The 57103-nt window shown below is 66.9% G+C and carries 49 protein-coding genes (1 of these 49 cut by a window edge); 17 read left to right on the top strand and 32 right to left on the bottom strand.

The genetic code is table 11. From position 1 onward, the window contains the following. Positions 1 to 1822: the 5' portion of a DNA mismatch repair protein MutS gene (gene mutS, locus O0K41_RS02890; RefSeq protein WP_197592394.1), read on the bottom strand. The gene continues 734 nt to the left of window position 1, outside the view; only the first 1822 of its 2556 coding nucleotides appear in the window; it begins with the start codon at positions 1820 to 1822; the stop codon falls past the left edge of the window. Positions 1823 to 2162: 340 nt separating this feature from the next. Between mutS and O0K41_RS02885 the strand changes: the two genes are divergently transcribed. Further along, a complete protein-coding gene (locus tag O0K41_RS02885; RefSeq protein ID WP_049451904.1) occupies positions 2163 to 3440 on the top strand; it encodes an O-antigen ligase family protein in 1278 nt (425 codons plus the stop codon). Continuing rightward, entirely contained in the window at positions 3440 to 4432 is a 993-nt protein-coding gene (locus O0K41_RS02880) for a glycosyltransferase (RefSeq protein WP_164222425.1), read from the top strand. Before O0K41_RS02885 ends, O0K41_RS02880 begins: the two co-directional genes overlap by 1 nt. A 30-nt stretch (positions 4433 to 4462) precedes the next feature. Here O0K41_RS02880 and O0K41_RS02875 read toward each other — a convergent pair whose 3' ends face one another. After that, entirely contained in the window at positions 4463 to 4855 is a 393-nt protein-coding gene (locus O0K41_RS02875) for a barstar family protein (RefSeq protein WP_049451902.1), read from the bottom strand. A gap of 282 nt (positions 4856 to 5137) precedes the next feature. On the opposite strand from O0K41_RS02875, the gene O0K41_RS02870 reads away from it, so the two are divergent. Both O0K41_RS02870 and O0K41_RS02865 read left to right on the top strand, forming a co-directional pair. Continuing rightward, complete coding sequence (locus O0K41_RS02870) at positions 5138 to 7360, top strand: methyl-accepting chemotaxis protein (RefSeq protein WP_088436604.1); 2223 nt, start codon at positions 5138 to 5140, stop codon at positions 7358 to 7360. Positions 7361 to 7525: 165 nt separating this feature from the next. Then, entirely contained in the window at positions 7526 to 7894 is a 369-nt protein-coding gene (locus O0K41_RS02865; RefSeq protein ID WP_164222426.1) for a glycine zipper 2TM domain-containing protein, read from the top strand. 128 nt (positions 7895 to 8022) lie between these two features. Here O0K41_RS02865 and O0K41_RS02860 read toward each other — a convergent pair whose 3' ends face one another. From O0K41_RS02860 to O0K41_RS02840, 5 genes are all read right to left on the bottom strand, one after another. Continuing rightward, positions 8023 to 9150 (bottom strand): ABC transporter permease, encoded by a 1128-nt coding sequence (locus O0K41_RS02860; RefSeq protein ID WP_088436605.1) that lies wholly within the window; start codon positions 9148 to 9150, stop codon positions 8023 to 8025. Then, positions 9147 to 10334: an ABC transporter permease gene (locus tag O0K41_RS02855; protein WP_164222428.1), complete on the bottom strand. Its 1188-nt coding sequence runs from the start codon at positions 10332 to 10334 to the stop codon at positions 9147 to 9149. Before O0K41_RS02855 ends, O0K41_RS02860 begins: the two co-directional genes overlap by 4 nt. Then, positions 10319 to 11332, bottom strand: coding sequence for an efflux RND transporter periplasmic adaptor subunit (locus O0K41_RS02850; RefSeq protein WP_005408651.1), 1014 nt, complete (start codon positions 11330 to 11332; stop codon positions 10319 to 10321). The genes O0K41_RS02855 and O0K41_RS02850 overlap by 16 nt, the downstream gene beginning before the upstream one ends. Then, the gene (locus O0K41_RS02845) at positions 11325 to 12725 is read right to left on the bottom strand and encodes a TolC family protein (RefSeq protein ID WP_099605770.1); all 1401 of its coding nucleotides are present in this window, start codon (positions 12723 to 12725) and stop codon (positions 11325 to 11327) included. The genes O0K41_RS02850 and O0K41_RS02845 overlap by 8 nt, the downstream gene beginning before the upstream one ends. 78 nt (positions 12726 to 12803) lie before the next feature. Then, positions 12804 to 13700 (bottom strand): LysR family transcriptional regulator ArgP, encoded by an 897-nt coding sequence (locus O0K41_RS02840; RefSeq protein WP_049417512.1) that lies wholly within the window; start codon positions 13698 to 13700, stop codon positions 12804 to 12806. Between the two features lie 106 nt (positions 13701 to 13806). On the opposite strand from O0K41_RS02840, the gene O0K41_RS02835 reads away from it, so the two are divergent. Continuing rightward, a complete protein-coding gene (locus tag O0K41_RS02835; protein ID WP_164222431.1) occupies positions 13807 to 14427 on the top strand; it encodes a LysE/ArgO family amino acid transporter in 621 nt (206 codons plus the stop codon). Between the two features lie 50 nt (positions 14428 to 14477). Here the strand turns inward: O0K41_RS02835 and O0K41_RS02830 are convergent, their stop codons facing one another. The 18 genes from O0K41_RS02830 to O0K41_RS02745 all read right to left on the bottom strand — a co-directional run bounded on the left by O0K41_RS02830 (position 14478) and on the right by O0K41_RS02745 (position 31378). Continuing rightward, positions 14478 to 16532: a TonB-dependent receptor gene (locus tag O0K41_RS02830; protein WP_239503574.1), complete on the bottom strand. Its 2055-nt coding sequence runs from the start codon at positions 16530 to 16532 to the stop codon at positions 14478 to 14480. A 253-nt stretch (positions 16533 to 16785) separates the two neighbouring features. Next, positions 16786 to 18255, bottom strand: coding sequence for a M23/M56 family metallopeptidase (locus O0K41_RS02825; protein WP_149500870.1), 1470 nt, complete (start codon positions 18253 to 18255; stop codon positions 16786 to 16788). Further along, a complete protein-coding gene (locus tag O0K41_RS02820) occupies positions 18252 to 18635 on the bottom strand; it encodes a BlaI/MecI/CopY family transcriptional regulator (RefSeq protein ID WP_164222435.1) in 384 nt (127 codons plus the stop codon). Before O0K41_RS02820 ends, O0K41_RS02825 begins: the two co-directional genes overlap by 4 nt. Before the next feature lie 91 nt (positions 18636 to 18726). Beyond that, positions 18727 to 19518: a type I methionyl aminopeptidase gene (gene map, locus O0K41_RS02815; RefSeq protein ID WP_204310886.1), complete on the bottom strand. Its 792-nt coding sequence runs from the start codon at positions 19516 to 19518 to the stop codon at positions 18727 to 18729. Between the two features lie 10 nt (positions 19519 to 19528). Further along, positions 19529 to 19741, bottom strand: coding sequence for a ParD-like family protein (locus tag O0K41_RS02810; protein ID WP_149500872.1), 213 nt, complete (start codon positions 19739 to 19741; stop codon positions 19529 to 19531). Positions 19742 to 19808: 67 nt separating this feature from the next. Then, a complete protein-coding gene (locus O0K41_RS02805) occupies positions 19809 to 20168 on the bottom strand; it encodes a VOC family protein (protein WP_099605766.1) in 360 nt (119 codons plus the stop codon). Between the two features lie 145 nt (positions 20169 to 20313). Continuing rightward, the gene (locus O0K41_RS02800) at positions 20314 to 21198 is read right to left on the bottom strand and encodes a hypothetical protein (RefSeq protein WP_099605765.1); all 885 of its coding nucleotides are present in this window, start codon (positions 21196 to 21198) and stop codon (positions 20314 to 20316) included. A gap of 3 nt (positions 21199 to 21201) precedes the next feature. After that, on the bottom strand, positions 21202 to 22266 hold the full coding sequence (locus O0K41_RS02795; protein WP_049451947.1) for a GNAT family N-acetyltransferase: 1065 nt from the start codon (positions 22264 to 22266) through the stop codon (positions 21202 to 21204). Positions 22267 to 22295: 29 nt separating this feature from the next. After that, positions 22296 to 23696, bottom strand: a complete 1401-nt coding sequence (locus tag O0K41_RS02790) for an aminotransferase class III-fold pyridoxal phosphate-dependent enzyme (RefSeq protein WP_005408663.1) — start codon at positions 23694 to 23696, stop codon at positions 22296 to 22298. A 63-nt stretch (positions 23697 to 23759) separates the two neighbouring features. After that, positions 23760 to 24476, bottom strand: a complete 717-nt coding sequence (locus O0K41_RS02785) for an MtnX-like HAD-IB family phosphatase (RefSeq protein WP_005408664.1) — start codon at positions 24474 to 24476, stop codon at positions 23760 to 23762. Positions 24477 to 24650: 174 nt separating this feature from the next. Further along, a complete protein-coding gene (locus O0K41_RS02780; protein WP_099605764.1) occupies positions 24651 to 25853 on the bottom strand; it encodes a DegT/DnrJ/EryC1/StrS family aminotransferase in 1203 nt (400 codons plus the stop codon). 10 nt (positions 25854 to 25863) lie between these two features. Further along, positions 25864 to 26262, bottom strand: coding sequence for a DMT family transporter (locus tag O0K41_RS02775; protein WP_005408666.1), 399 nt, complete (start codon positions 26260 to 26262; stop codon positions 25864 to 25866). Further along, entirely contained in the window at positions 26259 to 26618 is a 360-nt protein-coding gene (locus O0K41_RS02770; RefSeq protein WP_012479558.1) for an EamA family transporter, read from the bottom strand. Before O0K41_RS02770 ends, O0K41_RS02775 begins: the two co-directional genes overlap by 4 nt. Position 26619: 1 nt before the next feature. Next, positions 26620 to 27456, bottom strand: coding sequence for an alpha/beta fold hydrolase (locus O0K41_RS02765; RefSeq protein WP_065179649.1), 837 nt, complete (start codon positions 27454 to 27456; stop codon positions 26620 to 26622). A 79-nt stretch (positions 27457 to 27535) separates the two neighbouring features. Continuing rightward, complete coding sequence (locus tag O0K41_RS02760; protein ID WP_005412674.1) at positions 27536 to 28915, bottom strand: sensor histidine kinase; 1380 nt, start codon at positions 28913 to 28915, stop codon at positions 27536 to 27538. Beyond that, the gene (locus O0K41_RS02755) at positions 28912 to 29595 is read right to left on the bottom strand and encodes a response regulator (protein ID WP_005408670.1); all 684 of its coding nucleotides are present in this window, start codon (positions 29593 to 29595) and stop codon (positions 28912 to 28914) included. Before O0K41_RS02755 ends, O0K41_RS02760 begins: the two co-directional genes overlap by 4 nt. A 132-nt stretch (positions 29596 to 29727) precedes the next feature. Beyond that, the gene (locus tag O0K41_RS02750; RefSeq protein WP_049451889.1) at positions 29728 to 30855 is read right to left on the bottom strand and encodes a metallophosphoesterase; all 1128 of its coding nucleotides are present in this window, start codon (positions 30853 to 30855) and stop codon (positions 29728 to 29730) included. Positions 30856 to 30928: 73 nt separating this feature from the next. Continuing rightward, positions 30929 to 31378 carry a helix-turn-helix domain-containing protein gene (locus O0K41_RS02745; RefSeq protein ID WP_005408672.1) on the bottom strand — a complete coding sequence of 150 codons (450 nt, stop codon included), beginning with the start codon at positions 31376 to 31378 and terminating at the stop codon, positions 30929 to 30931. A gap of 78 nt (positions 31379 to 31456) precedes the next feature. On the opposite strand from O0K41_RS02745, the gene O0K41_RS02740 reads away from it, so the two are divergent. Continuing rightward, a complete protein-coding gene (locus tag O0K41_RS02740; RefSeq protein WP_049451946.1) occupies positions 31457 to 32671 on the top strand; it encodes an MFS transporter in 1215 nt (404 codons plus the stop codon). An 82-nt stretch (positions 32672 to 32753) separates the two neighbouring features. Here O0K41_RS02740 and O0K41_RS02735 read toward each other — a convergent pair whose 3' ends face one another. After that, positions 32754 to 34169, bottom strand: coding sequence for a GGDEF domain-containing protein (locus tag O0K41_RS02735; RefSeq protein WP_108270635.1), 1416 nt, complete (start codon positions 34167 to 34169; stop codon positions 32754 to 32756). A 288-nt stretch (positions 34170 to 34457) separates the two neighbouring features. Here O0K41_RS02735 and O0K41_RS02730 point away from each other — a divergent pair, with 288 nt between their 5' ends. Further along, positions 34458 to 36707 (top strand): TonB-dependent siderophore receptor, encoded by a 2250-nt coding sequence (locus tag O0K41_RS02730; protein WP_049452113.1) that lies wholly within the window; start codon positions 34458 to 34460, stop codon positions 36705 to 36707. A gap of 45 nt (positions 36708 to 36752) precedes the next feature. Here O0K41_RS02730 and O0K41_RS02725 read toward each other — a convergent pair whose 3' ends face one another. Continuing rightward, positions 36753 to 37679 (bottom strand): hypothetical protein, encoded by a 927-nt coding sequence (locus O0K41_RS02725; protein ID WP_088436617.1) that lies wholly within the window; start codon positions 37677 to 37679, stop codon positions 36753 to 36755. Between the two features lie 221 nt (positions 37680 to 37900). Between O0K41_RS02725 and O0K41_RS02720 the strand changes: the two genes are divergently transcribed. Next, positions 37901 to 38881, top strand: a complete 981-nt coding sequence (locus O0K41_RS02720) for a cation diffusion facilitator family transporter (protein WP_164222438.1) — start codon at positions 37901 to 37903, stop codon at positions 38879 to 38881. A gap of 382 nt (positions 38882 to 39263) precedes the next feature. On the opposite strand, the gene nfi is transcribed toward O0K41_RS02720, so the two are convergent. After that, positions 39264 to 39938, bottom strand: coding sequence for a deoxyribonuclease V (gene nfi, locus O0K41_RS02715; RefSeq protein WP_111687033.1), 675 nt, complete (start codon positions 39936 to 39938; stop codon positions 39264 to 39266). Positions 39939 to 40032: 94 nt separating this feature from the next. Here nfi and gpmA point away from each other — a divergent pair, with 94 nt between their 5' ends. Together gpmA and O0K41_RS02705 are read left to right on the top strand one after the other, a co-directional pair. Beyond that, the gene (gene gpmA, locus O0K41_RS02710) at positions 40033 to 40782 is read left to right on the top strand and encodes a 2,3-diphosphoglycerate-dependent phosphoglycerate mutase (protein ID WP_005408679.1); all 750 of its coding nucleotides are present in this window, start codon (positions 40033 to 40035) and stop codon (positions 40780 to 40782) included. 161 nt (positions 40783 to 40943) lie between these two features. After that, positions 40944 to 43037, top strand: a complete 2094-nt coding sequence (locus O0K41_RS02705) for a M13 family metallopeptidase (RefSeq protein WP_099605760.1) — start codon at positions 40944 to 40946, stop codon at positions 43035 to 43037. Between the two features lie 335 nt (positions 43038 to 43372). Here the strand turns inward: O0K41_RS02705 and O0K41_RS02700 are convergent, their stop codons facing one another. From O0K41_RS02700 to rlmJ, 4 genes are all read right to left on the bottom strand, one after another. Further along, positions 43373 to 43990, bottom strand: a complete 618-nt coding sequence (locus O0K41_RS02700; protein ID WP_005412694.1) for an HD domain-containing phosphohydrolase — start codon at positions 43988 to 43990, stop codon at positions 43373 to 43375. Between the two features lie 44 nt (positions 43991 to 44034). Beyond that, on the bottom strand, positions 44035 to 47499 hold the full coding sequence (gene mfd / locus O0K41_RS02695; RefSeq protein WP_308304432.1) for a transcription-repair coupling factor: 3465 nt from the start codon (positions 47497 to 47499) through the stop codon (positions 44035 to 44037). 149 nt (positions 47500 to 47648) lie between these two features. After that, entirely contained in the window at positions 47649 to 48194 is a 546-nt protein-coding gene (locus tag O0K41_RS02690; RefSeq protein ID WP_004150340.1) for a GNAT family N-acetyltransferase, read from the bottom strand. A 95-nt stretch (positions 48195 to 48289) separates the two neighbouring features. After that, positions 48290 to 49147: a 23S rRNA (adenine(2030)-N(6))-methyltransferase RlmJ gene (gene rlmJ / locus O0K41_RS02685; protein ID WP_005408683.1), complete on the bottom strand. Its 858-nt coding sequence runs from the start codon at positions 49145 to 49147 to the stop codon at positions 48290 to 48292. Positions 49148 to 49182: 35 nt separating this feature from the next. On the opposite strand from rlmJ, the gene creB reads away from it, so the two are divergent. The 7 genes from creB (at position 49183) to O0K41_RS02650 (ending at position 57025) form a co-directional block, all read left to right on the top strand. Continuing rightward, the gene (creB, locus tag O0K41_RS02680; protein WP_005408684.1) at positions 49183 to 49908 is read left to right on the top strand and encodes a two-component system response regulator CreB; all 726 of its coding nucleotides are present in this window, start codon (positions 49183 to 49185) and stop codon (positions 49906 to 49908) included. Between the two features lie 3 nt (positions 49909 to 49911). Beyond that, positions 49912 to 51372 carry a two-component system sensor histidine kinase CreC gene (creC, locus tag O0K41_RS02675; RefSeq protein WP_049433040.1) on the top strand — a complete coding sequence of 487 codons (1461 nt, stop codon included), beginning with the start codon at positions 49912 to 49914 and terminating at the stop codon, positions 51370 to 51372. An 81-nt stretch (positions 51373 to 51453) separates the two neighbouring features. Further along, complete coding sequence (gene creD, locus O0K41_RS02670; RefSeq protein WP_164222623.1) at positions 51454 to 52773, top strand: cell envelope integrity protein CreD; 1320 nt, start codon at positions 51454 to 51456, stop codon at positions 52771 to 52773. Positions 52774 to 52783: 10 nt separating this feature from the next. Beyond that, a complete protein-coding gene (locus O0K41_RS02665; RefSeq protein ID WP_012479575.1) occupies positions 52784 to 53194 on the top strand; it encodes a hypothetical protein in 411 nt (136 codons plus the stop codon). Positions 53195 to 53363: 169 nt separating this feature from the next. After that, entirely contained in the window at positions 53364 to 54941 is a 1578-nt protein-coding gene (locus O0K41_RS02660; protein WP_049451881.1) for a M20/M25/M40 family metallo-hydrolase, read from the top strand. Between the two features lie 154 nt (positions 54942 to 55095). Then, entirely contained in the window at positions 55096 to 56499 is a 1404-nt protein-coding gene (gltX, locus tag O0K41_RS02655) for a glutamate--tRNA ligase (RefSeq protein WP_123958349.1), read from the top strand. A gap of 34 nt (positions 56500 to 56533) precedes the next feature. Then, positions 56534 to 57025 (top strand): Fur family transcriptional regulator, encoded by a 492-nt coding sequence (locus tag O0K41_RS02650; RefSeq protein ID WP_164222626.1) that lies wholly within the window; start codon positions 56534 to 56536, stop codon positions 57023 to 57025. Positions 57026 to 57103 lie beyond the last annotated feature (78 nt).

Genomic DNA, 57103 nt, shown 5'->3' with positions numbered 1-57103 from the left:
CGCCCATGTTCGGGCCGGTGATGACCAGCATGCGACGGTCCGGATGCAGGTCCAGGTCATTGGGTTCGAACGGCTGTTCGCGTACCGCTTCGACCACTGGATGGCGGCCGCGTTCGATCTTCAGGCACGGCTCGGCCTGCAGCTCCGGGCGCGCCCAGTCCAGCGCCTGCGCGCGTTCGGCGAAGGCGGCCAGCACGTCCAGTTCGCTCAGCGCAGCGGCACACTGCTTCAGCGGTTCCAACTGCCCGCCAAGGGTGTCCAGCAGCTGCTCGTACAGGTACTTCTCGCGCGACAGCGAACGGTCGCGCGCGGACAGCACCTTGTCCTCGAATGCCTTCAGTTCTTCGGTGATGTAGCGCTCGGCATTGGTCAGCGTCTGCCGGCGGGTGTAGTGCACCGGCGCACGATCGGACTGGCCCTTGCTGATTTCGATGTAGTAACCGTGAACGCGGTTGTAGCCCACCTTCAGGGTGGGAATACCGCTGCTCTCGCGCTCGCGCAGTTCCAGGTCGACCAGGAACTGGTCGGCATGGGTGGACAGCCGGCGCAGCTCGTCCAGCTCTTCATCGAAGCCATCGGCCAGCACGCCGCCGTCGCTCAGCTTCAGCGGCGGCATCTCGGCGATGGCGCTGGCCAGCAGCTGCGCGCACGCGTCGTGTTCGCCCAGCGCCGCATGCAGGGCCTGCAGGCGCGGCGAGTCCAGCGGGGCCAGCACTTCGCGCACCGCCGGCAGCAGGCCCAGGCCGTCACGCAGGGTGGAGAAATCGCGGGGGCGCGCCGAGCGCAGCGCGACGCGGGTGAGGATGCGTTCCAGATCGCCGAGGCGGCGGAACTGCTCGCGGATGTCGGCGTCCGCACCGCGATCAATCAGGGTTTCCACCGCGTGGTGGCGCTGCACCAGCACCTCGCGCAGGCGCAGCGGGCGGTGCAGCCAGCGGCGCAGCAGGCGCCCACCCATGGGTGTCACCGTGCTGTCGAGCACGCCCAGCAGGGTATTGCGGGTATCACCGTCGACACGCGTGTCCAATTCCAGGTGGCGGCGGGTGGCGGCGTTCATCGCGATCGCCTCGCCGGCGGTTTCCATCGCGATCGAAGTCAGGTGCGGCAGGCGCTGCTTCTGGGTTTCCTCGACATAGCCGAGCAGGGCGCCGGCGGCGGCGGTGGCACGGGGCTTGTCATCGATACCGAAGCCGCTCAGATAGTGCAGCTTGAAGAAGTTCAGCAGCTGGCGGCGGCCGCTGTCCGCGTCGAACAGCCACGGCGCACGGCGGCGCACGCCGGTGCGCTGGCGCAGGAACTCCGGCCAGTTCTCCTCGTCGGGCACCAGCAGCTCGGCCGGCTCCAGCCGTGCCAGCTCGGCTTCCAGGGCGTCGTCGGTCTCCACTTCGTTGACCAGGAAGCGGCCACCGGCCAGGTCGGCCCAGGCCAGGCCGTAGCCCTGCTTGCTGCGCGACAACGCCATCAGCAGGGTGTCGCGGCGCTCGTCCAGCAGCGCTTCGTCGGTGACCGTGCCGGGGGTGACGATGCGCACCACCTTGCGTTCGACCAGGCCCTTGGCGAGCGCCGGGTCGCCGATCTGCTCGCAGATCGCCACCGACTCGCCCAGCGCCACCAGCCGTGCCAGGTAGCCTTCGTAGGCATGCACCGGCACGCCGGCCATCGGGATCGGCGCGCCGCCGGAGCTGCCACGCTGGGTCAGGGTGATGTCGAGCAGCCGCGCAGCCTTGCGCGCGTCGTCGTAGAACAGCTCGTAGAAGTCGCCCATGCGGAAGAACAGCAGCAGGTCCGGGTAGTCGGACTTGGCTGCGAAGAACTGCTTCATCAGCGGGGTGTGTTCCTTGGACGCCTTGGCGTTGCTGGTATTGTCTTTTGTATCAGTCACTTGGGGCGTTTCGCGTCTTGGGCAGGGCGTCAGGGCGTGACCACGCGCAGGCATGGCCGGAGAAGTCATTAGTGTAGCGACCTGGGGTGGTCGATGATCCGCGGCACCCGCGCTGGGCCCGGAGGCTGTCCGTGTGCCAACGCCTGCGCCCCTGCGCCGGCACTTTGGTTGATTTCCCCAGGGTCCCACGGTAGTGTCAGCCCCGGCGATCTCCGCCAAGCGGCCTCCATGGAAAACGGGGCGACTTATCCCCGGGCGGGCGTTGATGGAAAGAACAAGCATGACTGCAGCCTGCATGGCCGCCGAACCTCGTTACACTTGGCGTACCGTCCTGCTGAGCATCCTGGTCGCCATCGTTCCGCTTGCCGGCTCCGCACCCTACACCTTGCTGAAGGCGGTGCTGCTGCTGGCCCTGCTGGTCACCGGCGTGGTTCTGATTCGCCGCCAGCCCGATGTCCGCCTGCGCTACCGCATCGCCCGGTTCATCGTGATCGTCTGCTTCCTGCGCCTGGCCTATGCCTTCTACAGCATCCTCTGGCACGGGCTGCGCTGGAACGAGCTGGATCTGCCGGCGCAGACACTGCTCTACCTGGGTACCGCTGCTGTGTTCGCCACTGCGCTGGACTGGCGCCTGATCTGGAAGATCTTCGCCGTGTCCACCCTGGTCTTCGGCGGGTCGTGCATCGTGCAGCACCACGTGATGGGCCTTGAACGCGCGCACGGTTTCAGTGGCGGCGAATGGACGGCCATCGAGTTCACCATGGTGACGCTGTGCATGGCGTTGTTCTCGGTCATCCGGTTGATCCAGCCCAATGTGCATCCGGCCGAACGCTGGCTGCACGGCGTGGCCATCGCCGTCGGCGTCTACGGTTCGATCCTGGCGCAGAGTCGCGGGCCGATCCTGGCGTTCATTCCCGCCATGCTGATGGTGATTGTGGTGCACGTCCGGCGAACCCGGCGCTGGCGGGGGGCACTGGTCTTCGTCGGTGCCCTGGCCATTGGCGTGGTCGGTGCCACCTCGGTGCTGAACCACGAGGTGATCCAGCGCTTCGGTGAGGTCAGTGGCGAGATCTCCGGCTTCAACCAGGAAAACGAGGTCGGCTCGGTCCGCGAGCGCATCGCCATGTGGGGCGTGGCGGTCGACGCCTTCGCCGAGCATCCCGTGGCGGGGGTGGGCCTGAACCAGTTCGGTACCTATGCGCGTGAGGGCATCGCTCGCGGCGAGGTGTCCGAGTCGATCTTCCGCTACAACCACCCGCACAACGAGTACCTGGAAGCGGCGGTGACCGGTGGCGTGCCGTTGCTGCTGCTCATGCTGCTGGTCTTCATCCTGCCCGGCATTCATTTCGTGCGGCGCCTCGGCCACGCCGACGACATCACCGCGACGATCGCCATCGCCGGACTTGCCGTGGTCATCGTCTATGCGCTTTCGGCGTTCACGGACAACGTGTTCTACCGGGCGATGCCGCATTCGTTCTATTTCTACCTGGTGCTGGGCTTCATGATGGCGACCGCCTTGCCGGCGCGTAACCTGCATCGGCCAGGGAGTCCGTCCTGATGGCGCATATCCATCTACTGGCCGCCGACAACCAGCGTGGCCTGTCCCATGACATCCAGGTGATCGAGCGCTCGTTGCAGCAGCTCGGGCACACGGTGACGGTCAGCCGTCTGGACGCGGTGCGCAATGGTGGTGCCTGGAAACTGCGCGGGATGCGCCTGCGCAGGCTGCTGGCCTCGTGGCTCAGCCTGGGGCGCACGCCGGCCCGGTTCGACATCAATATCTCGCTGGAGCATGTCCGGCCGGCAAGCTTCGGACTGGCCGTGGTCAATCTGTTGATTCCGAATCCGGAATGGGTGTCCGCACGCAGCCTGCGGATCCTGCCGCGGTTCGATGCGTTGTTGACCAAGACCGAAGAAGCCACGCGCATCTTCAACGCACTGGGCATGCGCGCGCTGGAAGTCGGTTTCTGCAGCCGTGACCGCTACGACCCAGCGGTGCCGCGCAGGCCGCGCAGCTTCCTGCATGCGGCCGGTACCAGTCGCATGAAGGGGACGGCTGCACTCGTCAATGTCTGGAAGCGGCACCCTGAGTGGCCCTTGCTGACCATCCTGCGCGGCGGCCCTTCGGACGAAGATGAGGGCGGGGCCGCGAACCTGAGAATCGTCCGCGAGCGGCTGCCCGACCAGGAGGTGCAGCGCCTGCAGAACGAACATGCGTTCCACCTGTGCCTGTCGCAGACCGAAGGCTGGGGCCACTATCTGGTGGAAGCGATGAGCTGCGGGGCGGTGGTGATCACCTGTGACGGCGCGCCGATGAATCAGATGATCGACGACAGCCGCGGCATCCTGGTTGCCGCGCACGAGGGCGAGCCCTGCCATCTGTCCAGGACCTGGCATGTGGATGAGAAGGCGCTGGAACAGGCCGTCGAGCGCGCGCTGGCGATGGATGAGGCCGAGTGGACCCGGCTGGGCGCCAATGCACGCGCATGGCACCTGGCCAGCGAGGTGGCGTTCCCGCGCCGTCTGGGCGATGCCCTGGCCAAGCTCTGAGCTGATGTGGGGCTGGTCGCCGCAGCCCGCTCAGCCAGGCACCAGGGTGATCTGCGGATGGCTGCCGAAGATCTCCATGACGATCTCGAAGTAGGTCTGTCCCTGACCAAGCGCCAGTGCCGTCAACTGAGCGTGGATGGCCGCACCGTTGAACCTGCCGCCCTGAGCGAGTTTCGATTGCAGCCAGGCGCGCGTGGTCTCGCGGCCCAGTGCATCGCGGCTGTGGGCGATGTCACGCCACACCACCGTGGCGATGGCATGGCCTGCGAGAGCGCCGTAGCCGCCGTGAAGCAGGTCATCAAGCGCATCCAGGCTTGCGCCCAGTTGCCAGTCTTCGTCGGCCATGAACACGCGATTGATTTCCACGTAGAGGCTGGCGATGTCGTTGATGGACGCGCCTTCGATGTGCAGGATCCGTGTCATCTGCGGACTGTAGCTCTCCCGGGCGGCGGTTGTGTCCGGCGCAGATAATCCAGGGCCGCTTCGGATGGAGCTGGCATGATTATGGTGTTAAATCCGCGTGATTTTCATCGGGCGCTGGCGTGTCAGCGGTATTCGATAATGATATGGCGCCATTATCTGCCGCCTTGTTTTCTGACTGCCTGCACAGTTCCATATATTTGGATCGGTCCATATATAAAGTCCCGTAAAGTTTCCCTTCGCTGCGCCGCCATCGAACGTACGGCCACGATCAAGGGAATTGAGATGCTTGCCTTACGTAATCTCCGTGTGGGATCCCGGCTTGGCGCCGGCTTCGGTCTGCTGCTGCTGTTCATCATGGCCATCGTTGGCCTCGTGCTGTACGGAAACCACCTGAAGTCCGCCCAGTTCGAGAAAGTGGTGGACGTCAACATGGTGAAGATGCGGCTGTTGAACGACATGCTGGATACCAACAACGCGGTGCTGATGCATCGCCGGCTGATGGTGATCAAGCGCGGTGAGGATTTCGACAAGGATTATCAGAAGGCGCAGGAGCTGTCGCAGACCTACGACGGTATCTGGGCCAAGTACATCAAGATTCCACGCGACGCCACTGGTGATGCCCTGGTGGCGAAAATCGACGCGGCACGCAAGGCCACCGACGCCTCCACCCAGCATCTGCACGAGCGCATGAAGGCCGGTGATTTCGACGGCGCGGCCAAGGAACTGCTCGCCGAGCACGGCTTGGCCACCGCATGGAATGAGGCGATCTCGACCCTGCTGCGGCATCAGGAGACACTGACCGAGCGCAGTCGCGAGGAATACCGTTCAACCGAATCCTGGACCGGCACGTTGTCGATCGTGTTCGGCGCGTTGAGCCTGGTACTGGGCTCGCTGGCCGCGTGGGCCATCACCCGTAGCCTGACCCGCCCGCTGGAAGGTGCGGTGAAGCTGGCCGACGGCATCGCCAACGGGCGGCTGGACAACAGCATCGACGCGTCCGGCAACGATGAGGTGACGCAGCTGCTCAGGTCGATGCAGCGCATGCAGGCGCAGTTGCAGTCGGTGATGGCGGCGCAGGGTGAACTGGCCCGCCAGCACGACGCGGGCAGCCTCAGCTATCGCATGGACGAGAGTGCTTTTCCTGGCGACTACGGGCGCATGGTGCACGAGACCAATGCGCTGGTCGGCTCGCATGTGCAGGTGCAGAACCGGCTGATCGAAGTAATGAAGCATTACGCCCGCGGTGATCTGTCAGTGGACATGGATCCGTTGCCGGGCGAGAAGGCCGCAATCACCCAGGCCATGGACGAAACCAAGACCAGCCTGTCGGCGATCAACGGTGAGATCCGCCGCCTGGCGACGGCTGCAGCCGCAGGCGACTTCAGCCTGCGCGGCGATGAAGATCGCTTCGCCTATGAGTTCCGCGACATGGTGGCCGGGCTCAATCGCCTGATGCAGACCACCGACGAGAACCTGGTGCAGGTGTCGACCCTGCTGCAGGCGATCTCGCGCGGTGACCTCACCGTGCGCATGCAGGGCGACTTCCACGGCGTGTTTGCCCGCATGCGCGATGACTGCAATGCCACCGTCGATCAGCTCAAGCAGATTGTCGGCCGTATCCAGTCCAGCGCGTCCAGCATCAACCTGGCGGCAGGCGAGATCGCGTCGGGCAACACCGATCTGTCGCGTCGCACCGAGCAGCAGGCGGCGAACCTGGAAGAGACGGCGGCGTCGATGGAGGAGCTAACCTCCACCGTGAAGCAGAACGCCGAGCACGCACGCCAGGCCAACCAACTCGCCATCGGCGCGCACGGTGTCGCCTCGCAGGGCGGCGAGGTGGTCGGACAGGTGGTCACCACGATGTCGGCCATCGAAGCCTCGTCGAAGAAGATCGCCGAGATCATCAGTGTCATCGACGGCATCGCCTTCCAGACCAACATCCTGGCACTGAACGCGGCGGTGGAAGCCGCGCGTGCCGGCGAGCAGGGCAGGGGCTTTGCGGTGGTGGCCAGTGAGGTGCGCACGCTGGCACAGCGCTCGGCCGGTGCGGCCAAAGAGATCAAAGGCCTGATCGAGGATTCGGTCGGCAAGGTCGCCGATGGATCGGCGCTGGTCCGCCAGGCCGGCACCACGATGGGCGAGATCGTGGCGTCGGTGCAGCGCGTCACCGACATCATGGCCGATATCTCCGCCGCCTCGCAGGAGCAGAGCTCGGGCATCGAACAGGTGAACCAGGCGGTGGTGCAGATGGACGAGACCACGCAGCAGAATGCGGCGCTGGTGGAAGAAGCCAGCGCGGCGGCACGCTCCATGGAAGAGCAGGCCAACCTGCTGGCCGAAGCAGTTTCGGTGTTCCGCACGGGGGCGGTGACCGCCGCCGCAGCGGTCCGCCCGGCGCTGGCAGCCGTGGCGGCATCGGTTGCACCGGTACGCCGGCCGGCGGTGCTGCCGCCGCGGATGGAACCGACGCTGGCCGCCAATGCGGGCGGTTGGGAAGAGTTCTAGCAGAGGGCAATGCCGGTAGGAAGACAGCGCCTATCACGCTGGCTGATCGTGATGGGCGCGGATTTCTTCCTGAACGCGCGATGGCCGATGAGGCGGCGGACACGCGCATTTCACTTCCGGTTGCCAACCGCAGGAGGACACTTGCGCCATACCGGAACTCAGGAGATGGCCATGAAGACCTCGACCCGATTTCTTGTGCTGGGCACGCTGCTGGCGGCTTCGTCGGTGGCCGGTGCGCAGACGTATGGGCCGCGCGATGAGGGACGCAAGTTCAATGACGGCAGTCGCGTGGTCTGCAAGAACGTGGAAGTGCAGCGCAACTCGCGCGATCCGAACCGCATCACGGGTACCGCTACCGGCGCAGTGATCGGCGGCCTGCTGGGCAACCAGGTGGGCGGCGGTAACGGCAAGAAGCTTGCAACCGTGGCCGGCGCTGTGGCCGGTGGTGCGGCCGGCCGCCAGATCCAAGGCAACCAGCAGCAGAAGAACGGTGACCGCGTGGTTGAACGTCGCTGCGAACGCGTCTATCGCTGATCGATCGCCGAAAGTCCCCGTTTCCCCTTCCACACCGCAGTACCCGAACGCCGGCCCCACGCCGGCGTTCTTCGTTGCAGGAAAAAGGGGACGGAGGGAATTAAGTCGCAATCCCCCAAACCGGCCGTTTACGACCTAATCCCCTCCGTCCCCTTTTTTGCGAGGAGGCGCCAGGTGGCGAGGCTGCCGTAGAGCAGCAGCAGGACGGTGAGGGTGATCAGTTCGTGGCTGACGTCGGCCAGGCTGGCGTCCATCTGGTTCAGGCGCACCATCAGGTTGATGCCGGAGGTGGTAGGCAGCAGCTGCGCCAGCCAGACCAGCGGTTGCGGCGTCATCACTGCCGGCCACGACAGGTTGGCCAGGAAGAACAGCGGGATCGAGGTAGCGATGATGTACTGGAAGGCGCGTTCGCGGGTGCGGAAGAAGCTGCCGACGAACAGGCCGAAAACCACGGTAGCGGCGATGAACAGGGTGCCGCCCAGCAGCTGGCCCAGTGGGTTCCCGCCGCGCGGATAGTCCTGCACCCAGGCGGTGAACCCGGCGTACCAGAACAGGCCGAACAGGCCGATCAGGCCGAAGCCCATCGCCATGCCGGCCAGGGTCGGCAGGTCGAAGCGCAGGCGCCGGCCGAGTGCCAGACGACGACCACCGAGCAGCACGCCGATGCCCATCAGCAGGGTCTGGTGCACGATCAGCTCGGCCACGCCGGGCACGATGGCGCTACCATAGCCTTCCTGGGTGTTGTACAGCGGGCGCTGCACCAGGGTGACCGGCGGCGCCTGTGGCGCGCCCATGAAGGCGGCCTGGCCGACCACGGCGTCACGCCCGAACGCGCCCAGTGCGTCGGCCACGCTGCCCAGCACCCAGCTGGCACGGCCCAGGTAGGCGCCGTTGCCGAGCAGCACCAGCTTGGCCGGGTGGCCGCGCAGGATGTCGCGCTCCAGGTTGGCCGGGATCAGCACGATGCCTTCGGCGTGGCCGGCTTCCAGTTGCTGGCGCGCACTGTCGATGTCCGCCGGTTGCCCGACCACGCGTGCAACGCGGAGTGCATCGAGCTTGCGCAGCAGCTCGCGGCTGGTCGCGCTGTGGTCTTCGTCCACCACCAGCACCGGCAGGTTGCCGGCCACCTGGTGACGGTACGCGGCCGGGTAGAAGAAGGAATACAGGATCACCGCGCCGACCATCACCACGATCGCGTAGCGGTCGCAGAGCACCGCCATCAGGGTCTGCCGCAGGCTGCGCCAGAGTGCGCTCATGCGTCGGCTCCCGCAGGCTGTGCGGCTTCCGGCGTGCGCGCAAAGGCGATCAGGCGCAGGCCGCCAATGCCTCCTGCCACCACCGCCATCAGCAGCAATGTGGCCAACGGCCACACCGAAACCTGCAGCGGCGAACCGATGAACTGCTGCTGGGTCTGCAGCTTGATGTAGGCGCTGAGTGGCAGCAGCTGATGCCAGATGCGGGTGAACAGGGGGCCATCCAGCACCGGGAAGGTAGCGCTGGAGAACGCCAGTGCGGTGCCGATGCTGAGGCCGACCGCGGACAGCGCGGTACCCATGTCGCGGGTGACGCCGACGAAGAACAATGCGTAGGCGGCCGTGGCCAGGTAGAACAGTGGCTGTGCGAGCAGCAGCAGGAGCACGCTGCCGGCCACACCATCGCCGCGCAGCCAGGCCAGGTAACCGATGCCGAGCGCGCCATACAGCGAAAACAGCAGGATGTACGGCGTGACCTTGCCCGCAATCGCCGACCACGGCGTTCGACCCAGCCAGGCGGGCAGGGTGCCGTCGCGGATCTCGCGGCCGAGGCTGCCGGCCACCGCAAGTGCCAGTACCAGCGACAGCACGGCTGGGAAGATCAGCGGCAGCAGGAACAACTCGTAGCTACGCGCAGGGTTGTACAGGATGTCCGACTGCACCGCGATCGGTGCCGCACGCAGCTTTCCGGGGCCGACCTGCAGGCCGATGCGTTCGCGCAGCAGGCGTGCGTTCCAGGCCGAGACTGCGTCGCCGATATCGCGTGACGCAGATTGGCCGGTGGTCATATAGGTGGCGTTGTAATAGGCGAACACCGTGCCCTGGCGTCCACGCAGCGCCTGCCGGGTGACATCGCGCGGCACCAGTACGATGGCAAACACATCCAGCCTGCGCAGCTGCGAACGCGCGTCCTCCAGGTCCGCCGGCTGGCTGGCGATGCGTACGCCGGGGCTGGCATCGAGCATGCGCAGCAGCAGGCGGCTGTCACTGCTGTGGTCGAGGTCGACCACGGCAATGCGGATGTCGCGCATCACCGACGGCGAGAACATCCACGCCATCACCGCCAGCATCAGCAGGGGCAGCACGGTGACCAGCAGCAGGTCGGCACGGTTGCCGCGCAGCGACTGCAGCTCGCGCCGCCACGAAGCAGCGAAGCCGTTGCGGTCCGGGCTCAGTGCTGGGGCCATGCGAACAGCACGCTCATGCCGGGGCGGAAGCCCTCGATGCGGCGTACCGGGCGCACCCGCACCTCGAAACTGCGGACGTCGTAGCCGGACGACTGGCGGGTGGTACGCCAGGTCGCATAGTCGCCGGCAGGGTTGATGAAGTAGACCTCGAACTCGCCGTCCAGGCCGAGTGCCGGCACGTTGCCCTGCAGCTTGCTGCCGACCTTCAGGCCCTGCATCTGTGATTCGCGCAGGTTCATCGCCACCCACATGCGATCAATGTCGACCAGGGTGAATACCGGGTAGCCGGCCGGCACCAGCTCGCCCGGGTCGGCCATGCGCTTGTTGATCTCGCCCGCCACCGGCGCGCGTCCTTCGACTTCGGCACGGGCGGCGTTGACTTCGGCCACCGCGCCCTGCGCCTGCTGCACCTGGCCCTGCGCGGCACGCTTGTCCTGCTCGCGTGCGCCGGCCAACGCCATGTCGTACTGCGCGCGCGCGGCACGGGCCAGTTCGCGCGAACTGGTGGCCTGGGCATGCGCTTCATCGCGCTTCTGCCGGGTCATCACCCCTTCGTTGAACAGGTTCTGCACGCGCTGGTAGGTGGCTTCGGCCAGCGTCGCACCGGCTTCGGCGCGCTTCCAGTTCGCTTCGGCGGCGCGGATGTCTTCGCTGCGCGCGCCTTCGTCGGCCTTGTCGGCCACCGCCTGTGCGGCGGCCAACGCGCCGTGGGCCTGCTGTTCCTTGGCGGCCACTTCGGGGCTGTCGAGCAGGAACAGCACCTGCCCGGGCTGCACGCGGTCGCCCTCGCGCACCTTCAACTCCGCCACGCGGGCGGTGATCTTGGCGGCCACGTTGATGGTGTCCGCGTCGGCCATGCCCTGGATCTGGTCGGCCGGGCTGCGCCAGGCCAGCCACAGGCCGAGCACCACCGCGACCAGCAGCGCCACTACCAGGATCGGGCCCAGGCGGCGCTTGGCCGGGGGTGTTGTCGCATCGTCGTGCAGCACATCACTCATGGTCGATCACCTCGTCCGCACGGCGCCGGAATTCTTCAAAACGGTCCATCTGTCCACTGACCTCCAGCAACTGCGCCAGCGCAATATCGTATTGGTAGGCGGCCTGTGCGCGCTCTACACGGGCACCGCCGAGGCCGAGCCGCGCGTCGATCACATCCAGCGAGGTGGCCTGGCCCTCGCGGAACGCCAGCTCCTGCAGGCGCAGGTTTTCCTGTGCCTGGGTGATGCTGCTGTCGAGCAGCACGTACTGCTGGCGCGCGGTTTCCAGTTCGTTCCAGGCCTTGCGCACGCCCAGCGCGACCTGGTTCTCGGCCTCGCGCAGGCCCGCTTCGGCCTGGTCCTGCTGCGCACGCGCGGCGCTGATCTGCGCCGGCCGCGAGTTCGGCGACAGGAAGGTGTACTTCAGGCCGATGCCAAACGCCCAGTCCGGATCGGTCAGCATTTCGTCGCGGCGGCGGAAGTCGTACTGGCCGAAGGCAAAGATCTGCGGTTTCAGCTTGGCCTGCTGCACGCGCACGCCCTGTTCGGCCTGCGCCACCATGGCCCGCAGGCGTGCGATCTGCGGCTGGCGCGCCTGCGCAGTACGCTCGAAGCTGGCCACCGGTTCCAGCGGCACGCGCTGCACGAACAGCGGCGAAACCGGCTGCACCTCGCCACCACTGCGCAGCAGCGTGGCCAGTGCGGCCTTCAGCGTGGCCAGGTCGTTCACTGTCTTCTGGTATTCGCGCTCGGCCTTGTCGCGGGCCACGGTGGCCTGCAGGCGCTGGGCGCGGGTGGCGAAACCCTCGCGTTCCAGCTTCTCTGCATCGGACAGGTGGCGGTTGAGGCCATCGCGCACGTCACGGCGCACGTCCACCGCCTGCTCGGCCAGGCGCTGCCCGAAGTAGGCCTGGGCCAGCTGCACGGTCAGCGATTGACGTTGTGCTTCGCGCTCGGCGCTGGCCTGTTCGTGGGCGGCACTGGCCGCACGCTGCGCGGCCGGAATCACGCCGCCGGTGTACAGCGGCAGCACCGCAGTGACCACTGGACGGGTGCGCCAGTCGCGCTCGGTGAACGACAGCGGCGAATCGATGCCGAAGGCTTCAGCCACCGGCGCCAGTGAGCCCAGCGGCAGAGTGAGCGTCTTCTGGAACTGCAGGCGGCGCACTTCGCCGGTGATCTCCGGCAGGCGCAGCAGCCGGGTGGCGTCCTGCAGGTCCTGCTTATTGCGAACGGCTGCATCGGCAGCGGCCAGCGCATCGGAGACCTGCTCCAGGCGTTGCCGCGCCTGTTCCCAGTCCAGTGCGGGTGCATCGGCACTGCTCTGCGCTGCCGCCGCAAGCGGCAGGCAGGCTGCCAGGGTCAACGCGACTTTCGCGCGGTGCATCCTTGTACGTCGGCCGATCACGCCCATGCCGTCCCAGTGGTAAAGAAGTGCGCAAACGGTAGTGCGCATCGTGTGAAGCCCGGGTCTGCGGTCATCGGTCTTTCCTCAACGAAGGGTGCCGCTGGCCGCAGTACGCAGCGCCTGGGTGATGTGCTGCAGCGTGCTTGAGCGCACGGCGGCATGCTGCCAGTACAACGGCACATCGAACCAGCGGCGGGGTTCCAGTACCACCACGCGGCCGGCGCGCACAGCGGGCGCGGCCAGGGTTTCCGGGGCCAGGCCCCAGCCGAGTCCGCACGCGGCGGCTTCGACGAAACCGGTGGAGGAGGGCAGGTAGTGTAGCGGCGGCTGCAGCCGCGCGCGGGTCAGGCGACGCACGAAGCGCCACTGCAGTTCATCTTTGCGGTTGAACACCAGCATCGGCGCGCGTGCCAGCGCCGTGGCGTCCATGCCATCGCTGAAGTACTGGCGGGCGAAGCCGGGCGAAGCAATCGCTTGGTAGCGCATGGCGCCGAGCGGGTGTACGTTGCAGCCCTTCACCGGCTGGCTTTCGGCGGTGACCGCACCCAGCACGCTGCCGTCGCGCAGCAACCGCAGGGTGTGGTCCTGGTCGTCCATGCGCAGGTCGAACAGGTAGCCATGGCGCTGGTGCAGGTCGGCGATGGCCGGCACGAACCACGTATCGAGCGAATCATCATTGACCGCCAGCGGGATCGGGGTGCGCGCAGCGTCGCTGCTGCCACGCTCGGGTAGCAGCTCGGCCAATGCCTCGGCCTCCAGCGCCTGCATCGGTCGCACCCGGCGCAGCAGCGCCTCACCGGCGGCGGTGGGGCGGCATGGCGCCTGGCGCACCACCAGCACCTGCCCGAGCCGGTCTTCCAGAGCCTTGATCCGCTGCGACAGTGCTGATGGGCTGATCGACAGGCGGCGTGCCGCAGCCTCGAAGCTGCCTTCCTCCAGCACCGCGGCAAACGCGGCCAGTTGCGGGTGTACCAGGTCCATGCCGGTGCCTCTTCAGTTTTCCTGCACAGGATAAAGAAAAATCAGTTTGTCTAAACAAGGCTGTTGGCCGCACCCTGCGCGTCCCCTCGCTGCCTGGCCTGTCCCGATGTGGATTGCCGCTACCGTCGCCGGCCTCTTCGCGGGCGCCGGCCTGATCATCGCCATCGGCGCACAGAATGCCTTCGTGCTGCGCCAAGGCCTGCAACAACGTCATGTGGGCAGGGTGGTGCTGGCCTGCGCCGGCGCGGATATCGCGTTGATCCTGGCCGGCGTGGGCGGCATGGGCGCGCTGGTGCTGCAGTGGCCGTTGCTGCTGCAGGTGCTGCGTTTCGGTGGCGCGGCCTTCCTGCTCTGGTATGGCCTGCAGGCAGGGTTACGCGCGTGGCGAGGTGGCAGCGCGCTGGCCGCCGCCGAGGCGCAGGGCGGCAGTGGGCGCCAGGTGCTGCTGACCTGCCTGGCTTTCACCCTGCTCAACCCGCACGTCTATCTGGATACGGTGGTGTTGCTGGGCAGCCTGTCCACGCGCTATCCGGGCGATCTGCGCTGGGCCTTCGCCGCGGGTGCCTGCCTCGCCAGCGTGGCCTGGTTCTGCACGCTGGGCTATGGCGCGCGCCTGTTGCAGCCGGTGTTCCGCAGGCCGTCTGCGTGGCGGGTGCTGGATGCTGGCGTGGCGATGTTCATGTTCTGCCTTGCGACGTTGTTGCTGTTGCGTCCTCTATCGCCATGAGTGCGCGGTCGGGTACCGCGCGCTTGAGTCGTACTTCGTGCATACATCGATCACAGCGGGAGCTCCCATTGCAGGCGAAGGCTGGGTACGGAACGTCGGGTGTTGCGAAGTACCTGCGACCCGCCTTCGTCGAAACGCCACTGGCCGGTCTCGATGTCCTGCGCCAACAGGTTCGAGGCGGTCAAGCGCAGCTTGCCGTGCCGCTCGGTCGCGTACTGTGCCCAGGCTTCCAGTTCGCGTCGATAGGACGTGATGTCCAGCTCGCTCAGGCTGTAGCGTATTCTGCCTCCGCTGCGATGGGTGTAGGCCAGGCCGCTGCTCCAGCGCGATGAGATGCGGTAATCGAGCGACGCATTGGCGGTGAATGGCACCTGGTCTTCAATCCGATTGTCAGGCCCGGGAAGATCCCTGACCCGGGAGTGGTTCCAGGTGGCGTTGCCGCGCAGCTCGATATCCGGCCCTCTGCGGTACAGGCGTGCCAGCGGCATCCTGCCATCCATCTCGATTCCCCAGGCCATGGCGCGGGTACCGTTGACCGGCGTCGATACCCAGCGCCCGTCACGTAGCACCGTTTCATTGCGGATCGGTGCATCGATGCGACGCAGGTAGCCGCCGATGCTTCCTTGAGTACCTTCACCGCCGTGCATTTCCCAAGCCGCATCCAGACCCCACGCCAGTTCCGGACGCAGCGATGGATTCCCGATCTCGTCGGGGTTCAGTGGACGGTTGTTGGTAGAGGTGTACGGACGCGGGACCAGCGAGCGCAGCGCTGGTGCGCGGAAGCTGCGGCTCAATGAGACCCGTAGCTGGTCCTTGCCCTTTGCACGCTTCCACAGGCCCTGCAGGACCGGCGTGAACACGCTGGCACGGTGACGCGTGGTGGCGAAATTCCGACCTTCGCTGCGGGTCTGCAGCTGTTCCCAGCGACCGCCGACGTAGAAGGCACTGCGCGCGCCCCAAGGAAACTCATCCTGCGCGTACAGCGCCACGCGATTCAGCCGCGCATCGAAGGAGAGGTCGCTGACCGTCGATGGTTCGCTGGGGGAAGAATGCAATTGCTGCACTCGGGATTCACGCCGCGAGTCCATGCTGCTTTCGGCACCGACCTGCAGTGTATGGCGGCCCCACGCCGGCAGGGTCCACTTCACGCGGGTGGTGCCACCCAGCACGTGCAGCTTCGCATCGGTGCGATCGAAAAGATTATCCTGCTGTGCCTCATCCTGTCCTTGTTCGCGAAAGCGGTAGTCCTCCCGGTTTCCGTCCATTGCCAGGCGCAGGTTCAGGCTGCCTCCATCCGACAGTTCTTTCTCCCACTCTGCACTGACCTGGCCCTGGTCAAGGCGCAGGTGCGTGCGTTGCCGGTAATGGGGAGTGCGTAGTGCCGGGCCCAGCAGCGTGTCCCAATCAATGGTCATGTCGCGACGGAAGTCGGACGCGTCCACCAGGGCCTGCAGCGAAAGGGTGATGTCATCGCTGGTTCTGAACGTCAGTGAGGGCGAGAGCGAAACGCTGTTGCGTTGGCCGGTGGCACGCAGGCGCGATTGTCGATGCAGCAACGGCGTACCAACACCATCCCAGGCGTCCTCTCTGTTGCGTTCCTCCGCCAGGAATGCGCGGGCGGTTGCCGTGGCGGTCAGTGAAACATCACGGTCGAGATTGGAACGGGCCTGCCGCCAGCTCGCTGACGGGGTCATGCGCCCTTGGGTATCCGTCCATGAAACCGTCAGCCGTTGACTGTCTTTTGCAACCGGTGCACGGGTGACGATGTTGAGTGTGCCGGCGATGGCACCCATGCCCTGATCAGCGGAGGGCGCGCGCAGGATTTCGATGCGCTCGATCAGATCGGTGGCCAGTGAGTCCAGGCTGAAACCGGCGGGTGTGCGCTGGCCGTTCAACAGGATCTGCGTGTAGCCCGCGCCCAGGCCGCGTAGTGACACGGTGCCTGGACGGCCCGGTGCGCCGTTCGAAACGCTGACACCGGGCAAGCGCTTGAGTGCCTCCAGCAGGTCGGTATCGCCATGCCGTTGCAGCGCCTCGCGGTCCACCACGATGCGGCTCGCAGTGTCGTCACGGCGAGCGTCGTAGCGCTCGGACTGGACGTGCACTGCATCCAGATCGGTCGTGTTTGAAGGGGAGGGTGTCGTTGGTGGAAGGGCCATGGCATTCGCTGGTCCCATCAGGCAGCCAATGGTGAGCCACACGCCCGCGTGTGGCCGCAGTGTTGTCGGGGAGGGCGAAGATCGACGCATGGTCGTGCGGTTCCTTTGTCACGGCGGGACAGCGGGCCGCAGCAGGTCCTCCCGCGGCCGGGTATCGAAACGATGCATGGAGGGCGGCGGCAGGGCGCCGGTCAGTGCATTACTGCAACCAGTGCTGCGGGTCCACTCGTGTTCCGTTGCGCAGCAGTTCCATGTGCAGGTGTGGGCCGGTAGTGCGCCCGGTGTTGCCGCTGCGGGCGATGGGATCGCCCCTGCGCACCTGCTGGCCTGGCTGTACCGCGAAGTCCTGCAGGTGTGCAAACAGCGACTGCCAGCCACCGCCGTGATCGATCACGACAACCGTGCCGTAGTTCGCACCATCGGGATAGGCGTGCGTGGCAGCGATCACGGTGCCGTCGGCGGGGGCGAGCACGGCGGTGCCACGGCGCGCGGCGAAGTCGGTGCCGTGGTGGGCGCTCTGGCGGAAGTCGGCGACGTGCCCGAACACGCTGGTGACCCGCGCATTGGACAGTGGCATGAAGAATGACGGAGGTGGCAGCGTGGCTTCCACCAGTGTTACCGATGCGATGGGGAGTGGCAGCGTCACGGGCGTCGGTCCTGCCACCACGGTCGCCTGTACGGTGGCCACGCCGACTGTGCAGGCAGAGCCCAGTGCGAGCAGCAGCAGGACGCTGGTGAGGCCTGGGCGGCGACCGTTGTCACCCTTCAGCATGTGCTGCAGGCGCACCTGGTGGCCGCCGAGATCGCGATGGGTGAGGGCGCTGGTCGGCTGCACGGCCGTCGCGTAGCGAAGGGTCTGGACATAGGCGTGGGCCAACAGACGGCCGTCGTTGGCGGCGCCACCCTCGGCCAGTGCTCGCGCATCGCATTGCAGTTCGGCGGCCAGTTGCATGCGCGCGGCAATGCGTCGAACGAAGGGATTGAACCAGTACAGCGCACCAACAAACCGCATCAGCGCAGCGCGCTGGGGGTCGCGGCGCTGCAGGTGGGCCGCCTCGTGGCCGATGACCAGGCGAAGCGTACGATCAGGCAGGGCCAGGCATGCCGTGGGCAGGATGATCTGCGGCTGCGGCCTGCACAGGGCGAACGGCGTGCCGCTGCCTTCTACAATGCGCAACGCGACGCCTTCCTGCTGAAGCCCCTGCACAGCGTGGTGCGATTGCGGGCCAGGCAACTGCGCAGTCTGCAGCGGGTGGCTGCGGCGTAGCAGGGCCCGCAGCCGGCCGCTGGCCAATGCCCAACGAACGAGGGTCAGCATGACCCCCGCGATATAGACGGTCAGCAGCAGTGGCGTCAGCCAAGCCATCAATGGCTCGGTCGCCGCGAGTGCAGGCAGTTGTTGCACTGGCCGCAGTACGGCGGTGCCGCTGTCCAGCGCAACGGGCAATGCGCTGGCCAGCTTCTGCAACGGTGCCGCCTGCACCGGCAGCAACAGCGCAAGCAAGGGGGGCAGCACGGCACACAACCACGCCCCCAGCCAAAAGCGTGTCGACGCATGTGAAAGCCTGAGCAGCCGCTGCAGCGATTGCGCGCCGTACCAGGCCAGGCCAGCCCCCAGCAGGCTCGCAGCGAGGCTGATCATCCACGGCGCGGTTGATGACAGGCTCATGGCTGGTCCTCGTCATCCTGGAGCAGCAGCGCCTGCAGTTGCTCGATTTCCTTGTCGCTCAGCAGGCGGCTTTCGGCGAATGCCTGGGTCGGCAGCGGCCCGTCGATCTCCAGTACGCGACGAGCGAAGTCGGCACTGAGTGCGGCCAGGGTGGCCACCTTGCCGACCTTGGCACTGTAGACATTCAGACCGTGCTGGCTGCCCTCTTTCACCATGCCCTTGTCGACCATCCGTTCCAGCGTCTTGCGCGTGGACGAGTACGACCAGTCCAGTGCGGCAGCTGCCGCGTTGTGCAATTCACGCGCGCTGCAGGCGCCGTCGCGCCACAGGCACTTCAACAACTCCAGTTCGGCGTTCGAAGGTGTTGGGACGCGGGGCATGGTCAGACCTGTGCGTGCGATTGATGTCGTGAGTGTGCGACAGATGTCGCACGCCATGCAAGAGGCACATCAAGGCGCGGAGGTGCTGAGGTCAGCCGGTCGCCATCCGGTCGATGGCGCACAACGGTGTCTCGCCGGGGCGCAGGGTCAGCACGCGCACGCCGCTGCCGGTGACCGCCACGGTGTGTTCGAACTGCGCCGACAGCTTGCCGTCGCGGGTGTAGACCGGCCATTCGTCCGGCTGCTGGCGGATGGCCGGCTTGCCCTGGTTGAGCATCGGCTCGATGGTGAACACCATCCCTTCTTCCAGCACCATGCCGGTGTTGGGATGCCCGTAGTGCAGGATCTGCGGTTCCTCATGCATCTCCTGGCCGATGCCGTGGCCGCAGTACTCCTTCACCACGCTGTAGCCGTGGCTGCGTGCGTGGCGGGCGATGGCGTGGCCGATGTCGCCCAGGCGTGCGCCGGGGCGCACCGCGGCGATGCCTTTCCACATCGCCTGGTAGGCGGTCTGCACCAGCCGGCGCGCGGCGTAGTCGACATCACCGACCAGGTAGGTGGTGCTGGAGTCGGCGATGTAGCCGTTCTTTTCCAGGGTGATGTCGAGGTTGACGATCTGGCCGTTGCGCAGCACGTCGGTGGTGCTGGGCACGCCGTGGCAGATGACGTTGTCGATCGAGGTATTGAGCACATACGGGAAGCCGTACTGGCCCTTGCTGGCCGGCCGTGCCTGCAGCTCATCGACGATCATGCGCTCGACGAATTCGTTGATCTCCATCGTGCTGCGGCCCTGCAGCGGCAGCTGGTCGAGCGCGGCGAACACCTGCGCCAGCAGGCGCCCGGATTCGGCCATCAACGCGATTTCGTCGGGGCGCTTGATGATGCCCATCGGCTCAGACCTGGCCCGGGGGCAGCAGCGGCGGCTGCACGCCGGCCGCGCGCAGCTCGCTGGCGACGATGTCCTGGAAGCTCAGCGTCGGGTTCAGCTCGCAGAGCATGCCGACCCGGATCCAGAAGCTGGCCTGGGCGTTGATCGAGCGGCTGGAGACGGTACAGGCACGGCGCAGCTGGTCGTGCAGGGTGTCATCGATGTTGACGATGCCCATGGATGGCCTCGAAGTATGAATATACGAAGCGTATATGTTTCGTATATCCATCTCAAGCCAACGTCATTCAGTCGGTGTGGGTGGCGAAGCGCAGCCGGTTGCCATCGGGGTCGCGCAGCAGCACTTCGCGGGTGCCCCATTCGGTGTCATGCGGGGGCTGCTCGATCGGCACGTTGGCGGCACTGAAGGCGCGGTGCAGGTTGTCGACGTCGTCGACGATGAAGTACACCGCGCCGCCGACCTCGCAGTCGCCGCTGTGTTCGGTGAGGAAGATCGTCTGGCCGTCGCGGGTGAGCTGGGCGAACAGTGGGAAGCCGGGTTCGAAGCGGTGTTCCCAGTCGACCACGAAACCCAGCCCCTGCACGTAGAACGGCAGGGTGGTGTCGGCGTGGCGCATGCGCAGTTGCGGGATGACGGTCTGGGGCATGGCGAGGGCTCCGGGACGGGAGTCCAGTGTAGTGCCGGCCGCTGGCCGGCATTGGTCTGGTAGATGCCAACCTCGGTTGGCATTGCCGGCCAGCGGCCGGCACTACCGAAGCCATGCCGGCCAGCGGCCGGCATTACCGACGCGGTCAGCAGGCCCTCGGTACGGCAGCGATTGCCGCCAGCAGTTCGCGGTTCACCTGCTGGTGACGCGCCTGCCAGGCAGGAAGATCTTCGGCGCTGATGTCTGGTTGGCCATCCAGCGACGACAACCAGCGCTTGAAGCGACTCTGGTAGTTGGCCAGCGACACTTCCCCGGTGATGTCACTGCCGACCAGGCCGCCGGCACGCAGCGCCTCGATCACCACCAGTGCGTCTTCCAGCTGGAATCGGCCCTGGTCCCAGTTGCTGCGCGCGACGTCCTCGGCGAACACGTCCTTGTCGATCGACAGGTAGGTCGGCTGCGGCGACTTGGCCTGTTCGGCAGCGAACGCGGCGACCAGTCCCTCCGGATGCTCGAAGCGTCGGAATGCACGGCCCATGCCGAGGCGATGGCCCCAGCTGACATCCACGTCCATGCACCAGTACGTCAAGCGACCGCCCAGCAGCGGGCGCCAGTGGTTCTCCCAGGCATGGCCGAGGCCGATGTCGCTGGAGGTAATGCCGAGCACATGGATGTGCGAGATCTGCGGCAGCTTGCTGGCTGCATTCACCCATGAGCCACAATGCATGCCGAACGGAAAACGCATGTTGTCCGGATGGTTGTCCAGCACTACCAGCTGGAACGGCGCCTGTGTGCGCATGCGGCACAACAGCGGCAGGCTGAGATGATGGAAGTCGCCACTGCCCAGCATCACGGTGCCGAGCTGCGCGGGCAGCGGCGCCAGCACTTCGGCGGCGAAACGGTGCAGGGTGGCAGTGCTGCAGGCGAAGCGCAGCGGGTCGTGCCACTGCGGCAGGGCCAGGGTCTGCGCCTGGGGCAGCGGCAGCACGCCACCGTCCAGGTCGAGGATCAACGGAGAACGCAACAGCATCGTTCAACCGCCTCCATCAGGTTCGCCCTGCAGATGCGGCGCCAGCTTGCGCAGGGCAGTGCGCAGCAGCGGGGAACGGGCGTGGATCGCGTGCCGGGTGGAGGTGAAGCGGGCGCCCAGTTCGGCCTTGATCCGCGAGTCGGTCCAGCCGGCCACGTAGTGGCTCAGGCCATGCAGCAGCGCGTACTCGAGGTTGTGCATCCAGCTCACCGCGTACAGGTTGTGCTCGCGTGACTGCGGGTAGGCCAGACCGATGTACTTGTCCACCAGCTTTCCGGCGTGGATGTAGCACAGGTTCCAGCCGATCAGCTGACCTTGGTGGCGGTACAGGAACATTCGTCCCTGGCCCTGGCTGTCGGCCAGCAGGTACTGGAAATAGGTCAGGTCGAGCTGGTCGAAATGCACCGCGCTCTGCGCATACACGCCCAGGTACAGCGCATACAACTCGGCCTGCAGCCGTGGGTCGGCCAAGGCGGGATCACCGGTGGCGATGCAGTCGACCTGCAGGTCATCACGCGAACGGAGCTTGCGCCGGATGTTCTTGCGGCGCGAGGGCGACAGGCGGCCGAGGTAGCCATCGAGCGAATCGAAATCGATCGCCACCCAGGCAAGCGGCATGCCTTCCAGTTCAACGAAGCCGCGCGCCAGCAAGGCCTGCAGGAACGCCGCGCTGTGCGCATTGGCCGCGTCGTCCAGCAGCGGTGAATCGATGGCCAGGTCCTTGACCACCAGCAGCCGGGTATCGCCGATCGCGTGACGCGTCACGTCCTCGGCCAGCGCCTCAGGCGCGATGTGTGCCGGCAACGGGGTGTACTCGGTGCTGGTGGCACCGACGAAACGGGTCTTCCAAGTGATCCATGGCCGCCACAGGCGCGACAGCGGCAGGCCGAGCAGCCTGCCGCGCAGTTCGTCGTCCATTGTAGTGGTCAGGTCCAGCGGCGCACGGAAGGTCGGCAGGCCGCTGGGAAGGCGGCCTGCCTCGAATCCGAGCGGCGGGTGGGCCAGGAAGCCCTCCAGCAGCGCGGCCGGTTCCAGCGCGGTGCTGGATGCGCGTGACGTCATTTCCATCGGCACGGGAACCGGCAGCCCATCCAACCTCAGCCCTTGGCCTTGGTCAGCGCCTGGTCGAGCAGGGTGATCGCCAGGTCGATCTCTTCGTAGCTGATGTCCAGCGACGGCGCGAAGGTGATCACGTTCTTGTACCAGCCACCCACGTCGAGCACGAGGCCCATGCGCTTGCCGTCGTGCAGGAGGTCACCGGCCAGGCCGATGTCGACCATGCGGTCCAGCAGTTCCTTGTTCGGGGTGTAGCCGTCGGCCTGGCAGATTTCGGCGCGCAGGGCCAGGCCCAGGCCGTCGACGTCGCCGATTTCCGGGTGGCGCTTCTGCAGGCCACGCAGGCCGTCGAGGAAGTACGCGCCCTTTTCCGGCACGGTGCGCTCGTAGTCCATTTCCTTGCCCAGCTTCAACACTTCCAGGCCCAGGCGGGTGCCCAGCGGGTTGGAGTTGAAGGTGGAGTGGGTGGAACCCGGCGGGAACACGGTCGGGTTGATCAGCTCTTCGCGTGCCCACAGGCCGGACAGCGGGTTCAGGCCGTTGGTCAGCGCCTTGCCGAACACCAGCACGTCCGGGGTCACGCCGAAGTGCTCGATCGACCACAGCTTGCCGGTACGCCAGAAGCCCATCTGGATCTCATCGACCACCATCAGGATGCCGTACTTGTCCAGCACGCGCTTGAGGCCGGTGAAGAAGTTGCGCGGCGGAATGACGTAGCCACCGGTGCCCTGGATCGGCTCGACGTAGAACGCGGCGTACTCGGCCTGGCCGACCTTGGGGTCCCACACGCCGTTGTATTCGCTTTCGAACAGGCGCTCGAACTGCCACACGCAGTGGTCGGAATACTCGTCCGGGGTCATGCCCTTCGGGCGACGGAAGGGGTATGGGAACGGGATGAACATCGCGCGCTCGCCAAAGTGGCCGTAGCGGCGGCGGTAGCGGTAGCTGGAGGTGATCGACGAGGCACCCAGGGTGCGGCCGTGGTAGCCGCCTTCGAAGGCGAACATCAGGCTCTTGCCGCCGCGCGCGTTGCGCACGATCTTCAGCGAGTCTTCAATGGCCTGCGCGCCGCCGACATTGAAATGCACGCGACCGTCGAGGCCGAACTTCTCGTGCATGTCCACGGCAATGGTCTTGGCCAGCTGCACGCGGGTCGGATGCAGGTACTGGCTGGCGACCTGCGGCAGGGTGTCGATCTGGTCCTTCAGCGCGTCATTCAGGCGCTTGTTGCTGTAGCCGAAGTTGCAGGCCGAGTACCACATCTGCAGATCGAGGTAGGGCACGCCCGCACCGTCGAACATGTAGCTGCCTTCGCCGCGCTGGAAGATCTTCGGCGGGTCGACGTAGTGGACGGTATCGCCGAAGGAGCTGTAGCGGGCTTCGTCGGCCAGCAGCTGCGCGTCGGAGGCAGCGGCGTCGGCGTTCTTGTCAAAAATGTTCATGCAGTTCGGTTCCGTGAAGGACGTTCGAAAGGGGCGACGGGGGAGCGTGCTTGGAGGGAGTGCTCAGGCGGTGGCCAGCAGCGGGGGCAGTGCGGCGGGCTGCGGACGGGCGTCGATGCGACGTGGCTGCAGCAGGCTGCCATCGAGCAGGCGCGGCAACAGTGCGACTGCATCGTGGAAGGTGTCGATGGCGGCATGCTCGATGCCGGCATTCGTGCAATGGGTAATCAGGCGGCGCTTGGCGAACACGAAGTCGGCGTCTTCGGACACACAGAAATCCGAGCTGCCGTCACCGATCATCAGCACGCGCGGTGCTTCGTTGGCGCGCGCCTGCGCGGCGCAGGTGCACTTGCAGGTGCCACTGCGGCAGCCTTCGGCCTGGTAGGGCGACTCCAGTTCCCAATGGTCTTCGCACCAGCGCAGGTGGTTGGCCACCACCGGCAGCTGCGACAGGCCGTGGTTGGCCAGGATGCGGTGGATCGCATAGTCCAGGCCGTCACTGACGATGCGCAGCGGCAGGCCCAGTTGTTCGGCACGGCTGACAAAGGCGGCGAAGCCCGGATCGATCTGTACCTGGTCCAGATGGGCGTCGAGCGTGGCCGGGTCCAGTTTCAGCAGCCGCACCTGGCCCTGCATGCATTCACGCGAGCCGATCTTTCCCGCTTTCCACTGGTCTTCCAGTTCCTGCCAGCCCGGCTGGCCGTACTTTTCCAGCAGCGAGTCGATGACATCTTCGAGGCTGATGGTGCCGTCGAAGTCACACAGGATGCTCCAGTGCATGGGCAGGTCCGTCGATGAAAGAAACGCCCGGCCCGATGCCGGGGCAGGCTCAATGTAGGCAGGCCGCCTTTCTCGTTCCTTTCCTGTTGAAAGGCTCTTCTGACAGGCTGGGAAAACGTTCAGGAAGGTGCACGGATGAATGCGCGGAGGGCAGGCTACGCGTGCACGTTCGGGTCAGGCGCGGGCCAGGAACTGCAGTATTTCGGCAGTCTCTTCGCGGGTCTGCCAGGCGCTGTTGCCAAGGGTCAGCATGCGTGCGGCGAAGTCGCGTGCATTGGGCATGTCGTCCTGCGGCACGATGCCGCGCAGGTACGCGTAGCCGGGCAGGGCATGGATGAACATGCGGCTGGCGCCGAGACCACGTGGCCACAGGTCTTTCAGCACGGCATCGCGGGCGCGCTGGCTGGGCAGCAGCAGCATCAGCAGTGGCCAGGTGCCACCGCTGCCGGCGAGGCCGTCGACCACCTCAACGGCTGGCAGCTGTGCCAGCTGCACGCGCAGCTGCAACGCACGCAGGCGACCGGCCTGCAGGAACGCCGGCAAGCGCCGCGCGGCACGCGCGCCGATGTTCTGCCGCCAGTGGCTGACCCGGTGCTGCGGTATATCAAGCGGGAAAATGTCACCGACCGCTTCTTCCAGATCGTCGCGTTGAAGCGCACTGCGCAATGGATTGCCATACACCAGCGACAGCAGCGAAGGGCGATAGCAGGCAGCAAGGCCGATCAACTGCACGCTGCGCAGCAGCTCCCAGCGCAGGCTGGAGCGAACGTGCTGGACGGCATGTTCGGCCAGCGCAGCACGCAGTTCGTCGTCACGGCTGACCAGCAGGCCGCCTTCATGCAGGCTCAGGCCCTTGCCGGCAGCCAGGCTGAAGAATCCGATATCGCCACGCAGGCCGACACTGGTGTTGCCAACGCGTGCGCCGAGCGCCTGCGCGGCATCCTCGATCACCCAGGCGCCGGCGCCGCGCGCAACCTCGCAGGCCAGCTCGACATCGGCGATGCGCCCGCCCAGGTGAGTGGGCAGGATCGCCAGCGTGCGTGCATCGGCCAGGCGCTTGAGCTGGCCAGGGTCGAAATCGAAGTGGCCATGACGGGTGTCGCACAATTGCGCGCGCAGGCCCAGGCTGTGCACCGCGATCGGCACCAGCGGGCAGGTATAGGCCGGCATGATCACGGTGTCGCGCCTTGGCGCGCGCTTGCGCAGCGTACGCAGCGCGATCAGCAGTGCGTGCGTGCCGGAACAGGTCAGCTGCAGTGGCGGTGTGCCGAGCTGGCTGGCCAGGACTTCGCGCAGGTCGCCACCACCGGGCAGGAAATCGCTGGCCTGAATCGGCAGGCCAGCGGTAGGTGGCAGTTCGCGCGCGAACAGGCTCATCGCAGCCCACTCACGACGCGCTTTCGGCGGGACTGTGCGGGTCGTCCGCTTCAGCGCGGCCGAGGCAGACGATGCCGGCCACGATCAGTACCGCACCGAGCAGATGGTGCAGGGTCAGTGGCTCGTTCAACAGCCACGCCGACAGCAGCAGCACGCTGATCACTTCCAGGTGCGAGGCCGCGAACGCCGGGCCGATCGGCGCATGGCGCAGCAGGCTCATCCAGGTGAAGAACGCACCCACGTAGCCGAGGATGGCGCCATACACCCACGGCTGCGACAGCACGCGCAGCAGCCAGGCGGTGTTGGCCTCGACCGGCAGCGCGGCGTCACCGGCGTACTTGAAGCACAGCTGGGCCAGCGTGTCGAAGGCCATCAGCAGCGGGAAACCGATCACATACAGGCGCCTCATGAGCCGGCCCCCACCACCGCCACGCCCGCGGTGACCAGCAGCATGCCGGTCACCCGCAGCGGCGTGAGCTTCTCGCGGAACAGGAAACGACCGGCGATCATCAACGCAACGATGTTGATCGAGCCCAGCAGCACGCCCTTGGACAGCGGCACCAGCGACAGGAACGCAATCCAGGCCACGAACTCGAGCACGTAGCAGGCGATGCCGATCCACAGCCAGGGGCGGCTGAGCATGTGTTTCCAGCGTTGCAGTCCTTCGCCTTCCTGCGGGTCGCTGGCGGCGGCCTTGAAGGCGAGCTGGCCACCGGTATCGAGTACCACATTGGCCAGCCACAGCAGGGTGGCGAGTGCCCCCATCTCAGGCCACCGCCTTGAGCACGCCCGTGCGTTCACCGATCTCGGTGAAAAAGCGCGCGCTGCGACGGATCACATCGCGGCGTTCGCGATCGATGGTGATCATGTGGTAGCTGTCTTCCAGCACCACCAGTTCCTTCGGGCCGCTGACCCGCGACATCACCAGCTCGGCGTTGCCCATGCTGGCCACATCGTCTTCGCGGGCGTGCATCACCAGGCACGGTGCGGTGACCTGGTGCAGGTGGCGGCGGGTCCACTGGCTCAGCGCACGCATCTCGGCCAGCGCATGCCAGGGGTTGCCCGGCAGGCCGGCAGCCGCGCTGTCGCCGGACAGCATTGCGGCGCTGACCTGCGCGCGCAGGCGCTCGTCGCGCAGGCCGTACGGCGGTTCTTCCATGAACATGCGGTCGCGGCCGATGTTGAAGCGCTTGAACCACGGCAGCAGGAACGAGAAGCGGGCCACGGCGGGAATGTTCCAGCCGTCGTAACGGAAAGTGGCGCCGTACACGCCCACGCCGGATACCCACTCCGGGCGACGTGCCGCCAACGCCAGCGAGAGTACCGCGCCCATCGACAGGCCACCCACGAACAGCTGGTCGACCTTGCCGCGCAGGGCGGCCGCCGCATCTTCCACGCCCTGGTACCACTGTTCCCAGGTGGTCGCCAGCAGGTCATCCACGGTGCCGCAATGGCCGGGCAGTTGCACGCCGTGGACGGTGAAGCCGGCATTGTTCAGGCCCTTGCCCAGCATGCGCATTTCCGCCGGGGTGCCGGTCAGGCCATGGACCAGCAGCACGCCCTGGGGGCCACCGGGGAGGAAGAAGTCGTGCGATTCGGTCACCTGGCGGCTCCGGGACGGCAGTGGGGATGGCAGGATCGCAAGCGCGATTTTCACCAGCCTTTCAGCGCGCCGAGCCGGGTCAGGGGGCCTTCAGCAGCGGCAGCGTGATGGCGACCTTGAGCCCCCCGCCCGGGCGGTTGAGGAAGCTCAGGCGGCCGCCGAAGTGCTCTACCGCCTCGTGCGCGATGGCCAGGCCGAGGCCGGTGCCGCTGGCAGCGGTGCCCGGCGCCCGGAAGAAGCGCTCGCCCAGCCGTGGCATCACGTCGTCGGGCACGCCGGGGCCGTTGTCTTCCACATAGAGTTCGACATCATTGTCGTCCAGCGCGTGCACGCCCACCGTGACGGTGGCATTGCGGCCGGCATAACGCAGGGCGTTGTCGATCAGGTTGTCCAGCGCCTCCTGCAGCATGGCGCCGTTGCCGAGCACACGCAGCGGATGGGGGCTGCCGCGGTAGCCGAGGTCGATGCCATCGCGGATCGCCTCCGGCACGCGCATGCCAACCCACTGCGGCACCAGCTCGCACAGGTCCAGTGCTTCCACGGTATCGGGCACGGTCTGCGCCCGGCTCAGCGCCAGCAGCTGGGTGCTGACCCGGGCAGTGCGCTGGTTGAGCCGGCGGATGTGCTGCAGCGCCTCGCGCACCGTATCGGGGTCACCGTGTGCCAGCGCCTGGTCCACGTGCAGGGCCATGCCCGCCAGCGGCGAACGCAGCTGGTGCGCGGCATCGGCAATGAAGCGGTTCTGCAGGGTGATCATTTCCGCCTGGCGGGCAAACAGATCGTCGATGGTGCTGATCAGTGGCTGGATCTCCTCCGGTACGTCGGCGTCGGAGATCGGTGCCAGTTCGCCACGGCGCTGCGCCAGGCGGGTCCTCAGCGGCGTGAGGATGCGCAGGCCGTAGGTCACGCCGAACCAGACCAGTGCTGCGGTGCCCAGCGCCAGCATGGTCATCAGCGGGATGATGATCATCAGGATCTCGCGCGCCCGCTGTCGGCGGTCGGCCATGCTCTCGGCCACGGTCACCGCCAGCTGGTCCTGCGGATCGTTCATCGCCTGCGTGCAGACCGTGGCCATGCGCACCTGCTGGCCATTGAGGTTGCCGTCGTACAGCGCCGGATGCACGCCGGTGCAGTCCTGAGAAGGGGCATACGGGCTGAAGTCGGCATTGCCGCTGAGCGTACCCATGCGGCTGCTGTCGACGTTGAAGTAGCGATGGCCGTCGGGGTCATACTCGATCAGGAAGCGCGCCTGCGGCGACAGGTCGCTGGTCACCGGCATGGTGCTCAGCATCTGCGCGAACGAATGCGTGTCGTCGATCAGGTTGCGGTCGTGGATGCGGTTGGAATAGTCCAGCGCAACGTAGTAGGCCAGGATCGTGTTGAAGGTGAGCAGACCCAGCATCGGCAGCGCCAGGAAGGCGAGCAGGCGCCGGCGCAGGCTGGGCGGTCCACTGATCACGGGGTGCTGTCGTCCTGCGCGTCTTCCAGCATGTAGCCCAGCCCGCGCACGGTGCGGATGCCCATGCCGCCGGGCTGCAGCTTGCGGCGCAGGCGGTGCAGGGCGATGTCCAGGCCGTTGTCGGTCAGGTCCTGGCCCCAGTCGCACAGCGCTTCCACCAACTGCGCGCGTGACACGATGCGCTCGGCGCGCACTGCCAGTGCCGACAGCAGGCCGAACTCGCGTGCGGTCAGTTCCAGCGACTGGTCGTCGATCCACACCCGATGCCCGGCCAGGTCGATGCGAAGGCGGCCGATGCGCAGGTCCGGGTTGCCATTGCTGGTGACCCGGCGCAGCTGGGCGCGCACGCGCGCTTCGAACTCGTCCAGCGCGAACGGCTTGACCAGGTAGTCATCGGCACCCAGGTCGAGCACACGCACGCGCTCGGCCAGGCCGTCACGGGCGGTCACCACCAGCACTGCGAGGCCATCACCGCGCTGGCGCAGGCGCTGCAGCACGTCGCGGCCATCCAGCTGCGGCAGCCCCAGGTCCAGTACCAGCAGCGCGTACTGCGTCGAGCCCAGTGCAGCATCGGCGTGCGCACCGTTGTCGACGTGGTCGACCACGTGCCCCTGCCGGCGCAGCGAGGCGCACAGGCCGGAGGCGATATCCGGGTCGTCTTCAGCAATCAGAACGCGCATGCGCGGGGCTCCTGTAACGGTCAGGCCCACCGGATGGACGGGGGTGGGCCTCTCGGCTGCCGAGGGTAGCCGCAAACCGGCTGCAGGTGGAGCGCGTCGGCACCTCCCGGCACCGTCGCGCTGTCCCTCCATTCAGTCCTGCAGGCCCGGCTCACCGAGCGCCAGCGGCACCCGCGAACCATCCAGCAGGCCACGGCTGAGCTTGCCACCCTCGATGAACAGCAGTTCGCCGTTCTCGCCGTTCTTGATGCTGCTGTCGATGGCGATCACGCGGTCGCCGTGGAAGCTGCTGACGTGCGGCATCGAGGTATGGCCAACCACGATGCGCTTGAGCTGCAGGCGGTCGAGCACAGCCTGCACACCCGCGGTGTCGAGGCGGCCATCGAAATAGCCGCGGTACCAGATCGGGCTGGTCTTGCCGTCATACAGCGGTGCGGTGGCCGGGTCGGCCTTCACTTCGGCCTTGGGCAGGCCCAGCGAGGCCTGATAGGCCGCGTTGGTGCGTGCCGGGTCCAGCGCCAGCTGCACCGCCTCGGGCGAGATGCCGCCGTGCAGGAACAGGGTATCGCCGATCTTCAGCAGCACCGGGCGGGTGCGCAGCCACTGGCCGATCACCGAGTCGGCGCCATACAGCTGCGGGTAGCTGCGGCCGAGCAGCTGGGCGCTGCGCAGGTATTTCGGGTTGACGTAGCGCAGGTCGTCGTACAGCACCATGGTCTCGTGGTTGCCGAGCACGAAGTGCACCGCGCCGCCGGCGGCGGCCGCCTGCTGCTGCAGGCCATACAGCAGCCAGAAGGCTTCGGTTACCTGCGGGCCGCGGTCGAACACATCGCCGGCGATGACCAGGGTGTCCTTGCCCAGCGCCCAGCGGTCCTGTGCGTCGATGACCTTGTGGGCACGCAGCAGGCGCACCAGCAGCCCGTACTGGCCGTGGATGTCGGACAGCGCCACGATGCGCGGCACGGCCGGCAGCACGGAGACCGACGGAGCATTCGGGGCGGCCACGTGCACGCTGTGTTCGTAGCCGCAACGCGGGGTGATGTCGGTGCCTGCGGCCTGCGTGGCAAGTGTGTGAGACTCGACCTTGTCGTCGCAGATCCATCTGGCCTGCAGCTGGTTGCCCTGGCGGAACACATAGGGTCCATCGGCCTGTACGTGGTCGGCGGGCGCGGCAACCTCGCGGGCCTGCGTGGTTGCTGTGGCGCAGGCCAGCAGCGGCAACAGCAGGGCGGTCAGCAGGGAAGGGCGACAGCGCGACATCGGCGGCATCCAGCGGCGGAAAGATCCGATGCTAACCGGCGCGGGCGTCCGTCGGTGTGCGCGAATGGGCGGATCAGGTGTCGCGCCCGTCGTCCTTGAGCTTGCGCACGCGGGTGGCAGTGGGCTGAAGCGGCTGGCCATCGCGCCCGCGCGGCTGCATGTAGGGCAGCGGCCGCCGCGTCGCCAATTCGATCAGCTGCGAATGGGCTTCGCCTGCACCGAAGCGATGGCGCTCTCCCCACTGGCGCAGTGCGACCAGCAGCGGGAACAGTTCCAGGCCTGCGGCGGTGAGCACGTACTCCTGGTAGGCCGATCCATCGGAGGCTGGCTGCAGCTGCAGGATGCCGGCCTCGACCAGCCGGCGCAGGCGGTCGCTGAGGATGTTGCGCGCCGCGCCGAGGCTGCGCTGGAAATCACCGAAGCGGGTGATGCCGTCGAACGCGTCGCGGATCACCAGTAATGCCCAGCGGTCACCGAGCAGGTCGGCACTGCGGGCTACAGGGCAGGGGCTGTCGGCGTGCATGCTGGGTATCTCCGAATGTGGTTGCAGTTTAAAACCAATGGCGATAGCCTGCATCTGTTTTCAAAGTGCAACCATATGATGAGTGCCACATCGCTTCCCCGCCCGCTGCTGGTCCTGCTTGCGGCTGCCGCCGGCGCCAGCGTCGCCAACGTCTACTACGCGCAGCCGCTGCTGGATCAGCTTGCACGCGCCTTTGCGCTGGACCGGGCGGTGGCCGGCGCAGTGCTGGCTGCCACCCAGGCCGGCAGCGTGCTGGCATTGCTTGGCCTGCTGCCGCTGGCAGACCGCGGCGACCGGCGACGCCTGCTGCGGCTGCAGTTGATCGCGCTGGTGCTGGCCCTGTTGTGGCTGGCGGCGTCACGCACGGCGAGCTGGCTGTTGTCGGGCATGCTGCTGGCAGGCCTGCTGGGCACCGCGCTGACCCAGGGCCTGATTGCCTATACCGCCATGCTGGCACCGCCCGAGCAGCGCGGTCGCGTGGTCGGTGTGGTGCAGGGCGGCGTGTTCATCGGCCTGCTGCTGGCGCGCGTGGTGTCCGGTACGGTGGCGGCGGCCTTTGGCTGGCAGAGGGTCTACCTGCTGTCAGCGGTGGTGATGGCAGCGTTGGCGGCGCTGCTGTGGCGGCGCCTGCCCGCAGTACCGGTGCCGTCGGTCCCTCCACGCTGGCGCGAGCTGCTGGGCTCGATGCTGGGCATGCTGCGCCGCGATCGAACGCTGCGCGAGCGCGGGCCGCTGGCATTGCTGCTGTTTGCCGGCCTCAATGTGTTCTGGGCGGCGGCACCCTTGCCGCTGTCGGCACCGCCGCTGCACTGGTCGACCGCAACCATCGGCGCGCTCGGCCTGGCCGGCGTGGTCGGTGCGCTCATGGCGGCGCGGGTCGGACACTGGATGGACCGTGGTTTCGCGCATCGGGTCAGCCTCGGCGCGCTGTTGTTGATGCTGGTCGCGTGGTGGCCGCTGCTGGGCCTCCCGCATTCGCTGTCCTTGCTGCTGCTGGGGGTGGTCGTGCTCGACCTCGGCGGCCAGGCACTGCATGTCTCGAACCAGGCATTGTTGCTGCGTGCACCGGCAGAACAGCATGGGCGCCTGGTGGCGTTGTACATGCTGTTCTATGCACTGGGCAGTGGTGCAGGCGCGGCGGCGGGGCCCTGGATGCAGGTGCGGCATGGCTGGCCTGCCGTGTGCCTGCTGGGGGCAGGCATCGCGTTGCTGGCGCTGCTGTGGTGGGCAGCATGGCGGGTGGGGGCGGTGAAAGCAGCGGCTGGCGCGCGAACCGGTAGAGTCGACTTTTAGTCGACTGCTCTTCGTTCCGACGGCGAAAAATCCCGCGCTGCGCGCGATAGTCGACCAGCGGTCGACTCTACCTGTCCTGCCGTCATCGCTGCAGTGCACGCCGCCCCGGGGCTTCCTGCAGGTCCGCGCTGGCGACCACCACGCGGTTGCGGCCGCTGCGCTTGGCCTCGTACATCGCGGCGTCGGCACGTGCCATCAACCGCTCGTAGTCCGGATGACCATCGTGACCGGCCACGCCGATGCTGGCGGTCAGCTCCAGCACCTGGCCATTGGCCAGTGCTACCGGTGATTGTGCGATCTGTCGGCGCAGGTTCTCGGCGATCACGGTCGCCTGCGACTCGCTGGCGGCCACCAGCACCACCACGAATTCTTCGCCGCCATAGCGGAACAGGTAGTCGCTGCCACGCGTGAGCTGGCCGAGCAGGCCGGCCACGTGCTGCAACGCACGGTCGCCGGCATCGTGGCCATGGCCGTCGTTGATTGCCTTGAAATGATCCAGGTCGAGCAGCAGCAGCGAGAACGGTGTGCGGTTGCGCGTGGCCAGCTCGATTTCCCGGCGCAGCACGGTGGGCAGGAAGCGACGGTTGAGCAGGTTGGTCAGCGCGTCGCTGCCGGCATCCAGTTCGCCGATGCGCTCGAACAGCAGCGTCATCAGGGTGCGGATGGCGGCCAGGTCCTCGCGGATGGCCGGCAGCACCGCCAGTCGCTGCGCCGGAGCATCGCCACTCGCGCGCTGCAGGTGGCCGTCAATGCGGGCCATCAACTGGCCCACCTGCTGCGTTTCGCTGCTTTCGCCGAAGCTGGGGATGCCCTTGTGGGTGAACCACAGGCCGAACTCCGAGGTGGCCAGGCTGGCGTTGTCGCTGGCCTGCACGTGGCCGGCGAGGGCGTAGAGCAGGGCGTTCTCCCAGTCCAGCAGCAATGCGCGCTGGCGCTCGCGTTCGGTACCGACGTTCTGTACCAGCGAGAACAGCCGGTAGGCGGCGTCGGCACGGGTGGAGCGCTCGCGCGCATGGGTGTAGGCCAGGGTCATGCCTTCCATGGCGATGTCCATGATCGCGCTGAGGCAGGCGATGGCGGCGAACGCGGTCGCGCTGTCGGGCGCGTCGGCGCGCAGGCGCACGAACAGCTCGTGCTTGAGCACGCGCGCACCGCGGGTGACCAGGTCGACCGGGATGCCGACCCGTGCGTGTACGTCGCCGATCACCCGCTGCGAGGCGACCGTGGTGGCGATGCCAGCGGCGTCGGTGGTCAGCAGCTGTACCAGCCAGCGCTGCATGGCCGGCTGCAGGCGCTGCTTGACCTGGTCGTGGGACAGGAAGCGGCGTGCGCGCCCGTCCTGCAGCAGCACTTCGTAAAAGCGCTGGGCCAGCGCGGGTGGGGCATCGGTGGCAGCGGCGTTGAGCAGCGCGGTGGCGGCAGGGCCGGCCTGTAGCAGGCATTGCTGCCAGGCCTCGGCCAGCGGCTGGCTGGCATCGTCCAGTTGGGGTGGTTCCACGTCGATCTCTGACTGCGTACGGCAAACCATGGGTATCGGCCGCGGTGGCATACGGTTGATGGCGGGGTAGCCGGCCAGTTTACGCGCGGTGCAGGCTTGCACGGTGCGCAAAGCACATCGACGCCGCTGCGGCAATGAGTGAACGCATTTGAGAATCACTCGCATTGATGGGAGAATGCGCGCACGGAGCGGGCTGCAGGTGCCTGCAGGACGGCTCCGCCTCCCCCCCTCGTCGTTGCCTCAAGCCCTTTGCCAGAGGCCCCGCAGCCCTGCCAGAAGGTCCTGATCATGTCTCCTGCCGTTGTCCATTCACCGCGCCCGCTGGCGCTTGCCGTCGCCGCCCTGCTGGCGGGCAGCGCCCTGACCGCCCAGGCCGAAACCGACGCCACCGACATCGACACGGTGCACGTCACCGCCTCGCAGATCGCGCGCCAGGCACTGGGTACCTCGACCATCACCGCCGAGGATATCGCCCGGCGCCCGCCAGCCAACGACATCGCCGAGCTGTTGCGGACCATGCCGGGCGTCAACCTGACCGGCAACAGCGCCTCGGGGCAGTACGGCAACAACCGCCAGATCGACCTGCGTGGCATGGGCCCGGAAAACACCCTGATCCTGGTCGATGGCAAGCGCATCGGCGCACGCGATGCCGTGCGCATGGGACGCAGCGGCGAGCGCAATACCCGCGGTGACACCAACTGGGTGCCGGCGGAAATGATCGAGCGCATCGAAGTGCTGCGCGGCCCGGCGGCGGCACGCTATGGCTCCGGTGCCTCCGGCGGCGTGGTCAACATCATCACCAAGCGCCCGACCGGTGACCTGACCGGTGCGGTGGACCTGTATGGGCTGGTGCCCGAACACAGCGCCGAAGGTGGCAGCGAACGCGTCGGCCTGCAGCTGAGTGGGCCGATGACCGACACGCTGTCGTTCCGCCTGTACGGCAATCTCAACAAGACCGACGCGGACTCGCTGGAGCTCAACCGCCAGTACGCTACCAACCCCAACGCGGTGCCACCGGCCGGCCGCGAGGGCGTCAAGAACCGCGATGTCAACGCGCTGCTGCGCTGGGACGTGACCGCCAACCAGGTGGTGGAGTTCGAAGCCGGCACCAGCCGCCAGGGCAACATCTACGCTGGCGACCGCGCGGTCAGCACCACCGGTACCTCGACCGGCGTTGACCTGGCGGCACTGGCCGAGGGCGAAGCGGAGACCAACCGCATGTACCGCAACACCGGCGCGATCACCCATCGTGGCCGCTGGGGCGACGTGACCTCGCGGGTGACAGCTGCGGTGGAGGCGGTGAACAACTCACGCATCAACGAAGGCCTGGCCGGTGGCCCGGAAGGCAGCTTCAACGGCACCGACTGGTCGACCTCGCGACTGCGCAACTACCAGCTGGACGGCGAAGTGAGCTTCCCGACCACGCTGGGTGGTGCCGAGAACATCTGGACGCTTGGCTTTGAATACCTGGACAGCCGCCTGACCGACCCGTACTCGATGAGCCAGTCCAGCAGCAGCGGCGGCGGCATCCCGGGGCTGTCGGCCGATCGTGCGCGGGGCAAGGCCGATGCGCAGACCACCGCCGTGTTCGTCGAAGACAACATCTACCTGGGTGAGCGCTGGATCGTTACCCCGGGCCTGCGCTTCGACCACCACAGCCAGTTCGGCAACAACACCAGCCCCAGCCTCAACGCGCAGTTCCGCATCAACGGCGACTGGGTGGTGAAGGGCGGCATCGCCCGGGCGTTCAAGGCGCCGAACCTGTACCAGTCGAATCCGGACTATCTGTATTACACCCGTGGCAATGGCTGCCCGAATGCACTGCCGAGCCTGGGCGCCGGCTGCTACATGCGCGGCAATGCGGACCTGAAGGCGGAAACCAGCCTGAACAAGGAACTCGGCATCGAGTGGGCACCGCAGAGCGGCTGGCAGGCCTCGTTGACGTACTTCCATAACGACTACAAGGACAAGATCCAGGCCGGCTACACCCAGATCGGCCTGACTGCCGACACCAGGGGCCGCATCTTCCGCTGGGAGAACGCGCCGAAGGCGATCGTGCAGGGGCTGGAAGGCAACCTGGTGATCCCGCTGCTGGGCGAGCAGGGCAACCGCCTGAAGTGGAGCAACAACTTCACCTACATGGTGGAGAACGAGAACAAGCGCACCGGCCAGCCGCTGTCGGTGATTCCGAAGTACACCGTCAACACGATGCTGGACTGGCAGGCCACCGACAAGCTGTCGCTGCTGCTGACCGGCACGTTCTACGGCAAGCAGAAGCCGGCCACCACCAACATCAACAATGATCCGCGCTGCACCGGCACCTGCGACCCATCGATCGCACTGCAGGATCGCGGTGCGTACAACATCTGGGGCGTGAGCGCGCGCTACAAGGTGACCGAGACGGTCAGCTTCGGCTTCGGCGTGAACAACCTGGCCGACAAGCGCCTGTTCCGCGAGGCCAACAGCAGCGATGCCGGCGCGGCGACCTACAACGAGCCGGGCCGCGCGTACTGGGCCAGCCTGCGCTTCGGGTTCTGACCCGATGAGGCCTGCGCCGGGGCGTTCCCCGGCGCAGCCTGAAGGCTACTTCACCTGCCGGCAATCGCGCAGGTGGACGCCACCGGTGTCCATCTTGTCGACCACGCCTTCCAGTTTCACCCAGTCGTTCTCGCGCAGGGTGGCGCCCAGCGCCATCTGATCCGGCGCGAGCGCACAGTGCACGGTGAAGTTGGCATTGTTGTCGTCGTTCGACTGGCGCCCGCCGATGCCACCGATGCCCTTCATCTTGGTGACCAGATAGCCCACCTCGAAGGTCTTGGCAAAGCGGTTGGGCTGGGCGGTGTACACCTGGCCATCGATGATGAAACGACGGCCGAAATACTTGACGAGCAACGGCTGGTACATCGCATCGGTATCCGGCGGGGTGCTGGTGCCGGAGAACAGCGCCCTGAGCGGTGCGGTGTTGATTTCCCGCTGCAGCCGCTTGGCGTCCTTGCCCATTTCGGTGGACATGCCGACCGCAGTGGCCTGGATCGGCTTGTCGAAACCGCTGGAGACACGCACGGCTTCCGCGATCGCCTCGCCTTCGGGGCCGGTCTTGAGCTTGTCCAGCCAGCCACACAGCGCGCTGCGTGCGTCCTCTTCCTTGGCGGTCTGCCCGCGTGACAGCTTGGTACCGACCACCACGTTGCCGCCATTGGAGGCGGTGATGATGCTGACCAGCGGCATCTTGGTGTCGGTCTGCAGCACGTACATCTGGCCTTCGGTCTCGGTGATGACATCTCCGCTGACGAAGTTGTTGCCTTCGTCGAGTGCCGCCTTGCGCAGCTGGCCCAGCGCACTGCGGGGCTTCAGGCCGGGAAGGGTGACCTCGGAGGTGAAAAACTGGCCATTGCGGGGGTCGCCTACCGCCTGGAAGTTCTGCTGGCAGGTCTTGGCCGAGGCGCTTGCGGCCACGCCCAGCGTGAAGGCCACGGCGACGGCGACCCAGGGGGTCTTGGTAGTCCACATGTTCCGGATTCCTTGTGCTTGGGTGTCCATTGCGGGCCGCAACGCCGAAGCGGTCTGGCTGCCCGTTCCCCGTCCAGAGGGGATGTGGTCATCATAGTGTGGCCCGGCACGGGCGCAAGCTGCGGCGAGCCGCGACGTGCAGTCTGCAATGTTATAAACACCGTGATAGTTTCCCCACGGCCGCCGGCGTAGCCTGCCTCCATCGCAAAGGAGCTGTTGCCATGGGCCACGACCACGATCACCTGCCATCCGAGATCCGCCACGAGAAACCCCTGTGGTGGGCGCTCGGCCTGACCTCCACCTTCCTCCTCGTCGAAGTGGTGGGCGCGTTCTGGACCAACAGCCTGGCGCTGTTGTCCGACGCGGCACACATGGCCACCGACGCGCTGGCCCTGATGATCGCGCTGGTCGCGGTGCGGCTGAGCCGGCGCCCGCCGGATGCGCGTCGCACCTACGGCTATGCGCGCCTGGAAGCGCTGGGCGCAATGATCAACGGCGCGATGCTGTTCGTGGTTGCCGGCTACATCCTGTGGGAAGCCGTCGGGCGCTTCAGCAAGCCGCAGGAGATCGCCTCCACCGGCATGCTGGTGATCGCCTCGGCCGGCCTGGTCATCAACCTGATCTCGATGCGCCTGCTGCAGGCCGGCAGCGGCGAGAGCCTCAACGTGAAGGGCGCCTACCTGGAAGTATGGGCGGACATGCTCGGCTCGGTGGCGGTGATTGCGGGTGCGGTGCTGATCCAGTTCACCGGCTGGAAGCCGATCGATCCGATCCTGGCGGTGCTGATCGGCCTGTGGGTATTGCCGCGCACCTGGGTGCTGATGCGCGAGGCGATCAACGTGCTGCTGGAAGGCGTGCCCAAGGGCATGGACGTGGCCAAGGTGCGCGACAGCCTGTCCAGCCACGCCGCGGTAATGGACGTGCATGACCTGCACGTGTGGGCGCTGGCCTCCAGCACGCCGGCGCTGACCGCGCATGTCGTGATGCGCGACGGCACCGATGCCGATGCGCTGCGCCGTGAGCTGAGCGGGCGCCTGCACGATGACTTCGGCATCGAGCACGTGACACTGCAGCTTGAAGCGGACCACTGCGGCGAAGCCTGTGGTGAACCGGCGCCGGCCAAGGGCGGTGAGCACGAGGCCCATGAACGCCATGACCACGGCGAGGACGCGCAGGGCCATCGCGGCCACGTGCATCGTTGAATGGGATATGCCGTCACGCGGATCGGGTGAAACCGGCCGGGCGAAACCGACCGGGCGAAACCGGCTTGGTAGAGTCGACTGTTAGTCGACTGCTCTCCGGCGGGGCTGCGACGAAGCCCGCGCTGCGCGCGTTAGTCGACTGTCAGTCGACACTACCCTGTCGCGAGGCCAGGTGGGTCGGTTCCGGCAGGAGGCCGCCATGCAGAGTCTGCTACGAAACCAGCGGGGTGGCACCGCCTTGGTAGAGGCGACTGTCAGCCGACTGCTCTCGCAGCGAGGCTGCGACGAAGCCCGCGCTGTGCGTGATAGTCGACTGACGATCGACTCTACCCTGTCGTCCCGACACGACCGCGCAGGTTGCATCCGTCGAGAACAGCGAAGGTCATTCGTCCCGTCGCGAGGCCAGCCGATCCGCCAGCCGGGTCGGCTCCGGCAGCCGGTAACCGCGCAGGGTGCGCTGCACCCAGTCCAGCGCGGTATCGGCACTGACCCGATGGCCACCGGCCACGAACAGCGGCTTGCAGCGCAGCTTGCTGCGCAGCACCCAACCCAATTGCTCATCGCCATCGAGCAGCGGCGTATGCGCGCCGGCCTCGGTGCCCGGTTCGACGAAGCGGCCGACCAGTTTCGACTTGGCCACACCGATGCTGGGCAGGTCGGTGACCACGCCCAGATGCGCGGCCACGCCCAGCCGGCGCGGATGGCTGATGCCGTGGCCATCGACGAACACCAGTTCCGGCGTGCGTGGCAGCAGCGCCAGTGCGGCCAGCAGAGCTGGCAACTCCCGGAAGCTGAGCAGGCCGGGAATGTACGGCATCACCGTGGGAATGCGCGCTATTACCTGCGCCACGGGCTGCAATGTCTTCGCATCCAGCAGGACCGCTGCGGCGCGGGTGGTGGCACCGTTGTCCTCAAAGCCCACATCCAGCCCGGCCAGCCAGCGCACGTCGTTGGGCAGGCGGTCCTGGCGCTCCACGCGGCTGGCAAGCTGGGTCTGCTGCGCGCGGGCAGCGGCGACGCTGCCTTCCCAGCGCCCGGGGTCGATCACCGTGTTCATTGGCTGGAGCATCGCATGCGCGGCGCCACGGCCCGGTGAGCGGCAGCCGGGGCTACAATGGCGGCCTGCCTTTCCTCGCGTTGGAGACCCTGCAGTGACCCGTAAACTCGTACTGTTGCGCCATGGCCAGAGCCAGTGGAACCTGGACAACCGCTTCACCGGCTGGGTCGATGTCGACCTGACCGAGCAGGGGCGCCGGGAAGCGGCCGCCGCCGGTCGCCTGATGCGCGAGGAAGGCCTGCAGTTCGACGTCGCCCATACCTCCGTACTGAAGCGCGCCATCCACACCCTTCAGGGTGCGCTGGCCGAGCTGGAGCAGGACTGGCTGCCGGTGAACAAGTCCTGGCGCCTCAACGAGCGTCACTACGGCGGCCTGCAGGGCCTGGACAAGGCCGAGACCGCCGCCAAGCACGGCGAGGAGCAGGTCAAGGTGTGGCGCCGTTCGTACGACATCCCGCCGCCGCCGATGGAGCTGGAAGATCCGGGCCACCCGATCCATGACCGCCGCTACGCCGGCCTGGACCGCAACGCGCTGCCGGGCACCGAATCGCTGGCCACCACCCTGGATCGCGTGCTGCCGTACTGGCACGACGCGATCGCGCCGCAGCTGAAGGACGGCAAGACCGTGCTGGTCACCGCCCACGGCAACTCGCTGCGCGCGCTGTACAAGTACCTCAACAATGTCTCGCGCGAGGAAATCCTCGAGCTGAACATCCCGACCGGCATCCCGCTGCTGTTCGAACTGAACGACGACCTGACGGTGCAGTCGTTCCGCTACCTGGGCGACCCGGAAGCGGCGCGCAAGGCTGCTGAAGCCGTGGCCAACCAGGGCAAGGCGAAATAAGTAGATACCCACCGTTGGTGGGTATTCTTCTGCTGGGTGTGTGCGGACCAACGGTCTGCACACACCCGCTTGCGACCACGGGCGTTCCCCCTGTGACCTTTGGCCGGTCCCTGTCGTGGGCCTCCCCGGCTACCCTGTGAAATTACCCGCAGGAGAGCCTCATGAACGTCCGCAACCTGGTCCCGCTGGGCCTGACCATCGCCATCGCTGCCTCGCTGGCGGCCTGTGGCAAGAACGAAACCGCACCGGCGGCCGGTGCCGACGCCAAACCGGCCTTCGACCTGTCGCAGATCAAGACGCCGCTGATCTCGCTCAACAGCGCCGACCTCGATCCGGCCATCTCGGCCTGTACCGACCTCAATGGCTTCGTCAACAGCAAGTGGCTGAAGGCCAACCCGGTGCCGGGTGACCAGACCACCTGGGGCAGCTTCGAGATCCTGCGCGAGCGCTCGCTGGAAGTGCAGCACGCGCTGGTGCAGCAGGCCGCCGCCAGCCAGGCCAAGGCCGGCTCGGTGGAAGCCAAGATCGGTGACATCTGGAAGACCGGCAATGACGAAGCCAAGATCGAAGCCGCCGGCCTCGCGCCGCTGCAGCCGCAGCTGGACAAGATCACCGCGCTGAACGATACCGCCGCCATCACCCAGTACCTGCGCGACAGCCAGGCCGAGGGCAAGGGCGTGCTGTTCTCGCTGTTTGCCAATGCTGATTACAAGGATTCGGCCAACGTCATCGCCTACGTCGGCCAGGGCGGCCTGGGCCTGCCGGAGAAGGGCTACTACTTCGACGATGCGCAGGCCAAGATCCGCGACGCCTACGTGGCCTACATCGCGCAGGTGCTGACCCTGTCCGGCGTGGACGCCGCGCAGGCCGCCGAGCAGGCCAAGGCCGTGATGGCCTTTGAAACCCGCCTGGCCAAGGCCTCGATGTCGCGCATCGAAATGCGTGACCCGGCCAAGCGCTACAACCCGCTCAGCGCCGCAGACGCCGACAAGCTGACCCCGAACTTCAGCTGGACCGCGCTGTTCGACACCCTGAAGGTGCCGGCCGCACAGAAGTTCTCGCTGGCCCAGCCGGGCTTCTTCGGTGAAATGGACAAGATGCTGGCCGATGTGCCGGCCAGCACCTGGCAGGCCTACCTGCGCTTCCACACCATCGACGACGCCTCGCCGTACCTGAGCAGCCAGTTCGAGAAGGCCAACTTCGAGTTCTATGGCAAGACCCTGCGCGGCCAGCAGGAAATGCAGCCGCGCTGGAAGCGCGTGCTGGAGTCGGTCAACGGTGGCATGGGTGAAGCCCTTGGCCAGCTGTACGTCGACGCCGTGTTCCCGGCCGAGTCGAAGGTGGCCATGCAGCACCTGGTGGAGAACCTGTCGCAGGCATTGAAGGCGCGTCTGGAGCAGCTGCCGTGGATGGGCGAGGAAACGAAGAAGAAGGCACTGGAAAAGTGGGCCAGCTTCACCCCGAAGATCGGCTACCCGGACAAGTGGCGTGACTGGGCGGGCCTGCAGACCAACGGCGACAGCTACCTCGGCAACATGCAGGCAGCGCGTGCGTTCAACTACCGCTACATGCTGGACAAGATCGGCAAGCCGGTGGACAAGACCGAGTGGGGCATGACCCCGCAGACGGTCAACGCCTACTACAACGCCACCAAAAACGAGATCGTGTTCCCGGCGGCGATCCTGCAGGCGCCGTTCTTCGACGCCAAGGCCGATCCGGCGCTGAACTACGGCGGCATCGGTGCGGTCATCGGCCACGAAATGATGCACGGCTACGACGACTCGGGCAGCCAGTTCGCCGCCAACGGCAACTTCGACAACTGGTGGACCGACGCCGACCGCAAGGCCTTCACCGAGCGTACCGACCAGCTGGTTGCACAGTTCGATGGCTACGAGTCGGTGCCGGGCGTGTTCGTGAAGGGCAAGCTGACCCTGGGCGAGAACATCGGCGATCTGGGTGGCCTGACCGTGGCCTACGACGCACTGCAGATGGCGCTGAAGGAAGACCCGAAGGCGAATGTGGAAGTGGATGGCCACAGCCAGGACCAGCGCTTCTTCATGAACTGGGCCACCGTGTGGCGCCGCAACTTCACCGACGGTGAGCTGCGCGTACGCCTGAACACCGACCCGCATGCGCCGGCCAACTTCCGAGCCAACGGTGCACCGTCGAACATGCCGTCCTTCTCTGCGGCGTTCCAGTGCAAGGCCGGCGACGCGATGGTGCGTGCCGACGACAAGCGCGTGGTGATCTGGTAATCGATCACCCGTGATGCGTGCGAAAGGCCCGGCGAACGCCGGGCCTTTTGTTTTCCAGGCCGATAGCGATGAGCGGACGGGTAGAGTCGAGTGTCAGTCGACTATCGCGCGCAGCGCGGGATTTTCTCGATCCGAAGAGCAGTCGACTAACAGTCGACTCTACCGCCGGGCGTTTCACGTGCCGGGAGTCGACCAACCGGTTCGACGGAATCCGCTTGGTAGAGTCGACCGTTGGTCGACTATCGCGCGCAGCGCGGGATTTTCTCGATCTGGACGAAGGGCAGTCGACTAACAGTCGACTCTACCCGGCGGGTCGTTTCACGTGCGGGAAGATCTCAGGCCAGCTCGGGTTCCTGCGCCAGCAGGCGATGGAAGCGTTGCAGAACGTAAGGATCGATCAGGCCACCAGATTGCTCGTCGATGATGCGCAGAGCCGTCTCGTGTTCCATCGCGGCACGGTAGGGACGCACGCTGGTCATCGCGTCATAGGCATCCGCAACGGTGACGATGCGTGAGCCCAACGGAATGCTCTCGCCGCGCAGCCCATCGGGATAGCCACTGCCATCGAACGCCTCGTGATGGGCGCGGATCAGCCGCGCAACCGGTGCCGCGTCGCTGCGGCCGGTGGCCAGGAAGATGTGTTCACCGCGCACCGGATGCTCGCGCATGATTGCGCGCTCCTCATCGGTATGCCGGCGCGGGGCCAGCAGCACCTCATCGGGAATGCCGATCTTGCCGATGTCATGGAAGCGTGCGGCCAGACCGATCTGCGCACTGGCCTCGTCATCCAGATCGCAGTGCGTGGCCAGGCGCTGCGCGAGCAGGCCAACGCGGTCGCAATGGTGGCGGGTATAAGCGTCGCGCATCTGCAGCGACATCGAGAGGGCATCGATCAGGCAGGCCTGTGCATGCAGCAGGTCGGGGGCGGGTACGGCGTCAGGAAACATGGTCATCCGCCCGCACCGGGTGGGGACCGGTGCGGGGTGTTCGGGGGCGATCAACCCGGGGCGAGGGTGGTCAGAAGGGCGCGGGCCGCGTTGAAGCGGTCCTCCGGCAACGGCAGAGGATGCTTGATGCGAAGCTTGTCGGGCCCTTCCATGGCATAGAGGTTTGGCTGTTTCTGGATCAGCTGGATCACCGCCATCGGATCGATGTTCGGCTTGGACTCGAACACGATGCGGCCGCCGTTCTCACCCAGGTCCAGCTTGCGGATGCCCAGCGTGTTGGCTTTCAGCTTCAGCTCGGCGATGGCGAACAGGTGCTTGGCCGCATCCGGCAGCAGGCCGAAGCGGTCGATCATCTCCACCTGCAGTTCGCGCAGTGCATCGCTGTCACGCGCGCTGGAAATGCGCTTGTACAGGGTCAGGCGGGTGTGCACGTCCGGCAGGTAGTCTTCCGGGATCAGTGCCGGCACATGCAGCTCGACCTCGGCACCACGCACTTCCTCGCCGGCATCCAGGTCGGGCAGCTTGCCCTGCTTGATGCTGCGAACCGCGCGCTCCAGAAGCTCGGTGTACAGGCTGAAGCCGACCTCGGCCATCTGCCCGCTCTGGTCCTCGCCGAGCAGTTCGCCGGCACCGCGGATCTCCAGATCGTGCGTGGCCAGGGTGAAGCCGGCGCCCAGTTCGTCCATCGAGGCGATCGCTTCCAGGCGCTTCTCAGCGTCGGGGGTGATCGCGCGGCGGTCGGGGGTGATCAGGTAGGCGTAGGCACGGTGGTGCGAACGGCCCACGCGGCCACGCAGCTGGTGCAGCTGGGCCAGGCCGAAGCGGTCGGCGCGGTTGATGATGATGGTGTTGGCGTTGGGGATGTCGATGCCCGATTCGATGATCGTGGTCGACAGCAGCACGTTGAAGCGCTGCTTCTGGAAGTCCAGCATCACCTTTTCCAGCTCGCGCTCGGGCATCTGCCCGTGGGCGATGCCGATGCGCGCTTCCGGCACCAGCTCGGACAGCTCGCGCTGCATGCGGCCGATGCTTTCCACGTCGTTGTGCAGGAAGTACAGCTGGCCGCCACGTGCCAGCTCGCGCTGGAAGGCTTCGCGCAGCAGCGCGTTGTCCCACTGGGTGATGAAGGTCTGCACCGCCAGCCGGTTCGGCGGCGGCGTGGCGATGATCGACAGGTCGCGCAGGCCGGCCATGGCCATGTTCAAGGTGCGCGGGATCGGCGTGGCGGTCAGGGTCAGCAGGTGCACGTTGGCGCGCAGCGCCTTCAGGGCTTCCTTCTGGCGCACGCCGAAACGCTGCTCTTCGTCGACGATGACCATGCCCAGGTCCTTGAACTTCACGTCGGGCTGCAGCAGGCGATGGGTGCCGACGATGACGTCGATGGTGCCGGCAGCGACCTTTTCCAGCTCGGCCTTGATCTCCTTGGTGCTCTTGAAGCGCGACAGCACCTCGACCTTCAGCGGGTAATCGGCGAAGCGGTCGCGGAAGTTGCGGTAATGCTGTTCGGCCAGCAGCGTGGTCGGCACCAGCACGGCCACCTGCTTGCCGGCACTGGCGGCGGCGAATGCCGCACGCACCGCCACCTCGGTCTTGCCGAAACCGACGTCGCCGCAGACCACACGGTCCATCGGCTGGCTGTTGGCGAGGTCGCGCAGGGTGGCGTCGATGGCGGCCAGCTGATCGGGGGTTTCCTCGAACGGGAATCCGGCTGCGAACGGCTCGTACATCGCACGGTCCACCTGCAGTGCCAGGCCGGCACGCGCCTGGCGGCGGGCCTGGATCTCCAGCAGTTCGGCAGCGACGTCGCGCACCTTTTCGGCGGCCTTGCGCTTGGCCTTGCTCCACTGCTCGCCACCGAGCGAATGCAGCGGCGCGGTTTCCGCTGAAGCGCCGGAGTAGCGGCTGATCAGGTGCAGCTGGGCGACCGGCACATACAGGCGGTCGCCCTTGGCGTATTCGATTTCGAGGAACTCGCCGGGCATGCCGCCGACGTCCATCGCGATCAGGCCACGGTAGCGGCCGACGCCATGGTCCTCGTGCACGATCGGTGCACCCTCGGTCAGCTCGCCGAGGTCGCGGATGATCGCTTCCGGCTCGCGGCCGGCACGGCGCGTGCGGCGGGTGCTGCCGGCGCGCTCGGGGAACAGCTGGCGCTCGGTCAGCACCGCGATGCGCGGATCGTCCAGTGCGAAGCCATCTTCCAGCGGTGCCACCGCGATCGCGAAGCGCGCATCGTCGGCGAGGAAGCTGGGCAGGTCGGCCACCACCGGCGGCTTCAGCTCGGCGGCCTGCAGCACTTCCAGCAGGGCCTCGCGACGTCCGGGCGAATCGGCGGCGATCAGTACCCGGCCCGGATAGTGGCCGAGGAAGGATTTCAGCGCGTCGCCAGCGGGGGCCTCGCGCGCGGCCACCGGCAGCGGCGGCAGCGGCTGGTCACCCAGCGCATGGGCATCGGCGATGCGCGCGTGGTCAGCCGACCACACCTCGATGCGCGGGGCATCGTTCAGGCGCTCGCGCAGCAGCTCCGGCGGCAGGTACAACGCCGAAGGCGGCAGCAGCGGGCGCTCCACATCATGGCGGCGCTGCTCATAGCGGTCCGCGGTCTGCGCCCAGAACGCGACGGACGCTTCATACGCACCGGTACAGACCACCGGCAGGCTGCCGTCGGGCAGGTAGTCGAACAGGGTCGCGGTGCGTTCGAAGAACAGCGGCAGGTAGTACTCGACGCCGGCCGGGGCCAGCCCGGACTTCAGATCCTGGTACAGCGAACTGCGCCGGGTATCCACATCGAAACGCTCGCGCAGCGTGGCCAGCACGCGTGCGATGCTGGCCTCGTCCATCGGCACTTCGCGGCCGGGCAGCATGTGCACCGCCTCGACCTTGTCCAGCGAACGCTGGCTTTCCGGATCGAAGGCACGGATCGAGTCGATGTCCTCGTCCAGTAGTTCTACCCGCAGCGGCTCGTCGGCGCCCATCGGGAACACGTCGAGCAGGCCGCCGCGCACCGCGAAGTCACCTGGGTCCATCACCTGCGGCACGTTGCGGTAGCCGGCGCTTTCCAGGCGACGCTTCTCGGCTTCCAGGTCCAGGCGCTGGCCGACTTTCAGGTCGAAGCTGCCACCGATCACATAGCTGCGCGGGGCCAGCTGCTGCAGCAGGGTCTGCACCGGCACGATCACCAGGCCGCGCTTCAGCGCCGGCAGGCGGTGCAGGGCGGACAAGCGCTGCGAGATGATGTCCGGATGCGGGCTGAAGCGGTCGTAGGGCAGGGTTTCCCAGTCCGGGAAGGCGACCACCGGCAGGGCCGGGTCACCGCCAAGCAGGGTCTGCAGGTCGGCTTCGAGCTGGTTGGCACCGTGGTTGTCACGGGCGATCACCAGCAGCGGGGCGTCATGCGCACGCGCGGCCTGGGCCAGGTACCAGGCCAGGGCGGTCGGCGAGGCGGGGGCGCGCCACCAGGCGCGGAGCTGGCCGGCGCGCGGCAGCGGCGGGGCGGGGTATGAGGTACGCGACATGGACCCCAGATTTTAGCAGAAGCCCGATCGAAGCCCGGTGGGTCGTGCCGGCCGTTTGCCGACGGCCTCACGTGCCGTTGGGGGAACACAATGCCGGCCAGCGGCCGGCACTACCGGGAGGCATGGCCGGGCAGGGCCCGGCGCATCCGTCAGTTGTCCAGCTCCAGCACCATCCGCACCAGGCCTTCGGCACCGGTCGGGTGCGGCACCGGCTTGAAGCCCAGCGAGGCGGCCAGCTGCTTCATCGGCTCGTTCTCGGCGGCAACGTCGCCGTACAGGCGGTCGAGGTACTTGCCGCGGCCCCACTTCACCAGCTTGCGCATCAGCTGCCGGCCCAGGCCCTGGCCAATGAGGAAGCGGCTGATCAGGATCGCGTACTCGGCTTCACGGGTACCGGGGATGATCGAGGCCCGGGCGACCGCGCCGACCACCGCTTCGCCAGCGGGCAGGGACTCGGCTGCGACCAGGGTGATCTCGGTCTTGGGATTGGGGTGGGTCAGGCGCTGGGTGGTTTCCGGTGACAGCTCGGTCACCGCCTGCAGGAAACGATCACGGATTTCTTCCGGCCCGAACAGGCTGAACGCCGCTTGCAGCGGTGCGCCGTCTTCCGGGCGGATGGGGCGGATCAGCAGCTCGTGGCCGCTGGGAGCCTTGAAGATCTCATGCCAGGGCGGCATGCGGTTGCGAGTGGCCATACCGGGTGATTCCTTGGTGGTCCATCGATTGTGGCATCACCGGGGCTGCATTCCGTGAACGAAAGGCTCACGGCGGTACAGCCTCGTGAAGGCCGTTATTCGGGGGCTTTGAGCCAATCCAGGCGGGTGCTGGCCCCCGGTTCGCCCAGGTGCTGGCGCAGCGCCGGCAGGGCCGGGCCGACCACCCGGTCGAACTGCCACGGCGGGTTGAGCAACAGCATGCCGCTGCCGTTGAGGCGCAGCGGCGAGTCGTCCGGGCGCACCAGGAACTCGATCGTCATCGCCGACTTGACCGGCAGGGCAGTGGCCTTGCGCAGGAAATGCAGGATGGTGCGGCGCTGCTTGATCGGGAACCAGACCGCACAGGTGGCCTGCGGCCAGCGTGCCAGGGTCTCGGCCAGGGCAGCCAGGATGTTCTGGTATTCGGCGTCCTGCGCCTCGTACGGCGGATCGATCAGCACCAGGCCACGACCGATCTTGCTGCCGTTGAACTTCGGCGGCAGCAGCGAGCGCAGCAGGGCATAGCCATCGCCAGCGCGCACATCGACGCGGCTGTCATGGGCGAACAGGGCCTTCAGCGTGGCCGTTTCGGCTTCCTGCAGCTCGCAGACCGCCATCCGGTCCTGCGCGCGCATCGCCTGTGCGCTCAGCAGCGGCGAGCCCGGGTAGTTGGTCAGCGCTCCCACCGGGTTGTCGGCCTGGACCGCCTTCAGGTAGCGCTCGACCACCTCCGGCAGCTTGGGCTGGGCCATCAGCCGCATGATCCCGGATTCGGCCTCCAGGGTCTTGCGGCTCTCTTCGCTGGCCAGCAGGTAGCGGCCGGCACCGCCGTGGGTGTCGAGCACGAAGAACGGGCTGTCCTTGCGCTTGAAGCTGTCGATCAGGGCCAGCTGCACGATGTGCTTGAGCACATCGGCGTGGTTGCCGGCATGGAAGGCGTGGCGATAGTTCATGGGCGGCAGTGTACGGGGCGGCGGCCGCAGCGGCTATGCTGCGCGCCATGACAGCTCCCGTTGCCCATGTCCTGGTAGTCGAGGACGAAGCCGCCATCGCCGAAACCGTGCTCTATGCGCTGCGCAGCGAGGGCTATGCCGCCAGCCACTGCCTGCTCGGCGGGGAGGCGCTGCAGCGGCTGCAGGCCGGGGATATCGACGTGGTGGTGCTGGACGTGGGCCTGCCCGACCTGGGCGGTTTCGAGGTGTGCCGGCGCCTGCGCGCGCAGCCCGGGCCGGCGGCGCAGCTGCCGGTGATCTTCCTGACCGCCCGCAATGATGAAGTGGACCGCGTGCTCGGCCTGGAGCTGGGCGCCGACGACTACATGACCAAGCCGTTCTCGCCGCGCGAGCTGGTGGCGCGGGTGCGTGCACGCCTGCGCCGTGCGGCGCCGGTCATCGCAGCGCCCAGCGCCGATGCAGGCTGGCAGGAACATGGCGCGTTCGCCATCGACCGCGAAGGCCGGCGCATCCGCTTCCGTGGCCAGGCACTGGATCTGACCCGCTACGAGTACGCGCTGCTGGAGGCGCTGCTGCAGCGACCCGGTGCCATCCTCAGCCGTGCCCAGCTGATGGACCGTGGCTGGGACAGCAGCGCCGACAGTGCCGACCGCACCGTCGATACCCATGTAAAGACGCTGCGTGCCAAGCTGCGCGCGGCCGGTGCCAGCGACGACCCGATCCGCACCCACCGTGGCCTTGGCTACGCGCTGGAGGTCTAGCCGATGCGCCTGGTGCTGAAGCTGTTCCTGGGCTTCTTCCTGATCACCGGCATCGCGGCCTTCTTCGTGATGCGCGTGTTCGTCAACGAAGTGAAGCCGGGTGTGCGCCAGGCGATGGAATCGACCCTGGTCGATGCGGCCAACGTGCTGGCCGAGATGGCCGCCGCCGACGTCAAGGACGGCACCATCCGCAGCGGCAGCTTCACCCGCAACCTGGCCAAGGCACGGCAGCGCGACCTGAAGGCAATGGTCTGGCGTTTCCCGAAGCGCTCGCTGGATTACCGGGTGACCATCACCGATGCCAAGGGCATCGTCATCTACGACTCGCTTGGCCGTGACCTTGGCCGCGACAATTCGCGCTGGAATGATGTCTACCGCACCCTGCGTGGCGAGTACGGTGCCCGTTCCAGCCCCGAGATTCCGGGCGAGGAAGGCGATACGGTGATGCATGTGGCGGCGCCGGTATACGACCCGGCCGATGGCCGCACCCTGATCGGCGTGCTCAGCCTGGCCCAGCCCAACCGCAGCATTGATCCGTTCATCGCTGCCAGCCAGCGCGCCATCATCGAGCGCGGTGCCTGGCTCATCGGATTGTCGGCGCTGGTCGGCGTGCTGGTGACGATGTGGCTGACCACTGGCCTCGGCCAGCTCAGCCGCTACGCACGCGCGGTCAGCGCGGGCGAACCGGTGCCACCACCACGGCGCCGCCGCGACGAGATCGGCGATCTCGGCCAGGCGCTGGAAACGATGCGCCGCAAGCTCGAAGGGAAGGCCTACGTCGAGCAGTACGTGCAGTCGCTGACGCACGAGATGAAGAGCCCGCTGGCGGCGATCCGCGGTGCCGCCGAACTGCTGCAGGAGCCGTTGCCCGAAGCGGACCGCGTGCATTTCGCGCGCAGCATTGTCGATCAGCAGGAGCGGCTGACCGAGACCATCGACAAGCTGCTGGCGCTGGCCGAAGTGGAACAGCACGGCTGGCTGCAGACCCGCGACCCGATTGCATTGCCGGCATTGCTGGCCGATGCGGCCGCGGCCGCGCAGGTGCGTGCACAGGCGGCCGGTGTGCGGGTCCACATCGGCAACGTGCCCGACCTGCGGGTGCAGGGCGACGGCTACCTGCTGCGGCAGGCGCTGCACAACCTGATCGACAACGCGATTGCCTTCTCGCCGTCCGGCGCGGAGATCGCGCTGCAGGCCGAGGTGGATGGACAGGGCGTGCGCCTGCAGGTGGCCGACCGCGGCGCCGGCATCCCGGACTATGCGCGCGAACGGGTGTTCGAACGCTTCTATTCGCTGGCGCGGCCCGGCAGCGGGCGGCGCAGTTCCGGCCTGGGCCTGCCATTCGTGCAGGAAGTCGCGCGCCTGCACGATGGACGCGCCAGTGTCGACGTCCGCGAGGGCGGCGGCACCGTGGCCAGCCTGTGGCTGCCATCGGGTGCGCCGGGCCAGCGCCCGCGCCGCTGACTTCACACTCGCTTCAAATTCGCCACAAACCCTGCTCACCCCAGCGGTCCATCCTGCAGCCCTCTCAAACGAGGATGGACCATGAAATCCCTGAAGATGCTGCTGAGGTTCGCCATTGTCGGCGGGCTGATCCTGCTGCTGCTGGTGCCGCTGACCATGATCCGCGGGGTCATCAACGAACGCAGCGCATACCGCGACGAGGCGTTCTCGCGGGTGGCCGACAGCCGCGCCGGTGCACAGCAGCTGGTGGGCCCGGTGCGGGTGGTGCCATGGGTGGAACGCAAGCAGGTTGAACTGGTCGACCCACTGGGCGTCAAGAAGACCGAGATACAGGTCACCGAGGGGCACTGGCTGCAGATGCCGGCGTCGCTGGAGGTGGGCGGCGAGATGCTGCCGAGCCAGCGCGAAGTCGGCCTGTTCAAGGTACCGGTGTACAGCTGGAACGGCCAGATGAAGGCGACCTTCGCCGCAGACGACTATCCGGTGAAGGCCGGCCGCAGTTACGGCCAGCCGTATGTCGCGGTTGGTGTATCCGATGTGCGGGGCCTGGTGGGTACGCCGAACCTGCGCGTGGATGGCAAGCAGCTGCGGTTGCTGCCGGGCGTTGGCGCGGCCAGCGAGGTGGGGCGAGGCCTGCACGCACCGGTGGCCGGTTTCGCTGCGGATCAGGGCGGCACGCTGGCTGCCAGCACGGTTGAACTGGAGCTGCGCCTGGATGGCAGCCGCATGCTGTCGGTGGTGCCGGTGGGCGATGACACCCAGATCGCGCTGCGTTCGAGCTGGCCGCATCCGTCATTCAGCGGTGCGTTCCTGCCCAACGAACGCCGCGTTGATGCGCAGGGCTTCGATGCACGCTGGGCGGTGTCCTCGCTGGCCTCCGATGCCCAGCGCCAGCTGCGCAATGATGGTGCGGTCGACTCGCAGGCGGTGACGGTGTCGCTGGTCGATCCGGTCGATACCTACACCCAGGCCGACCGTGCCTCGAAATACGGCGTGCTGTTCGTGCTGCTCACCTTCGTCGGCTTCATCCTGTTCGAGCTGATCAAGTCGCTGCGCATCCACCCGCTGCAGTACCTGATGGTGGGCCTGGCACTGGCGATCTTCTTCCTGCTGCTGATCAGCCTGTCCGAGCACATCGCGTTCTGGAAGGCCTATCTGGTCTCGGCGGTGGCCTGTATCGGCCTGCAGGCGGTGTACCTGGCCAATGTGCTGGGCCACTGGAAGCGCGGTCTCGGCTTCGCTGCGCTGCTGACCGTGCTGTACGGCGCGCTGTATGGCCTGCTGGTGTCGGAGAACAACGCGCTGTTGATGGGTTCGCTGCTGCTGTTCGTGATCCTGGCGCTGGCGATGTGGGTGACGCGCCGGGTCGACTGGTACGCGCTTGGCGCGGAACTGAAGTAAGGAGCAGGTCATGGGCTGGCGCCAGGGATTGCGGCAACGGGCACGGCAGGGCATTCCGGCCCTGCTGGAAGTGGATGCGCTGCTGCAGGCACATGGCGTGCTGGCGGCCCTGCCGGGGGCGCGGATCGCCCCCGGCCTGGTCCGCTTCCAGCTGGCGGCGGTGACCTGCGAAGGATTGCAGGGGCAGGGATTGCGCTGGCTGCAGGGCGCGCGGCAGGGACGCGGTGCGGTGGCTGGCCGGGTGCCGCGCTACCGGCCATGGAAGGCCGGGGCGGAGGCGCTGGCCGAGATCGGTATCGGTGGCCTTCCGGATGACTGGCCCGCACACGCGGCGGTGTACGGCTGCAGCAGCATCGACCGGCGGCACTGGTTGCTGCTGCTGCCGGAACGGGCACAGTTGTGGCTGGGGTGGAGCGGGTGATTGGGCTGTTCATCCACGCATGGCGTGGATCTACTGTTGTGGGTGCGAACCTTGGTTCGCACGCTCCCGCCCATGACCGATGGGACGGTATCCCCGCGCCCCTGCTGGCTAGACTCGACGAGTTGATGATCGAGCCGAAGGGCAGGGGTGCGATGTGTTGAAGTGGGGCATGCTGGCCGCAGCGCTGGCGATGGGTGGCAATGCAGCAGCGCAGCAGCGCGAAACGGTGGACCTGGACATGGTCAGCCGCATCCGCCAGGAGGCGTTCCATCGTTCGCAGGTGATGGACACTTTCAGCTATCTCACCGAGCGCATCGGCCCGCGCCTGACCAACTCGCCGGCGATGGGGCGCGCCAACGCCTGGACCCGCGGCAAGTTCAACGAATGGAAGCTGGACAACGTCCACGACGAGGCCTTCGACGACTTCGGGCGCGGCTGGGAGTTCACTTCGGCGAGCGTGGAGATGCTGGGCGACCGCGTGCAGCCGCTGCATGCACTGCCCAAGGCCTGGACGCCGGGCACCAAGGGGCCGGTTGAAGGCGAGCTGGTCCAGGTCGAGATCAAGAAGCCCGAAGACATCGAGAAGTACCGCGGCAAGCTGCGCGGCAAGATCCTGCTGCTGGGCGAGGCCCGCGAGTACAAGCGCGGCACCGAGGCGGATTCGCATCGCCACGACGCCACCTCGCTGGAAGGCCTGCAGGAGTTCACCCTGCCCAAGGACAAGGACGCCACCGCCGAGCGTGCCAAGCGGGTCAAGGAGTACCAGGAACGCCAGCAGCTGGCGACCAAGGTCAATGCGTTCTTCGTGGAAGAGGGCGCGCTGGCCTCGATCAGCATCAGCAGCTGGGACAACGGCATCATCCGGGTTGCCGGTGGGGGTTCGCGCAAGGCCGGCGAGTCGGTGGGCATCCCCGAGCTGGCGATGATCAGCGAGCACTTCAATCCGCTGGTGCGCGCGCTCGAGGCCAAGCAGACGGTGCGCCTGCGCGTGGATGTGGCAGCACGCTTCACCGATGAGGCCGACCAGCCCGGTTACAACACGCTGGCCGAGATCCGTGGCAGCAGCAAGCCCGATGAAGTGGTGATGATCGGCGCGCACCTGGATTCCTGGCACAGCGGTACCGGTGCGGCCGACAACGCGGCTGGCGTGGCGGTGATGATGGAGGCGATGCGCATCCTCAAGGCCACCGGCGCCAAGCCCAGGCGCACCATCCGCGTGGCGTTGTGGAGCGGTGAGGAACAGGGCCTGATCGGCTCGCAGGCCTATGTGGCCAAGCACTTCGGTCGTTTCCCGGAACCCACCGACCCGGCGCAGAAGGCGCTGCCGGCCTCGCTGCGCGAGCCCACCGGCGCGCTGCAGAAGACCCGCGATTACGGCAAGTTCCAGGTCTACTTCAACATGGACAACGGCTCGGGTCGCTTCCGCGGCATCTATGCGCAGGAAAACCTGGCGGCGATGCCGATCTTCGAAGCCTGGCTGGCGCCGTTCCATGACGTGGGTGCCACCACCGTGGCCACCCGCAACACCGGCAGCACCGACCACATCAGCTTCGACCGCATCGGCCTGCCGGGCTTCCAGTTCATCCAGGACCGGCTGGACTACTTCACCAATGTCCACCACAGCCACCTGGACACCTGGGACCACGCCGAACCGGACGACCTCAAGCAGGCCGCAGCCATCGTCGCCTCGTTCGCCTACAACGCCGCGATGCGCGAGCAGCCGTTCCCGCGCAAGGTGGAACCCTAAAAGGGGACGGAGGGGATTAAGTCGTTTCTCCCCTCCGTTTCCCGGTTGCAGGCCCAGCGGCTGGGCAATCGCGACTTAATCCCCTCCGTCCCCTTTTTTCCGTCGGGGGCGGAGGGCTGGTAAAATCGGGGGATTCCCGTTCCTCGAGCCGTCCATGACCTGCCGCACCCGCTTCGCCCCCAGTCCCACCGGCTACCTGCACATCGGTGGTGCCCGCACTGCGCTGTACTGCTGGCTGGAGGCCCGCCACCGTGGCGGTGAGTTCGTGCTGCGCATCGAGGACACCGACCGTGAACGCAGTACCCAGGGCGCGATCGACGCGATCCTGGAGGCGATGGAGTGGCTGGGCCTGGACTATGACGAAGGCCCGATCTACCAGACCGACCGCGTCGCCCGTTACCTGGAAGTGGCCGAACAGCTGCTGGCCGACGGCAAGGCGTATTACGCATACGAGACCCGCGAAGAGCTTGACGCGATGCGCGAGGCCGCCATGGCCAGGCAGGAGAAGCCGCGCTACAACGGTGCCGCGCGTGACCTGGGCCTGCCGCGCAAGGATGACCCGAACCGTGTCATCCGCTTCAAGAATCCGCTGGACGGCACTGTGGTGTTCGACGACCTGATCAAGGGCCGTATCGAGATCGCCAACAGCGAGCTGGATGACATGGTCATCTTCCGCCCGGACGGCTACCCCACCTACAACTTCGCGGTGGTGGTGGACGACTGGGACATGGGCATCACCGAGGTCATCCGCGGCGACGACCACATCAACAACACCCCGCGCCAGATCAACCTGTACGAAGGCATCGGGGCCCCGGTGCCGAAGTTCGGCCACATGCCGATGATCCTGGACGAGCAGGGCGCCAAGCTGTCCAAGCGCACCGGCGCGGCCGACGTGATGCAGTACAAGGACGCCGGCTACCTGCCCGATGCGCTGCTGAGCTACCTGGCCCGCCTGGGCTGGTCGCACGGCGACCAGGAGCTGTTCAGCCGCCAGGAACTGATCGATCTGTTCGACGTGAAGGACTGCAATTCCAAGGCCTCGCGCCTGGACATGGCCAAGCTGGGCTGGGTCAACCAGCATTTCCTGAAGACCGAGGACGTGGCCGCGATCGTGCCGCACCTGGTCTACCAGCTGCAGAAGCTGGGCCTGGACGTGGCCGCTGGCCCGGCCCCGGAGGACGTGGTGATCGCCCTGCGTGAACGCGTGCAGACCCTGAAGGAAATGGCCGAGAAGGCCGTGGTCTGGTACCAGCCGCTGACCGAGTACGACGAAGCGGCGGTGGCCAAGCACTTCAAGGCCGGTGCCGAGGTGGCGCTGGGCAAGGCCCGCGAGCTGCTGGCGGCGTTGCCGGAATGGACCGCCGAATCGGTGGGCGTCGCCCTGCACGACGTGGCCGCAGCGCTGGAGATCGGCATGGGCAAGGTCGCCCAGCCGCTGCGCGTGGCCATCACCGGCACCCAGGTCAGTCCTGACATTTCCCATACCGTATACCTGGCCGGCCGCGAGCAGGCCTTGAAACGCATTGATGTGGCCATCACCAAGGTAGCAACGGCCTGAGGCATCCTTGCCAGGCCCGAACCGGAGAACACGCATGCCCGCCAAGACCGCCACTGCCTGTACCGCCCCGCACCACCACGTCCACGACGCATCGGATTTCGTGGCGGTGGTCGAGCGTGTCTCGCGCGAACGCGGGCTGCGCCTGACCCCGATCCGCGCCAACGTGCTGAAGCTGATCGCCGAGGCCGGCAAGCCGGTCAAGGCCTACGAGCTGCTGGAATGGGTACGCAACGGCAAGGGCGTGGGCGCTGACGCCCCGCCCACCGTGTACCGCGCGCTGGACTTCCTGATGGCCAATGGCTTCGTGCACAAGCTGGAATCGGTGAATGCCTTCGTGGCCTGCCACCATCCCAGCAGCGCCGCGCATTCGGTGCCCTTCCTGATCTGCAACAGCTGCCACAGCGCGGTGGAACTGGAAGACCGCGAGATCGTCACCGAGTTGGAGAAGCGGGCCAAGGAGCTGGGCTTCCAGCCGCAGGCACAGACCCTGGAAGTGCATGGCCTCTGCGCGCGCTGCGCCGGCTAACGCAACGGTAGTGCCGGCCGCTGGCCGGCATTTTGGAAACGGGGTCAGATCCCTTTGCCAGTGGCAAAGGGATCTGAC

The organism is Stenotrophomonas sp. Sm2128 (assembly GCF_030985535.1).
GTDB classification, from domain to species: domain Bacteria; phylum Pseudomonadota; class Gammaproteobacteria; order Xanthomonadales; family Xanthomonadaceae; genus Stenotrophomonas; species Stenotrophomonas maltophilia.
Note: the sequence above shows the minus strand (reverse complement) of the source record. Positions and strands in the feature narration are given on the sequence as shown.

Excerpts from the sequence above, each read along its gene's own strand:
- creB (WP_005408684.1), top strand. The coding sequence starts at position 49,183 with ATGCTGCGCGCCATGACAGCTCCCGTTGCCCATGTCCTGGTAGTCGAG.
- O0K41_RS02855 (WP_164222428.1), bottom strand. The coding sequence starts at position 10,334 with ATGGCCCCAGCACTGAGCCCGGACCGCAACGGCTTCGCTGCTTCGTGG.
- mfd (WP_308304432.1), bottom strand. The coding sequence starts at position 47,499 with ATGTCGCGTACCTCATACCCCGCCCCGCCGCTGCCGCGCGCCGGCCAG.
- creD (WP_164222623.1), top strand. The coding sequence starts at position 51,454 with ATGAAATCCCTGAAGATGCTGCTGAGGTTCGCCATTGTCGGCGGGCTG.
- O0K41_RS02780 (WP_099605764.1), bottom strand. The coding sequence starts at position 25,853 with ATGAGCCTGTTCGCGCGCGAACTGCCACCTACCGCTGGCCTGCCGATT.
- O0K41_RS02775 (WP_005408666.1), bottom strand. The coding sequence starts at position 26,262 with ATGAGGCGCCTGTATGTGATCGGTTTCCCGCTGCTGATGGCCTTCGAC.
- O0K41_RS02745 (WP_005408672.1), bottom strand. The coding sequence starts at position 31,378 with ATGCACGCCGACAGCCCCTGCCCTGTAGCCCGCAGTGCCGACCTGCTC.
- O0K41_RS02660 (WP_049451881.1), top strand. The coding sequence starts at position 53,364 with ATGCTGGCCGCAGCGCTGGCGATGGGTGGCAATGCAGCAGCGCAGCAG.
- O0K41_RS02860 (WP_088436605.1), bottom strand. The coding sequence starts at position 9,150 with ATGAGCGCACTCTGGCGCAGCCTGCGGCAGACCCTGATGGCGGTGCTC.
- creC (WP_049433040.1), top strand. The coding sequence starts at position 49,912 with ATGCGCCTGGTGCTGAAGCTGTTCCTGGGCTTCTTCCTGATCACCGGC.
- O0K41_RS02810 (WP_149500872.1), bottom strand. The coding sequence starts at position 19,741 with ATGGGCATCGTCAACATCGATGACACCCTGCACGACCAGCTGCGCCGT.
- O0K41_RS02785 (WP_005408664.1), bottom strand. The coding sequence starts at position 24,476 with ATGCACTGGAGCATCCTGTGTGACTTCGACGGCACCATCAGCCTCGAA.
- O0K41_RS02725 (WP_088436617.1), bottom strand. The coding sequence starts at position 37,679 with ATGTGGACTACCAAGACCCCCTGGGTCGCCGTCGCCGTGGCCTTCACG.
- O0K41_RS02850 (WP_005408651.1), bottom strand. The coding sequence starts at position 11,332 with ATGAGTGATGTGCTGCACGACGATGCGACAACACCCCCGGCCAAGCGC.
- O0K41_RS02870 (WP_088436604.1), top strand. The coding sequence starts at position 5,138 with ATGCTTGCCTTACGTAATCTCCGTGTGGGATCCCGGCTTGGCGCCGGC.
- O0K41_RS02690 (WP_004150340.1), bottom strand. The coding sequence starts at position 48,194 with ATGGCCACTCGCAACCGCATGCCGCCCTGGCATGAGATCTTCAAGGCT.
- O0K41_RS02825 (WP_149500870.1), bottom strand. The coding sequence starts at position 18,255 with ATGAGCCTGTCATCAACCGCGCCGTGGATGATCAGCCTCGCTGCGAGC.
- nfi (WP_111687033.1), bottom strand. The coding sequence starts at position 39,938 with ATGAACACGGTGATCGACCCCGGGCGCTGGGAAGGCAGCGTCGCCGCT.
- O0K41_RS02835 (WP_164222431.1), top strand. The coding sequence starts at position 13,807 with ATGTGGATTGCCGCTACCGTCGCCGGCCTCTTCGCGGGCGCCGGCCTG.
- O0K41_RS02840 (WP_049417512.1), bottom strand. The coding sequence starts at position 13,700 with ATGGACCTGGTACACCCGCAACTGGCCGCGTTTGCCGCGGTGCTGGAG.
- O0K41_RS02650 (WP_164222626.1), top strand. The coding sequence starts at position 56,534 with ATGCCCGCCAAGACCGCCACTGCCTGTACCGCCCCGCACCACCACGTC.
- O0K41_RS02865 (WP_164222426.1), top strand. The coding sequence starts at position 7,526 with ATGGCCATGAAGACCTCGACCCGATTTCTTGTGCTGGGCACGCTGCTG.
- O0K41_RS02700 (WP_005412694.1), bottom strand. The coding sequence starts at position 43,990 with ATGACCATGTTTCCTGACGCCGTACCCGCCCCCGACCTGCTGCATGCA.
- O0K41_RS02755 (WP_005408670.1), bottom strand. The coding sequence starts at position 29,595 with ATGCGCGTTCTGATTGCTGAAGACGACCCGGATATCGCCTCCGGCCTG.
- O0K41_RS02770 (WP_012479558.1), bottom strand. The coding sequence starts at position 26,618 with ATGGGGGCACTCGCCACCCTGCTGTGGCTGGCCAATGTGGTACTCGAT.
- O0K41_RS02740 (WP_049451946.1), top strand. The coding sequence starts at position 31,457 with ATGAGTGCCACATCGCTTCCCCGCCCGCTGCTGGTCCTGCTTGCGGCT.
- O0K41_RS02665 (WP_012479575.1), top strand. The coding sequence starts at position 52,784 with ATGGGCTGGCGCCAGGGATTGCGGCAACGGGCACGGCAGGGCATTCCG.
- O0K41_RS02885 (WP_049451904.1), top strand. The coding sequence starts at position 2,163 with ATGACTGCAGCCTGCATGGCCGCCGAACCTCGTTACACTTGGCGTACC.
- O0K41_RS02805 (WP_099605766.1), bottom strand. The coding sequence starts at position 20,168 with ATGCCCCAGACCGTCATCCCGCAACTGCGCATGCGCCACGCCGACACC.
- O0K41_RS02790 (WP_005408663.1), bottom strand. The coding sequence starts at position 23,696 with ATGAACATTTTTGACAAGAACGCCGACGCCGCTGCCTCCGACGCGCAG.
- O0K41_RS02845 (WP_099605770.1), bottom strand. The coding sequence starts at position 12,725 with ATGGGCGTGATCGGCCGACGTACAAGGATGCACCGCGCGAAAGTCGCG.
- rlmJ (WP_005408683.1), bottom strand. The coding sequence starts at position 49,147 with ATGAACTATCGCCACGCCTTCCATGCCGGCAACCACGCCGATGTGCTC.
- O0K41_RS02795 (WP_049451947.1), bottom strand. The coding sequence starts at position 22,266 with ATGGAAATGACGTCACGCGCATCCAGCACCGCGCTGGAACCGGCCGCG.
- O0K41_RS02750 (WP_049451889.1), bottom strand. The coding sequence starts at position 30,855 with ATGTCGCGCTGTCGCCCTTCCCTGCTGACCGCCCTGCTGTTGCCGCTG.
- gltX (WP_123958349.1), top strand. The coding sequence starts at position 55,096 with ATGACCTGCCGCACCCGCTTCGCCCCCAGTCCCACCGGCTACCTGCAC.
- O0K41_RS02820 (WP_164222435.1), bottom strand. The coding sequence starts at position 18,635 with ATGCCCCGCGTCCCAACACCTTCGAACGCCGAACTGGAGTTGTTGAAG.
- O0K41_RS02730 (WP_049452113.1), top strand. The coding sequence starts at position 34,458 with ATGTCTCCTGCCGTTGTCCATTCACCGCGCCCGCTGGCGCTTGCCGTC.
- O0K41_RS02880 (WP_164222425.1), top strand. The coding sequence starts at position 3,440 with ATGGCGCATATCCATCTACTGGCCGCCGACAACCAGCGTGGCCTGTCC.
- O0K41_RS02875 (WP_049451902.1), bottom strand. The coding sequence starts at position 4,855 with ATGACACGGATCCTGCACATCGAAGGCGCGTCCATCAACGACATCGCC.
- O0K41_RS02720 (WP_164222438.1), top strand. The coding sequence starts at position 37,901 with ATGGGCCACGACCACGATCACCTGCCATCCGAGATCCGCCACGAGAAA.
- O0K41_RS02705 (WP_099605760.1), top strand. The coding sequence starts at position 40,944 with ATGAACGTCCGCAACCTGGTCCCGCTGGGCCTGACCATCGCCATCGCT.
- O0K41_RS02800 (WP_099605765.1), bottom strand. The coding sequence starts at position 21,198 with ATGCTGTTGCGTTCTCCGTTGATCCTCGACCTGGACGGTGGCGTGCTG.